At 69.6% G+C, this 57,671-nt stretch carries 50 protein-coding genes (2 of these 50 only partly in view); 21 read left to right on the forward strand and 29 right to left on the reverse strand.

Features of this window, described 5'->3' with window-relative positions; genetic code table 11:
- Positions 1–366, forward strand: partial view of a TetR family transcriptional regulator gene (locus tag ACIRG5_RS07035; protein WP_402901413.1) — the 3' portion only. It extends 273 nt beyond the left edge of the window; only the last 366 of its 639 coding nucleotides appear in the window; its start codon lies beyond the left edge, outside the window; the stop codon is at positions 364–366.
- On the opposite strand, the gene ACIRG5_RS07040 is transcribed toward ACIRG5_RS07035, so the two are convergent.
- Entirely contained in the window at positions 367–681 is a 315-nt protein-coding gene (locus tag ACIRG5_RS07040) for a hypothetical protein (RefSeq protein ID WP_402901416.1), read from the reverse strand.
- 68 nt (positions 682–749) lie between these two features.
- Between ACIRG5_RS07040 and ACIRG5_RS07045 the strand changes: the two genes are divergently transcribed.
- On the forward strand, positions 750–1,613 hold the full coding sequence (locus ACIRG5_RS07045) for an aminoglycoside phosphotransferase family protein (RefSeq protein ID WP_402901419.1): 864 nt from the start codon (positions 750–752) through the stop codon (positions 1,611–1,613).
- Here the strand turns inward: ACIRG5_RS07045 and ACIRG5_RS07050 are convergent.
- The gene (locus tag ACIRG5_RS07050; protein ID WP_402901422.1) at positions 1,603–2,055 is read right to left on the reverse strand and encodes an SRPBCC family protein; all 453 of its coding nucleotides are present in this window, start codon (positions 2,053–2,055) and stop codon (positions 1,603–1,605) included. The genes ACIRG5_RS07045 and ACIRG5_RS07050 overlap by 11 nt on opposite strands.
- A gap of 145 nt (positions 2,056–2,200) precedes the next feature.
- On the opposite strand from ACIRG5_RS07050, the gene ACIRG5_RS07055 reads away from it, so the two are divergent.
- The gene (locus ACIRG5_RS07055) at positions 2,201–3,382 is read left to right on the forward strand and encodes an RNA-guided endonuclease InsQ/TnpB family protein (protein WP_402903067.1); all 1,182 of its coding nucleotides are present in this window, start codon (positions 2,201–2,203) and stop codon (positions 3,380–3,382) included.
- A gap of 31 nt (positions 3,383–3,413) precedes the next feature.
- Here ACIRG5_RS07055 and ACIRG5_RS07060 read toward each other — a convergent pair whose 3' ends face one another.
- Genes ACIRG5_RS07060 through cysD form a run of 5 tightly spaced genes read right to left on the reverse strand, consistent with a single transcriptional unit; the run spans position 3,414 to position 9,114 of the window.
- On the reverse strand, positions 3,414–4,193 hold the full coding sequence (locus ACIRG5_RS07060; RefSeq protein WP_402901425.1) for an SDR family oxidoreductase: 780 nt from the start codon (positions 4,191–4,193) through the stop codon (positions 3,414–3,416).
- On the reverse strand, positions 4,193–5,341 hold the full coding sequence (locus ACIRG5_RS07065) for a sulfotransferase family protein (protein ID WP_402901428.1): 1,149 nt from the start codon (positions 5,339–5,341) through the stop codon (positions 4,193–4,195). Before ACIRG5_RS07065 ends, ACIRG5_RS07060 begins: the two co-directional genes overlap by 1 nt.
- On the reverse strand, positions 5,338–6,393 hold the full coding sequence (locus ACIRG5_RS07070; protein ID WP_402901431.1) for a DUF1214 domain-containing protein: 1,056 nt from the start codon (positions 6,391–6,393) through the stop codon (positions 5,338–5,340). The genes ACIRG5_RS07065 and ACIRG5_RS07070 overlap by 4 nt, the downstream gene beginning before the upstream one ends.
- 58 nt (positions 6,394–6,451) lie before the next feature.
- The gene (cysC, locus tag ACIRG5_RS07075) at positions 6,452–8,227 is read right to left on the reverse strand and encodes an adenylyl-sulfate kinase (protein WP_402901434.1); all 1,776 of its coding nucleotides are present in this window, start codon (positions 8,225–8,227) and stop codon (positions 6,452–6,454) included.
- Entirely contained in the window at positions 8,227–9,114 is an 888-nt protein-coding gene (gene cysD / locus ACIRG5_RS07080) for a sulfate adenylyltransferase subunit CysD (RefSeq protein ID WP_402901437.1), read from the reverse strand. Before cysD ends, cysC begins: the two co-directional genes overlap by 1 nt.
- Before the next feature lie 73 nt (positions 9,115–9,187).
- Between cysD and ACIRG5_RS07085 the strand changes: the two genes are divergently transcribed.
- Positions 9,188–9,802: a TetR/AcrR family transcriptional regulator gene (locus ACIRG5_RS07085; protein WP_402901440.1), complete on the forward strand. Its 615-nt coding sequence runs from the start codon at positions 9,188–9,190 to the stop codon at positions 9,800–9,802.
- On the opposite strand, the gene ACIRG5_RS07090 is transcribed toward ACIRG5_RS07085, so the two are convergent.
- The 8 genes from ACIRG5_RS07090 to ACIRG5_RS07125 form a co-directional block, all read right to left on the reverse strand.
- Positions 9,789–10,322 carry a cysteine dioxygenase family protein gene (locus ACIRG5_RS07090; RefSeq protein ID WP_360030839.1) on the reverse strand — a complete coding sequence of 178 codons (534 nt, stop codon included), beginning with the start codon at positions 10,320–10,322 and terminating at the stop codon, positions 9,789–9,791. The genes ACIRG5_RS07085 and ACIRG5_RS07090 overlap by 14 nt on opposite strands.
- Positions 10,323–10,352: 30 nt before the next feature.
- Positions 10,353–11,348, reverse strand: coding sequence for a YeiH family protein (locus ACIRG5_RS07095; protein ID WP_402901443.1), 996 nt, complete (start codon positions 11,346–11,348; stop codon positions 10,353–10,355).
- Positions 11,349–11,417: 69 nt separating this feature from the next.
- Positions 11,418–12,320, reverse strand: a complete 903-nt coding sequence (locus ACIRG5_RS07100; RefSeq protein WP_319973525.1) for a LysR family transcriptional regulator — start codon at positions 12,318–12,320, stop codon at positions 11,418–11,420.
- Positions 12,321–12,336: 16 nt separating this feature from the next.
- Positions 12,337–12,978, reverse strand: a complete 642-nt coding sequence (locus ACIRG5_RS07105) for a hypothetical protein (protein WP_402901447.1) — start codon at positions 12,976–12,978, stop codon at positions 12,337–12,339.
- A gap of 68 nt (positions 12,979–13,046) precedes the next feature.
- Positions 13,047–14,765, reverse strand: coding sequence for a S8 family peptidase (locus ACIRG5_RS07110; protein ID WP_402901450.1), 1,719 nt, complete (start codon positions 14,763–14,765; stop codon positions 13,047–13,049).
- A 143-nt stretch (positions 14,766–14,908) separates the two neighbouring features.
- On the reverse strand, positions 14,909–15,982 hold the full coding sequence (locus ACIRG5_RS07115) for an alpha/beta hydrolase (RefSeq protein ID WP_402901453.1): 1,074 nt from the start codon (positions 15,980–15,982) through the stop codon (positions 14,909–14,911).
- A gap of 26 nt (positions 15,983–16,008) precedes the next feature.
- Positions 16,009–16,329, reverse strand: a complete 321-nt coding sequence (locus ACIRG5_RS07120) for a hypothetical protein (protein ID WP_402901456.1) — start codon at positions 16,327–16,329, stop codon at positions 16,009–16,011.
- Positions 16,319–17,683: a cytochrome P450 gene (locus ACIRG5_RS07125; RefSeq protein ID WP_402901458.1), complete on the reverse strand. Its 1,365-nt coding sequence runs from the start codon at positions 17,681–17,683 to the stop codon at positions 16,319–16,321. The genes ACIRG5_RS07120 and ACIRG5_RS07125 overlap by 11 nt, the downstream gene beginning before the upstream one ends.
- A gap of 49 nt (positions 17,684–17,732) precedes the next feature.
- Here ACIRG5_RS07125 and ACIRG5_RS07130 point away from each other — a divergent pair, with 49 nt between their 5' ends.
- Complete coding sequence (locus tag ACIRG5_RS07130; RefSeq protein ID WP_402901461.1) at positions 17,733–18,875, forward strand: HEAT repeat domain-containing protein; 1,143 nt, start codon at positions 17,733–17,735, stop codon at positions 18,873–18,875.
- On the opposite strand, the gene ACIRG5_RS07135 is transcribed toward ACIRG5_RS07130, so the two are convergent.
- Positions 18,872–19,612 (reverse strand): DeoR/GlpR family DNA-binding transcription regulator, encoded by a 741-nt coding sequence (locus ACIRG5_RS07135; RefSeq protein WP_402901464.1) that lies wholly within the window; start codon positions 19,610–19,612, stop codon positions 18,872–18,874. The two genes, ACIRG5_RS07130 and ACIRG5_RS07135, sit on opposite strands and share 4 nt — an antisense overlap.
- A gap of 49 nt (positions 19,613–19,661) precedes the next feature.
- Here ACIRG5_RS07135 and ACIRG5_RS07140 point away from each other — a divergent pair, with 49 nt between their 5' ends.
- Together ACIRG5_RS07140 and ACIRG5_RS07145 are read left to right on the forward strand one after the other, a co-directional pair.
- Positions 19,662–20,024, forward strand: coding sequence for a DUF4406 domain-containing protein (locus tag ACIRG5_RS07140; RefSeq protein ID WP_402901466.1), 363 nt, complete (start codon positions 19,662–19,664; stop codon positions 20,022–20,024).
- Positions 20,025–20,056: 32 nt separating this feature from the next.
- Entirely contained in the window at positions 20,057–21,175 is a 1,119-nt protein-coding gene (locus ACIRG5_RS07145; RefSeq protein WP_402901469.1) for an amidohydrolase family protein, read from the forward strand.
- Here the strand turns inward: ACIRG5_RS07145 and ACIRG5_RS07150 are convergent.
- Positions 21,172–21,768 (reverse strand): phosphoribosylanthranilate isomerase, encoded by a 597-nt coding sequence (locus ACIRG5_RS07150; RefSeq protein ID WP_402901472.1) that lies wholly within the window; start codon positions 21,766–21,768, stop codon positions 21,172–21,174. The genes ACIRG5_RS07145 and ACIRG5_RS07150 overlap by 4 nt on opposite strands.
- 111 nt (positions 21,769–21,879) lie before the next feature.
- Between ACIRG5_RS07150 and ACIRG5_RS07155 the strand changes: the two genes are divergently transcribed.
- A complete protein-coding gene (locus tag ACIRG5_RS07155; RefSeq protein ID WP_402901475.1) occupies positions 21,880–23,604 on the forward strand; it encodes an L-aspartate oxidase in 1,725 nt (574 codons plus the stop codon).
- 39 nt (positions 23,605–23,643) lie between these two features.
- On the opposite strand, the gene ACIRG5_RS07160 is transcribed toward ACIRG5_RS07155, so the two are convergent.
- A complete protein-coding gene (locus ACIRG5_RS07160) occupies positions 23,644–24,078 on the reverse strand; it encodes a cupin domain-containing protein (protein ID WP_402901478.1) in 435 nt (144 codons plus the stop codon).
- 40 nt (positions 24,079–24,118) lie between these two features.
- Entirely contained in the window at positions 24,119–26,284 is a 2,166-nt protein-coding gene (locus ACIRG5_RS07165; protein ID WP_402901481.1) for an ATP-binding protein, read from the reverse strand.
- A gap of 177 nt (positions 26,285–26,461) precedes the next feature.
- Between ACIRG5_RS07165 and ACIRG5_RS07170 the strand changes: the two genes are divergently transcribed.
- Entirely contained in the window at positions 26,462–33,058 is a 6,597-nt protein-coding gene (locus tag ACIRG5_RS07170; protein ID WP_402901484.1) for a LamG domain-containing protein, read from the forward strand.
- Between the two features lie 50 nt (positions 33,059–33,108).
- Entirely contained in the window at positions 33,109–38,394 is a 5,286-nt protein-coding gene (locus ACIRG5_RS07175; RefSeq protein WP_402901487.1) for an RHS repeat-associated core domain-containing protein, read from the forward strand.
- Between the two features lie 61 nt (positions 38,395–38,455).
- Here the strand turns inward: ACIRG5_RS07175 and ACIRG5_RS07180 are convergent, their stop codons facing one another.
- From ACIRG5_RS07180 to ACIRG5_RS07195, 4 genes are read right to left on the reverse strand one after another with little or no spacing between them, the layout of a single operon-like run.
- The gene (locus tag ACIRG5_RS07180; RefSeq protein WP_402901489.1) at positions 38,456–40,636 is read right to left on the reverse strand and encodes an ATP-binding protein; all 2,181 of its coding nucleotides are present in this window, start codon (positions 40,634–40,636) and stop codon (positions 38,456–38,458) included.
- A gap of 21 nt (positions 40,637–40,657) precedes the next feature.
- A complete protein-coding gene (locus ACIRG5_RS07185) occupies positions 40,658–41,686 on the reverse strand; it encodes a hypothetical protein (protein WP_402901492.1) in 1,029 nt (342 codons plus the stop codon).
- Positions 41,679–42,215 (reverse strand): RNA polymerase sigma factor, encoded by a 537-nt coding sequence (locus tag ACIRG5_RS07190; protein ID WP_402901495.1) that lies wholly within the window; start codon positions 42,213–42,215, stop codon positions 41,679–41,681. Before ACIRG5_RS07190 ends, ACIRG5_RS07185 begins: the two co-directional genes overlap by 8 nt.
- Before the next feature lie 50 nt (positions 42,216–42,265).
- The gene (locus tag ACIRG5_RS07195; RefSeq protein WP_402901498.1) at positions 42,266–43,306 is read right to left on the reverse strand and encodes an acyltransferase family protein; all 1,041 of its coding nucleotides are present in this window, start codon (positions 43,304–43,306) and stop codon (positions 42,266–42,268) included.
- Positions 43,307–43,411: 105 nt separating this feature from the next.
- Here ACIRG5_RS07195 and ACIRG5_RS07200 point away from each other — a divergent pair, with 105 nt between their 5' ends.
- Positions 43,412–44,695 (forward strand): glycosyltransferase 87 family protein, encoded by a 1,284-nt coding sequence (locus tag ACIRG5_RS07200; RefSeq protein ID WP_402903070.1) that lies wholly within the window; start codon positions 43,412–43,414, stop codon positions 44,693–44,695.
- Here ACIRG5_RS07200 and ACIRG5_RS07205 read toward each other — a convergent pair.
- Both ACIRG5_RS07205 and ACIRG5_RS07210 read right to left on the reverse strand, forming a co-directional pair.
- Positions 44,640–45,221, reverse strand: coding sequence for a DUF4360 domain-containing protein (locus ACIRG5_RS07205; protein WP_402901501.1), 582 nt, complete (start codon positions 45,219–45,221; stop codon positions 44,640–44,642). The two genes, ACIRG5_RS07200 and ACIRG5_RS07205, sit on opposite strands and share 56 nt — an antisense overlap.
- 87 nt (positions 45,222–45,308) lie before the next feature.
- Positions 45,309–46,133 (reverse strand): class II glutamine amidotransferase, encoded by an 825-nt coding sequence (locus ACIRG5_RS07210; RefSeq protein WP_402901504.1) that lies wholly within the window; start codon positions 46,131–46,133, stop codon positions 45,309–45,311.
- A gap of 98 nt (positions 46,134–46,231) precedes the next feature.
- Here ACIRG5_RS07210 and ACIRG5_RS07215 point away from each other — a divergent pair, with 98 nt between their 5' ends.
- On the forward strand, positions 46,232–46,615 hold the full coding sequence (locus ACIRG5_RS07215; protein ID WP_402901506.1) for a hypothetical protein: 384 nt from the start codon (positions 46,232–46,234) through the stop codon (positions 46,613–46,615).
- A 147-nt stretch (positions 46,616–46,762) separates the two neighbouring features.
- Here the strand turns inward: ACIRG5_RS07215 and ACIRG5_RS07220 are convergent, their stop codons facing one another.
- Both ACIRG5_RS07220 and ACIRG5_RS07225 read right to left on the reverse strand, forming a co-directional pair.
- Positions 46,763–47,335 (reverse strand): ester cyclase, encoded by a 573-nt coding sequence (locus ACIRG5_RS07220; protein ID WP_402901509.1) that lies wholly within the window; start codon positions 47,333–47,335, stop codon positions 46,763–46,765.
- A gap of 10 nt (positions 47,336–47,345) precedes the next feature.
- Positions 47,346–48,362: a hypothetical protein gene (locus tag ACIRG5_RS07225; protein WP_402901512.1), complete on the reverse strand. Its 1,017-nt coding sequence runs from the start codon at positions 48,360–48,362 to the stop codon at positions 47,346–47,348.
- Positions 48,363–48,442: 80 nt separating this feature from the next.
- On the opposite strand from ACIRG5_RS07225, the gene ACIRG5_RS07230 reads away from it, so the two are divergent.
- The 6 genes from ACIRG5_RS07230 to ACIRG5_RS07255 all read left to right on the forward strand — a co-directional run bounded on the left by ACIRG5_RS07230 (position 48,443) and on the right by ACIRG5_RS07255 (position 55,058).
- On the forward strand, positions 48,443–49,102 hold the full coding sequence (locus ACIRG5_RS07230; protein ID WP_402901515.1) for a TetR/AcrR family transcriptional regulator: 660 nt from the start codon (positions 48,443–48,445) through the stop codon (positions 49,100–49,102).
- 25 nt (positions 49,103–49,127) lie between these two features.
- Positions 49,128–49,958 carry a phosphatase PAP2 family protein gene (locus ACIRG5_RS07235; protein WP_402901518.1) on the forward strand — a complete coding sequence of 277 codons (831 nt, stop codon included), beginning with the start codon at positions 49,128–49,130 and terminating at the stop codon, positions 49,956–49,958.
- 63 nt (positions 49,959–50,021) lie between these two features.
- Positions 50,022–50,903, forward strand: coding sequence for a class A beta-lactamase (gene bla / locus ACIRG5_RS07240; protein WP_402901521.1), 882 nt, complete (start codon positions 50,022–50,024; stop codon positions 50,901–50,903).
- A gap of 161 nt (positions 50,904–51,064) precedes the next feature.
- The gene (locus tag ACIRG5_RS07245) at positions 51,065–52,762 is read left to right on the forward strand and encodes a cellulase family glycosylhydrolase (protein ID WP_402901524.1); all 1,698 of its coding nucleotides are present in this window, start codon (positions 51,065–51,067) and stop codon (positions 52,760–52,762) included.
- Position 52,763: 1 nt separating this feature from the next.
- Entirely contained in the window at positions 52,764–53,633 is an 870-nt protein-coding gene (locus ACIRG5_RS07250) for an NAD-dependent protein deacetylase (RefSeq protein WP_402901527.1), read from the forward strand.
- 3 nt (positions 53,634–53,636) lie between these two features.
- Positions 53,637–55,058 carry a DUF4419 domain-containing protein gene (locus ACIRG5_RS07255; protein ID WP_402901530.1) on the forward strand — a complete coding sequence of 474 codons (1,422 nt, stop codon included), beginning with the start codon at positions 53,637–53,639 and terminating at the stop codon, positions 55,056–55,058.
- Here the strand turns inward: ACIRG5_RS07255 and ACIRG5_RS07260 are convergent.
- Positions 55,055–55,411: an RNA-binding S4 domain-containing protein gene (locus ACIRG5_RS07260; RefSeq protein ID WP_330277674.1), complete on the reverse strand. Its 357-nt coding sequence runs from the start codon at positions 55,409–55,411 to the stop codon at positions 55,055–55,057. The genes ACIRG5_RS07255 and ACIRG5_RS07260 overlap by 4 nt on opposite strands.
- 9 nt (positions 55,412–55,420) lie before the next feature.
- Here ACIRG5_RS07260 and ACIRG5_RS07265 point away from each other — a divergent pair, with 9 nt between their 5' ends.
- Positions 55,421–55,972 carry a chorismate mutase gene (locus ACIRG5_RS07265; protein ID WP_402901535.1) on the forward strand — a complete coding sequence of 184 codons (552 nt, stop codon included), beginning with the start codon at positions 55,421–55,423 and terminating at the stop codon, positions 55,970–55,972.
- 13 nt (positions 55,973–55,985) lie between these two features.
- On the opposite strand, the gene ACIRG5_RS07270 is transcribed toward ACIRG5_RS07265, so the two are convergent.
- Positions 55,986–56,309 carry an STAS domain-containing protein gene (locus tag ACIRG5_RS07270; protein ID WP_402901538.1) on the reverse strand — a complete coding sequence of 108 codons (324 nt, stop codon included), beginning with the start codon at positions 56,307–56,309 and terminating at the stop codon, positions 55,986–55,988.
- Positions 56,310–56,352: 43 nt separating this feature from the next.
- Between ACIRG5_RS07270 and ACIRG5_RS07275 the strand changes: the two genes are divergently transcribed.
- The gene (locus tag ACIRG5_RS07275) at positions 56,353–57,231 is read left to right on the forward strand and encodes a glycosyltransferase (protein WP_402901541.1); all 879 of its coding nucleotides are present in this window, start codon (positions 56,353–56,355) and stop codon (positions 57,229–57,231) included.
- Between the two features lie 120 nt (positions 57,232–57,351).
- Positions 57,352–57,671: the 5' portion of a heme peroxidase family protein gene (locus ACIRG5_RS07280; RefSeq protein WP_402901543.1), read on the forward strand. 1,354 nt of this gene lie beyond the right edge of the window; the window shows 320 of its 1,674 coding nt (coding positions 1–320); it begins with the start codon at positions 57,352–57,354; its stop codon lies beyond the right edge, outside the window.

Raw genomic sequence — 57,671 nt, forward strand, 5'->3', positions numbered from 1 at the left:
GAGCTCGAACTGATCGACCACCTGCGCGAGGCCTACAGCCCGCTGCTGGACGCGGCCACCGACGAGGACATCGAGGCGGTGCTCGCCGTCGTGCGGCTGACCCACGGCGAACGTGCGTTGCGCGCCGCCTACCTGATGCTGCGCGAACGAGCCGAGGACGCGCTCGGGGAGGTGCTCGCCCAACGCACGGGACTGGCGCGCGACGCCATCGAGGTCCGCGTGCAGGCCGCCGCCATGAGCGCGGTGCTCAAGATCGCCACGGACGACGTCGCGACGGCCGCGGCCGACGGCGTCACGAGGGAGACGCTGGACGGGCACCGCGAGCAGATCGCCACCGCGCTGCGCGGCCTGTCCCGGATGCTGTAGCTACACCGACAGGTTCGAGAGAGCCCACACGAACACCACGATCAGCGTGATGACGACGACCACGCCGACCGTGCCGGCCAGCGCCATTCCCGTTCCGGCGGAACGCCACGGAGCAGGTGCCGCCATCTTCACGACGAGGCCGGCGAGGGCGGACCCGAGCGCGATCCAGATGAACGAGTAGGCGTATTCGCCACCCTGCCAGCCGAACGACTCCAGGGCGTCGGTCTGGAAGGCGACGACGGTCAGCACCAGAAGCACTGCTGTGGTGGCGAACCCGGCCAGAGCGGCGAGGCGGCCACGGTCGATTTCGGTCACACGTCGAGAGTGCCGACGGTTCTCACGGGGGGCATCGGTACAACTACTCAGCCGGTAGCGTCGGGGCGGTGGAAGATCATGCGGGCATGACGGCGCGGCTGGCCAGGGGGTTCGGGCCGGAGGTCGCCGCCTGGTGCGCGGACGTGCCGGCGCTGGTGGACCGGGTGAGCGCGCGGTGGGGGCTCGTGCCGGGGGAGGCGCTGGAACCCGGTGCCGTGTCGGTGGTGCTGCGGTGCCGGTGGGCCGACGGCACGCCGGCGGTGCTGAAACTCAGTCCGGACACGGAGATGCTGGCCGCGCAGAGCGAGATGCTCGCGCTGTTCGCCTCCTCGGGACGGGTGCCCGAGGTGCTCGCTCGGGAACGGGACGCCGTCGTGCTCGAAGAGGTGCTGCCGGGCACGCTCGCCGAGGACCTGCCGTTCGCCGGCCTGCCCGGCCGGTGGGCCGATCTGCTGGCGGCGTTGCACGGTGTGCCGGCGCGTCCGGTGGGGTCGTTGCGGGGGCGGTGCGAGGAGTCCTTCGCACGGGTCGGGCGGCGGCTGGCCGAACCGGTGATCGGGGCGCGGATCAGCGAAGTCCTGTGGAGCAGGGCGTTCGCGCGGTGCCAGAAGCTGCTCGACACGGAGACGACCACGGTCCTGCTGCACGGCGATCTGCACCTGGGCAACGTGCTCGACGGCGGGGAGCGCGGCCTGATGGCCATCGATCTCAAGGCGTGCCTGGGTGATCCGTGCTTCGACGCGGCCGACCTGGTGGTGGCCGGAGCCGGGAAGGAGGGGGTGCGAGCCCGGTGCGAGGCCGTGGCGGACGCGTGCGGGCTCGACGGAGATCGGCTGTTCGCCTGGAGTCAGGTGATCGCGCCGATGCTCGCCATCGCGCACCTCGCCCACGACGGTGACGAGGCGGCGATCGACGAGCTGCTCACACTCTGAGCAGGGAGACGACCCGGTCGCGCAACGCGTGGGCGACGGAGTCGAAGCCGTTCTGCACATACGTCCGCTGCGCCTCGAAAACCGCGTCGGCGTACCTGCCGGTGAACGTCTCGAAGGTGCGGTAGCTGCACCGCCGCGGCCCGAGCGGCGTGATCAGCTGGTCGCGCGTGCCGAGCAGGCCCGGGAACGTGTCGCCGGTGTCGTAGCGCAGCAGACGCGGTGGCTCGACCTCGCGGATGTACTCGCGGCTGACGAACGTTCCCTCGCCGCCGTCCGGACGTGGCAGCGTGAGGTCGATCGGCGAGTCGATCTCCAGCGTCGTGGCGACCGCCAGCGTGTAGGGATTCCACTGTGGATAGTTCGGGTAGTCGAGCAGCACGTCCCAGACGAAGGAAGCAGGCGCGTCGATCTCGACGACCACGGATTCGATGAGGTGAGTCATCTGAAGTCCTCCAAGGAGGGGGGAATCGGACGCCTGCGGAGCAGGACAGGAACAGCCGTGCCGCCGCCGGGGCGATACGGCGTCCGCGACCCGCGCACACGGGGACACACGACGGCTTGGTATTTTGTGGACTGTGAATCGGCGGGTGAAGCGGGCTTTCCGGTACCGCTTCTATCCGACCGGGGTGCAGGCGGCCGAACTGTCGCGCACGTTCGGATGTGTCCGCAAGGTCTACAACTTGGCGTTGCAAGTCCGCACCGAGGCATGGTCGCAGCGCGGGGAACGGGTCGGTTACGAGGCCACGTCGGCGTTGCTGACCACATGGAAACGTACCGAGGAGCTCGCGTTCCTGGGTGAGGTGTCGTCGGTGCCGTTGCAGCAGGCGTTGCGGCATCTGCAGAGCGGGTTCACGAACTTCTTCGCCAAGCGTGCCCGGCATCCACGGTTCAAGTCGCGGAAGAAGTCCCGCGCCGGCGCCGAGTACACGCGCTCGGCGTTCCGCTGGCGTGACGGCACGCTGATGCTTGCGAAGATGGCCGAGCCGCTGGACATCCGCTGGTCCCGGCCACTGCCCGAGGGTGCGGTTCCCTCGACGGTGACCGTGTCGCGGGACGCGGCCGGGCGCTGGTTCGTGTCCCTGCTGTGTGAGGACCCCGGTGTGATGCCGCTGCCCGCCACCGATGCGGTGGTCGGGATCGATGTCGGGCTTGACCACCTGCTGGTCCTGTCGACCGGGGAGAAGATCGGCAATCCCCGGCACGAGCGCCGCGACCGGACGGTACTGGCCAGGGCGCAGCGCGCCTTGTGCCGCAAGCAGAAGGGCAGCAGCAACCGGGCCAAGGCCCGCGTCAAGGTCGCCCGCGTGCACGCCCGCATCGCCGACCGGCGATCCGACCAACTGCACCAGATCACCACTCGGCTCGTGCGCGATAACCAAACGCTCGTGATCGAGGACCTGGCCGTGTCCAACATGGTCGGTAACCACAGTCTGGCTCGCGCCATCAGTGACGCAGGCTGGCGGCAGTTTCGGCAGCAGTTGGAGTACAAAGCGCGCTGGTACGGGCGGGACGTGATCGCTGTTGATCGCTGGTTCCCGTCGTCCAAGCTGTGCTCGGTCTGCGGTGCACTGGCGGCGGAGATGCCGTTGCATGTGCGGACCTGGACCTGTGGCTGCGGTGCGACCCATGATCGGGACGTGAACGCGGCACGCAACATTCTGGCCGCCGGGCTGGCGGTGTCGGTCTGTGGAGCCGGTGTAAGACCTCAACGGAGTACTCCGAGCGGGCAGCCGGTGACGAAGCAGAAAGTCCTGTGGCGCGAGCTGTAGGAATCTCTCTCGTTTCACGAGAGGGAGGAAGTCAAGCCGGCATGTACTCCCCGCCGTTGACGTCCAGCACTGCGCCGGTGACCTCGGAAGCGTGCCGGGACAACAGGTACAGCACCGCGCCGGCACACGCGTCGTCGGTCGGGATGCGGCCCAGCGGGTTGCGGGCGGCGATCTCGTCGTACACGTCCTGCTCCGAGATCCCGCGCGCCTCGGCGGTGAACTTGAGGTAGAAGCGCACGCCCGGCCCGTCCAGCCAGCCCATCACGGCCTGGTTCGCGCGGATGCCGTGCTCGCCCAGTTCCAGGGCCAGGAACTGGGTCGCGGTCGCCATCGCGGCCTTCGCCACGGCATAGCCGCCCTCGCCGCGCATCGGTTTGCGGGTCGTCATCGTGCCGACGTTGACGATCGAACCGCGCCCGGCGGCCTTCATGTGCGGCACGACCTCGCGGGTCACGTTCAGCGCGCCGAACAGGATGATGTCCATCGACCGGCGAACCGCCTTCTCCGGCGTCTCCAGCAGGTCGAACCAGCCCGGGTGCCCGAACGCCGAGTTGACCAGGCCGGTGATCGTGCCGAACCGCGCCACGGCCGTCTCGACCAACTCCGCCACTTGCTCGGACTTGCGCACGTCGCACTGCACGCCGACGGCCTCGCCACCCGCGGCGATGATGTCCTTCTCCGCCTGCTTCATCACGTCGGCGGAACGGGCGGCCATCACGACCTTCGCGCCCTCGGCGGCGGCGCGGACGGCGAGCTTCGAACCCAGGCCGGGGCCGACGCCGGTGATCACCACCACCTCGTCTCGCAGCATCACAGGTAGACCTCCGAGTAGAAGGCGAAGTCACGGCGCAGCCGGTCCTCGGACAGCCCGAAGTCCTCCGGCGTGTAGGAGTGCGAGCCGTGCCGTTCGGTGCGGTTGCGCGCCAGGTAGGTCTCGAACGCCGCCTCGTCGGCGGGACCGGCCGGCAGGCCGAGCGCGTCCAGCACCTCGCGGGCGACTTCGAGCGGTTTGCTGACGGTGTCGGCGAACCGCACGTCCACGAACCGGTCCGGGCGCGCGGTCCGGGCGGCGGCGAAGTCCTGCAACGTCCTGGCGAATCGACGGGACCAGTACTGTCCAATTCGGACCGGATCGACGTTCTCGCTGTACTGCGAGGACATCGCGCGCACCATCGACGCGTACGACGGCACGGCGCTGACCGGCGAGCGGTGCGTCATCACGATCTTGCAGTCGGCGAACTCGTCCAGCACCGTGTCGACTGCGGTCAGGTGATGCGGCGACTTGAGCACCCAGGGCAGCGAGCGGGAGGTGTTCTGCCACTGCAAGACCTGCAGCCACTCGCGTAGTTCACGATAGGCGGGGCGCTGGTCAGCGGAGCGCAGCCAGTCGCCATAGGAAGGCACCCAGTAGAACGAGTCGAAGCTCATCGACACGAACGTCCGGTCCAGCAGGATCACGTCCTCCTCCGGCCCGTCCCACACGACGGTGTGCAGGTCGCCGAAGTCGGGCGAGAGCTGCGAGAACATCTCCATGCGTTCCTGCGCGCGACGTTTGCGCTGCTCGGCGTCCGGGCCCTCGCCGGGGAACGGCAGCGGGTAGGCGACCTCCCATGAGAGCGTGGACGTGACCTGGGGCGAGGCCGCCAGCAGCCGGTGCAGCAACGTCGAACCGGTGCGCGGCAGGCCGCAGATCTCGGCGGCCACCCGCACTTCGACGTCGAGCACCTCGGGGTTCGACCGTTGCACCGCGCGCAGCCGCAACCGGTCGGACAGCAACGCGGTCAGCCGGTGCCTGGTCAGCTCGAATCCCAACGGGGACAAGGCGGCCTCGGTGTTGAGGCTGCGCACGAGCACGTCCAGCGGCTCGCGGAACCAGTCGTCGCCGAAGTCCGAGAGCCCGGTCTTGGCGGAGGCCTTCTCCAGCAACTCAGGCACGTTCAGCGCGGTCGTGACCGTCATCGAACCTCCTCCAGGGGCACCACGCGGCACTTCGGGATCGGGTGGGCGCTCGCGCCGAGCCAGCGCAGCAACGCGGTGCCGGAACTGTGGCCGCAGGTGTCGATCCAGTTGCCCACACCGGGATCCTCAGCGGCGACCACGATCGTCAACCGCCCGTCGGACACCGTCGCCGTGTGCTTGTTGACGGTGATCTTGCGGCGATGGTCGAGCGACTCCATCCACCAGTTGTCGAGCTGGAAGTTCCAGTACGGGCAGTCCGGCACGTCGGTCTCGATCACCCACGCCTCGCCGGGCTCGAGCACCCAGTACCCGTGCAGGTAGAAGATCTCCGGATCGCCGCCGGCCCGCTGGAACATCTCCTGGCCGAAGTCGGGCAGTTCGTTGGGACGTGCCATGAACGTGCGCGTCCAGTGCGCGAACGTCGCCGCGGTGCCGTGCACGGACAAAGCCGCTCGCTGCAACGCTTTCGCCAGGAACTCGGGCGTCAGCGCGGCCGGTTCGGCGGGGCCGCCGACCTGTTCGACGTGCCACTGACCGGGAACCTCGGAGCCCCGGTCGAGGTACGTCTGACGCACCACCAGACCGGTGGAGTCGGGAGCGAGCGGCAGCCAGTTCCCGTCCTGGGGAGCAGCGCTCGCGATGATCTCCACCGTGCCGTCGGGCGCGATCGTCAGGTCCGCGTCGGAGAGTTCGCCGGTCGACGCCATCGTGCCGTCCTTGGCGTACCGGTTGGCCTTCGACCCGATGCTGAAGTACGCGATGGTGCCGCGGGTCCCGGTGATCCGGTACGTGCGGTCGCCGCGGACGTTCGCGGACAGGTAGACGTTGTCCGGGTTGTCCGCGCCGATCTTCACGAGATCGAGCTCGTGGAAGCGCGGGAAGTCGGGATCGGCGTTGTCCAGGCAGGAGTACAGCATCTCGCGCGTGAGCCGGGCGAGGTACCGGTAGCCCTCCGCCCGGTCGAGCGGAGTGTCCGGCGCCTGGTCGGAGAGGACCACCTCACCGGCCTTCTCCAGCGCCCGGCAGAACTGGGACCACGCCTGATCCGGCACGACTTCCTCCAGAATTTAGAACGTGTTCTAGCTGAACGTACACGATTTTGGACAACGTTCAACAGACGCCGAGCGTGCGAAGCCCTGCCACCACGGCGTCAGCCGCCGCCTGCGGGCTCAACGTCGTCGTGTCGAGCCGGATCTCGGGTTCCAGCGGCGGTTCGTAGGGGGAGTCGATGCCGGTGAAGTTCGCCAGCTCACCCCGCCTCGCCTTGCGGTAGAGGCCTTTCGGGTCGCGCTGCTCCGCCACGGCCAGGGGCGTGTCGACGAAGACCTCGCAGAACTCGTCCTCGCCGACGAGGTCCCGTGCCAGCGCCCGCTCGGCCTGGAAGGGCGAGATGAACGAGACCAGCACGATCAGGCCCGCGTCGACCATCAGCGCGGCGACCTCGGCGATCCGCCGGATGTTCTCGACGCGGTCGGCGTCGGTGAACCCGAGGTCGGAGTTGAGGCCGTGCCGGACGTTGTCGCCGTCGAGCAGGAACGTGTGCCTGCCCTCGGCGTGCAGCGTCTTCTCGACCAGGTCCGCGATCGTGGACTTGCCCGCGCCGGACAGGCCGGTCAGCCACACCACGCACGGCCGGTGCCCGTTGCGCGCGATCCGGGCCCGCTTGTCGACGGTGAGCGTCTGCCAGCGCACGTTCGACGGGCTCAGCGCGAAGTCGATCATCCCGGCGCCGACGGTGGCGTTGGACAGCCGGTCGAGCACGACGAACGAGCCGAGATCGCGGTTCACCCGATAACTCTCGAACGGCACGGGCGCGTCGAAGTGCACGGTGTCGACGCCGATCTCGTTGAGTCCCAACGCCTTGGTCGCGGTGAACCCGACCGTGCGCGCGCCGATCTTCGCCAGGTACTGCCGGCCGGGCAGCAACCCGTCCTCGTGCAGCCACACCAGCCGCGCCTGGAACGAGTCCGCGACACCCGGCGGATCCTGCGCGGCGCCCAGTACGTCGCCCCGGCTCGCATCCACGTCGTCCGCGAGCACGACGGTGACCGACGCTCCGGTCGGCGCCTCGTCCAGGTCGCCGTCCATCGTGACGATCCGGGCCACGGTGGTGGTCCGGTTGCCGAGGCGAACCGTCTCGTCCCGCCGCACCGTCCCGCCCAGCACCCGCCCGGACAGCCCGCGGAACGTCGCGTCCGGCCGGTTGACCCACTGCACGAGGAACCGGGACGGACCGGCTCGCCTCGCCCGGGGTTCGACCGTTTCCAGCCACTGCAGCAGGGTCGGCCCGTCGTACCAGGGCGTCAGTTCGCTGCGCCCGACCACGTTGACGCCCTCGGTCGCCGACATCGGCACGCAGGTGATCCCGTCGAAGTCCAGTTCCCCGGACAACTCCGCGAACGACGCGCTGACCTCGTCGAACACCTCCTGCGAGTACCCGAGGAGATCGAGCTTGTTCACGGCCACCACGACGTGCCGAACTCCGAGCAACGAAGCGATGCGCGCGTGCCGGCGCGTCTGACCGAGCACGCCCTTGCGCGCGTCGAGCAGGATCACCGCGGCATCGGCGGTGGACGCGCCGGTGACCATGTTGCGGGTGTACTGCTCGTGCCCCGGGGTGTCCGCGACGATGAACCGCCGCGCCTCGGTCGCGAAGAACCGGTAGGCGACGTCGATCGTGATGCCCTGCTCGCGTTCCGCCGCCAGTCCGTCCACCAGCAGTGCGAAGTCCAGTTCGCCGCCGCGCGTGCCGACGCGTTTCGAGTCCGCCTCCAAGGCCGCGAGGTGGTCGGCGTAGAGCAGCTTCGACTCGTAGAGCAGGCGCCCGATCAGCGTGCTCTTCCCGTCGTCCACGCTGCCGCAGGTGATGAACCGCAGAAGCTCCATCAGAAGTACCCCTCCCGCTTCTTGCGCTCCATCGACCCGCTCTGGTCGTGGTCGATCACGCGTCCCTGCCGCTCCGACGTCGTCGCGGTCCGCATCTCCTCGACGATCTCCGCGACCGTGCGGGCCTCGCTGCGCACCGCGCCCGTCAGCGGATAGCAGCCCAGCGTCCGGAACCGGACGAGTTCGTGGCGTGGTCGCGAGGTCAGCGGCATCCGGTCGTCGTCGACCATGATCAGCGCGCCGTCGCGGTCGACCACGGGCCGCCGCGCCGCGAAGTACAACGGCACCACGGGAATCCGTTCGCGTTCGACGTAGCGCCACACGTCGAGCTCGGTCCAGTTCGACAGCGGGAACACCCTGATGCTCTCGCCGGGCGCGACCCGCGTGTTGTAGAGCCGCCACAGCTCTGGCCGCTGGTTCTTCGGATCCCACTGGTGCTGCGCGGTGCGGAACGAGAACACTCTTTCCTTGGCGCGCGAGGCTTCCTCGTCGCGCCGGGCGCCACCGAACGCCACGTCGAACCGGTGCTCGTCCAGCGCCTGTCGCAGCCCCTGGGTCTTCCACAGGTCGGTGTGCCGCGCGGAACCGTGGTCGAACGGGTTGATGCCCGCGGCCACGCAGTCCGGGTTGCGGTGCACGATCAGCTCCAGGCCCAGCTCGGCGACCGTGGCGTCCCGGAACTCGATCATCTCCCGGAACTTCCACGTGGTGTCGACGTGCAGCAACGGGAACGGCGGCCTGGACGGGTAGAAGGCCTTGCGTGCCAGGTGAAGCAGCACCGAGCTGTCCTTGCCGATCGAGTACAGCAGCACCGGCCGCTCACTCTCCGCCACGGCCTCGCGGAAGATGTCGATGCTGTCGGCTTCCAACTGGTCGAGGTGGTCCACGCCCCGAGAGTAGCGACCAAACCGAACAACGTTCAATATGCTTCTGAACGTTGTTCAAAGTAAGCTCCGGATCGTGAGCACCGAGCAAACGGCCTGGGGTGACGCGGAGGGCAGGCGGCGCGACATCCTGTCGTCCGCCGAGCTGATCCTCGAGGAGCAGGGCTACGCGGGCCTGACCATGCGCGCTATCGCGGTCGGCGCCGGCGTCAGCTCCGGCACCGTCTACCAGTACTTCTCCGGCAAGGAGGACGTCTTCGCGGCGCTGATGGAACGCCGCCTGGACGACCTGCAGCGCACCCTCGCTCAAGTGGACCGCGGTCTCGGCATCGCGGGCGTGCTCAAGGAGATCGAGCCCCAGATCACCGAGCTGTGGCGGCGCTTCGGCCGTTCGGCGGCGCAGTGGGAGGCCAAGGTGCTCTCCGGCGGCCGCAGGGGCAAGGAGGTCGCCGGATCGGCCCAGGACTACCGCAAGACGCTCAAAGCACTCGCGAAGGCGTTGAACGAGACCGCGGAAGCGTGCGGCCAGCAGCTGATCGACGACCCAGCGTTGCCGCACTGGGTCTGGGACTCGCTGATCGGCCTCGCCGACGACCTGCTGCTGCAGGGCGCGCGGATCAACCGGGTCAAGCCGGCTCAGCTGATCGAGTTCGCCACCGGTGCGATCGAGCGGGGCGTCATCGCCCGCTGACGAGCTGGTCGTAGCGCCGCCGGATGCTCGTGCCCAGGATGCTGACGTCGGCCCCGTAGACGTGGATCGAGATCGCCACGGAGCTGGAGTTGTTGCACACCTTGTGGATGTCGCCCGGTGGCACCAGGTAGGACGCCACGCCTTCCGGGGTCTTGTTGACGCGCAACGGAATCAGTCGATCCCCGCGCAGCCGGTAGGTGGTCTCCTCCTCTTCGCCGACGTAGGTGCCGACCACGCACCACGAGACGTGGTCGTGGATGCACGTTTCCTGGCCCGGCAACCAGACCAGCGCGACGACGGAGAAGGTCCCGTCCGGTTCGACGTGCAGGACGTGCTGGCGGTACGCGTTCGGGTCGGGTTCCCGTTGTGCCGCGCTGAGCAGGAACGGGTCGGTGAGGTGGCCTTCGAGCGTCCTGGACACCCGTGCGGCGACGGCCGCGTCGTCACCACCGCCGGCGATCGCGGCCCGGAGCGAGCCCACCAGAAGCGTGGCCGTGGGGGAGAGCAGGCTGTGCGTCATGAGCGGGTCCTCCTTCGAGGAACGGGGAGATCAGCCGATCAGCACCGTGCCCGTCAGCACGAGGACGACGATCACCGTGGTCGAGAGCAGGCCCAGCAGCAGCACCGCCGGGCCGGAGCGGATCAGGGAACGCAGGCGCACCGCCGTGCCCAGGGCGAACATGCCCGCGGCCAGCAGCACGTTGTCCACGAACGTCGCCGCCGACAGCACGACGTCCGGCAGCAGACCGGTCGCCCGCACCGCCGCCATGGCGAGGAATCCGAGCACGAACAACGGCACGATCGGCGGACGCTGCCCGGATGTCGGGTACTTGAGACGCTCGGCGAAGCTCACGGCGGCGAGCATCGGCGCCAGCAGCACGACTCGCGTCAGCTTCACCGCGACGGCGATCGCCAGCGCACCGGTGACGGGGCCGGCGGCGGCGACTACCTGCGCGACCTCGTGCACGCTGCCGCCCGCCCACACCCCGTACTGCGCGGGCGTGAGGCCGGTGAGCGGGAACAACGCGGGCAGGCTGAACATCGCGACGGTGCCGAAGAGCGTGACCAGGCCGAGCGCCTTCGCGACGTCGTCCTCGTCCTGCTCGCGCACGCTGTTCATCGCGGCGACCGCGGAGGCGCCGCAGATCGAGAACCCGGTCGCGATCAGCAACGACAGGCTCTCGCTCACCCCGAGCACCCGGCCGAGCCACCGCGTCACGACGAACGTGACGACCACGGCGACGACCGCGAGCAGCAGGATCTCGTACCCGAGTTTCAGCACGTCCTGGAAGACCAGCTTGAGCCCGAGCAGCACGACACCCAGGCGCAGCAGACGGCGTCCGGCGAGCTTCACACCCGGCGTGACCGACCGCGGCAGCGTCACGACGTTGGCCACGACGGCACCGAGCAGCACCGCGACGGTGAGCGCGCTGATCGAGGGCTGCAGCCAGGACACGACCATCGCGACCGCGACACCGCCCGCGACCAGGGCCAGGCCGGGCAGCACCGAGTCGGTCGTGCGCGGAGTGGTCCTGACGATGCCCATACCGCCAACCATGACCAGTGCGAGCTATGCGCAGTAGATGGCCATTTGTTGGGGGCGTATAAGGCGCGCTTATGCCTTCGCCGACGCGGAGATCAACGCGTCCACCGTCGCGCGCATGATCGGCAGTGTGATCAGGTCCGGCCACGTGTAGAGCGAGGTGAGCCGTTGCGCCGCCGAGGCCACCTCGACCACGGTCAGACCGGGGTGCTTCAGGAACGACAACAGCAGCCTCGGCACCAGTGCGACGCCCAGACCTGCGGTGACGAGACTCTGGATGGCCAGGTTGTCGTCCGTCGAGCAGGTGATGTCCGGGACGAACCCGGCCGCCCCGCACGCCAGGTGCAACGCGCGCTGACACCGCACACAACCGGCGATCCAGCGTTCCTCAGCCGCCTCGGACAGCGACACGCGCTCACGACCGGCGAGCCGGTGGCCGGAGGGGACCAGCAACGCGAGCGGTTCGCGCAGCAACGGCACGCTCAGCATGCCGTTGACCGTGGCCTCGTCCTGCGGTTCGTCCAGGTAGCTGAAGCTCAGCACCACGTCGACCTCCCCGCGCCGCAGCAGCGCGAACGAGTCCGGCGGTTCCTCCTCGACGAGCTCGAGCCGCAGTTGAGGCCGTTCCTCGGCCAGGATCGCCGCCGCCGCGGGTACCAGGGAGACGTTGGCGCTGGGGAACGCGCAGATCCGGATCGTGCCGATGTCGTGCGTCGCGATCGCACTGACCTGCTGGTGCGTCGTCGCCAGCTGGTCGAGCAGGTCCGACCCGCGTTCGGCCAGGATCCGGCCGGCCTCGGTGAGGTGCAGCCCGCGACCCGTCCGCACGAACAGCGGCCCGCCCACCTGCCGTTCCAGCGCCCGCATCTGCTGGCTGACGGCGGGCTGGGTGCAGTGCAGCAGTCGCGCGGCGGCGCTGAACGAGCCGGTTCGCGCTACCGTCGCGAAGACCTCGAGCTGGCGGGTGTCGAACATCCCCGCACTGTAAGGCTCATTTGCCGGTTATCAGGGAGTCCAGCGTCGCGCCGTTGTGCTCACCGCAGTGGCGGCGGGACGCGTCTAGCGTCATCGGTTTCTCCGCCTCGTCGGGTCTGCCGACCTGCCCGAAGAGCCGTCTGAGCAGTTCGATCTGCTCGTCCAGGCCTGCCCGAAGGAAGTCCCCGCAGCTCGACTGGACGGTGAGCCGGTTGTCCGACGGCATCAGGTCCACCGGCCCGAGGACGAACAGCAGGGCGATGACGATCGCGAGCCCGAACCCGATGACCGCGCCGCTGGTGGAGCTCTTGCGCGGTGCCAGCCAGATCTCGGCCTGCTCCACGAACGGCTCGGCGGGCGACAGCTCGGTGTCGATCCAGAACTCGACGCTGTCGCCGCCGGTCACGTCGAACTGGACGTGACCGGCGGCGAGCATGATGCGCACTATCTGGCCGCGCTCGTAGGAACCCGTCCAGAACGGCTCGGGCCGCACGAGCACCAGCCGGTCGGGCAGCAGGAACACGACGTCGCGCTCACCCCTGGCGAGCCGTTCGGTCTGACCGGGGCCCACGATCGTGCCGGCCAGCCTGGCCATCACGAGGGCGTGTTCGTGCTCGTCGAGGGCCTCGGCGGCCGACGACCACAGATCGGGTTCCACGTCACTGCTATCGCTGCAGGCAGGGACGTTAGTTAGCCGTGGCCGCCGAGGTTCCTCCGAATGCCGTTCTAGAAAGTCAGCTTCCAGGAGTTGATGTAGCCGGTGTCCTGCGCCGCGACGTCCTTGACCTGAAGCTTCCAGGTGCCGTTCGCGACCTCGCTCGACGCGTTGACCGTGTAGGTCGCCACGACGTTGTCGGCACTGTCGTTGCTGCTCGAAGCCTTGAGCCGGTACGCCGTGCCGTCCGGGGCGATCAGGTCGATGACCAGGTCGCCTCGGTAGGTGTGCACGATGTTGACGTCGACCTTCAGCGTCGCCGGCGCGTTGCCGGTGACGCCCGAGACCGTGATGGGGCTGGTCACGGCCGCGCCGGCGTCCGGGATGGCCACGTCGGCGGTGTTCTCGAACGAGTTGCCGGGAGGAGTGCCGGTGTCGACCGCGGCGAACGCGTCGGCGCGGCCCTCACCGAAGAAGTTGTTCTTCGCCGTGGTGCCGCTGCACCGGCTGTCGGTGCAGCTCAGGTCGTCCGCCTGGGTCGCGAGCAGGGTGCGCAGCTGGGCCGGGGTGGCGGTGGGGTTGGTGGACTTGAGCAGCGCGGCGACGCCCGCGACGTGCGGGGAGGCCATCGACGTGCCGGACTTGGAGCCGTAGCCGCCGCCGGGGACCGTGGAGTAGACGCTGTCACCGGGCGCCGCGACGTGGATCTTGTCGGTGCCGAAGTTCGAGAACGACGACTTGGCGTTGCCCGAGGTGATCGACGCGACGCTGACGACGCCGGAGACCTCGGTCGGGACGCTCAGGCAGGCGTTGGTGACGGTGCGCGTCGCCGGGGTGGAGTCGTTGGGGCTGGTCGTGTCACGGGACTTGCTCGCGAGGTTGTAGTTCTCGTTGCCCGCCGCGGCGACGCTGAGCACGCCCTTGCCCTCGGCGTAGGCCACCGCGCGCTTCACGCCTTCGAGGATCGCGTCCTGGTCGGCGTTGTCCGGGCAGTTGAACAGCCACGGGTCGGTGTAGTAGCTGTTGTTGGTCACCTCGAAGCCGCGGTCACCGGAGAAGACCATGGCGCAGATGGTGTTCTCGGGGAAGAACAGCCCGCTCGGCTTCTCGGCGATGCGCACCGAGGCGATCTTCACGCCGGGGGCGACACCGATCACGCCACGCCCGTTCTTGGCCGCCGCGATCGTGCCCGCCACGTGCGTGCCGTGCGTGTCGGTGTCACGCCACGAACCCGTACGCGTGTCGAGCTTGCCGTAGGCGCACGAGCCGGAGTTGGCGGCGTCGAAGTTGTCCTTGAGGTCGTCGTGCAGGTCGTCGACACCCGTGTCGAGCACACCGACCGTGACGCTGGACGACCCCGTGTTCTTCGCCCACGCCTTGTCGGCGCCGATCTGTGCCATGTCCGAACGCACCGGCTCAGTCGTCGACGGGGCGGTCTGCGACTTCGCGGCGGGAATCGGCGGGTTCGCCGCCTCGGCGGGGATGTCACTGGTGCGCGTGGCACCGACCTTCTGCACTCCGCTGATGGTGCGCATCTTGGTGGCGAAGTCAGCGGCACCGGAGTGCGCGACGATGACACCGATGGCGTCGTAGCTCGTCCACACCGTGCCACCGTTGCTGCTCACAGCCGTCGCGGCACCGGCGGTGGCACCGGGCGCCGTGATGACGAGATAAGCACGCGTACCTGCGGCGGGTGCCGCCGCGGCGGGGGTGGCCGCCGTCAGCACACCGGCGCCCACGGCCGCGGCGATGACCGCGGTCCGCAGGCGTGATCGTGAACCCAGGAACACGATTCCTCCAACTCCTAAGCGGGCGTCGCCCGCGCACATCGCGCGGGTGCAGGGGCCCGTCAGACTCATTAGAGGAGGCAGGACGGCATTCGGGACGCGCGATTTCAGAAATGCCCCGTTCGGCTCACTACGAACGTCGCACGTCAGGCGTGGCGCGTGAACAACCCGACGAAGTGGTTCATGTCGGCCTGCACGCACGCTTCGTCGGCGTGCTTGCCCGTGCAGCCCGGCGCCCACCCGCTGCCGTCGCCGTAGTCGGAGAAGTGGAACGGGATGTTCTCGGCCCGGAGGTTCGCCGCCGTCACCAGCGCCGTCTCCCTCGCCCGGTGCTCGAACACGGCCTGGATCGGGTTGACCGTCAGATCACCTCCGTTGCCCGTGTACAGCGCCACCCCCACGCTCCGCAGGCTTCCGACGTGGTGTGCCGGGCTCTGCGCGTTCCAGACGCCGTCGAACGGCCAGACCGGCGGCCCGAAGACCGCGTCGACGTTCACGGTCGGCGTGCCACTGGCCGGGCTGACCAACGTGGCCGTGATCGCCGCGCGCAGCTCGGAGTTCCGCAGGTCGAGCCCGCCGGAGAAGCTGCCGGCGTAGCCGAACAGGTCGGGCCGGTGCTCGGCGTAGTGCAGCGCCCCGAACCCGCCCATCGAGTGCCCGACGATCGCCCTGCCCGCTTTGGTGGCGTTCGTGCGCAGGTTGGCGTCGACGAACGGGATCACCTGATCCAGGTGGAACGTCTCCCAGTTCTGCGGCCCCGCGGCGCCGGGGTTGACCCAGTTCGAGTACCAGCCGCGACCGCTCCCGTTGGGCTGCACGGTGATCAGGTCCTTGCCGGCCGTCGCCTTCTCGACGACCCGCTGGTTCCAGGCGGCGTCGGGGCGGTCCGGGTGGCCGTGCAGGTAGTACTGGACCGGGTAGCTCTTGGTCGTGTCGGCGTAGTCGTCCGGCAGGGTGACGACGATGGCGTGCCTGCCGGGTTCCTGGCCTTCGAGCAGCGTCGGCGTCGGCACCTGGTTCGTGGACACGCTGAAGAGGAACGTGCGGTGGTTCTCGTCGACCCAGCGCGGCTGGCTCGTGACGGTGAGGCCGAAGCCGTCGGCGAGGTGTGGCGGCGTCTCGTCGGCCTTCGCGGCAGGACTGGACAGCGTGCTCGCCGCGGTGAGCGCGGCGATCAGGCACGCCCCGCGTTTGTACGCGGTGCGGAATCGGACGGACATGGAGTTCCCCCTCGCATGATCGAGTGCTACGCCTCGATCATGCTGTTCGGGCAGGTGGGGGACCAGGCCAGGGGACCGGCCATTGCTGGCCGGTCGCTGCGGAGCGGCACGGCAGGCCTCCAGAGCGCGAGGTCGAGGCCCAGCAACGCGGTGAGCCACGCGCCGTTCTGGATCGCGCCGACGCCCGCCGCCCGCTTCGCGCACTCGTAACGGGACAGTTCCGGTCGTGCCGCGCGGATCAGCCGTGCCTCCCTTGCCACGGCGCGCATGCTCACACCGCTGATGCCGTGCCGGGACGACAGGGTCAGGACGGCGTCGAGGATGCGTCCGGCCGAATCAGTGCTCACCCACCGAGCTCAGAACGGTGGGCAGGCGTTCGAAGCCGCGCAGGATGCGGGTCGGGCGGCGGCGCGCGCCGGGCAGCGGGGCGAGGTCCGGGAAGCGGTCGAAGATCGTGCGCAGGCCGATCTCGCCCTCCATGCGCGCGAGCTGGGCGCCGAGGCAGTAGTGGCGGCCGGCGCCGAACGACACGTGGTCGCGGGCGTTCGGGCGGGCGACGTCGAACGCCGCCGGGTTCGCGAAGACGGACGGGTCGCGGTTGGCTCCGGCGAGCACGGTCGTCACGAGCTGGCCTCGGCGCACGGGGATGCCGGCGATCGTCGTGTCGCGGGCGCACATGCGGCCGGTCAGCAGCACCGGCGGGTCGTGGCGCAGGACCTCGTCCACGGCGTTGCCCCACAGCTCCGGGTTTGAGCGAAGCATCTCGAGTTGCGCGGGATGCTTGGTGAGCAACGAGATTCCGTTGCCGAGGAGGTTCACGGTGGTCTCGAAACCGGCGGCCAGCACGAGGCCCGCGGTCGCCTTCAGCTCGCGTTCGGTGAGGCCCTCGCCGTCCTCGCGGGCGGTGATCAGGCGGCTGAGCAGGTTGTCGCCGGGGTTGGCGCGCAGGGCGTCGAGGTGACGGGAGAGCCAGGCGTCGAACGTGTTCAGGCCGGTCTCGACGGTGCGGAACACCCGCCATGACAGGCCGAGGTCCAGACTCGGCGCCGCGGCCGCGCCCAGAGCGAGGACGGTCGCGCGTTCCTGGGGTGGCACGCCGAGGATCTCGCTGATCACGGTGACCGGCAGCAGGCCGCAGTAGGCCTCGATCAGGTCCACCGGGTCGGCCGGGTCGAGGTCGTCGAGCAGGTCGTCGGCGATCTGCTGGGTGCGGACGCGCAGCTGTTCGACGGCGCGGGCGGTGAAGACGCGGGTGACGAGCTTGCGGTAGCGGGTGTGCGCGGGTGGTTCGACGGCCAGCAGCGACGGCGGCTGGACGGGGTGCATCACCTCGGTGGCGGACCACGCGGCGAGCTTGCCGAGGATTCCGGCGCCGAAGCGCGGGCGGGCCGTCACGAACGCGTCGTCGGACAGGATCGCCTTGACGACCTCGTGCCGTGTGGTGGTGTGGCCGATCTTCGTGGCGGCGAGCGGGCCCTGGGCGCGGATCTCGTCGAACAGGGCCGTCAGGTCGGCGCCGGTGGAGGCCTCGACGGTGATGCGGCCCTGCAGGTCGCCGCGGCGGGCGGCCAGGCGCAGCACGGCACGCGGCAGTGCGTGGCCGATGCTCCAGCGCACCGCGGGTTTGACGTGCTCCTCAGCCAGGCTCGTCACGGTTCGCAGCGTGCCCAGTACGCCGCTGTGAGTCAAGGTCTCGGCCATCCGGCGGAACCCGGGGTCCACTTGGGACGACGCGCTAGGGTGCCGCGCCATGGAGCTCCGGGCGCTGCTCGACCGCATGGACGACGACCGCTTCAGACTCGAGGCCGAGGACTTCGTGCGCGAGCAGGGGATCACGACCTTCGACGGGTTGATCGAGCTGATCACCACCGCCCAGGACGGCCAGGTCGTACGGCAGGGCTACCGGGTGTTCTCACTGGTGAGAGCGGACGACGAGACCTATCTCGACGCGCTGCGGCACCCGCACCACGGGATCCGCCGGGCAGCCGCGAGCATGTTCCGGGGCGAGGAGGCGCTCAAGCACGCGGCACGACTTCTGCCCGTGCTCGCCGACGAGGACCACTACGTGCAACGCGAAGCGCTGTGGGCGTTCGGGACCATGGGACCGGACGTGTTGCCGTTGCTGCAAGAAACCCGCCGCACGGCCAAAGGCGCGTTGCGCAGAGGCGCGTTGATCGGCATCGCCGAGGTCGCCGGCCCGGACGCGTTCTCGCCGGAGGACCGCGCGGTGGTCGGCCGGTTCATCCAGCACAAGCTCGAAGACGACATGTACAGCACCGACGAGATGCACCTCTGCGGCGGCTGGTACGCGATCAGGACCGAGAACCAGGCGGCGGTGCTCGAGGTCTGCGGGCTGCGGGACCCGGTGCCGGTGACCAAGGTGCTGGGCGCCCAGGCTTGGAACAACGACCACCACGCGTGGGCCGAGGACGACGAGCACGTCCGGTGCGCCAGGGTGTACGTCACGGGCTCGTGGGACGGCTGGACGCTGGTGTTCGGCGAGCCGTTCGAGCACACGACCCGTCCGGTGACCGAGATCTGCGCGGTGCTGAGCGCCGTGTTCGGCGAGGCGCACCACTACGGCATGAGCTGCGGCGACGGCTGGACGGCGTGGTGCGTCGCGGAACAGGGCGAGATCGTCCGCTACTACGACGCGTTCAAGCCGGAGGACCAGGTCGGCGAGCTCGACGTAGAGGACGGCCGGGGCCTGCCGCACGACACCAGCGATGAGAACGACGACCTCGACGACATCTGGGCCACCGAGATCGCCGAGGAGTTGTCGGTCAACCCCGGCTACTTCGAGGGCGACGTCGAGGGGCACGGCGTGCTGGCGCTGACCGAATGCGGCCGCACGCACGGTTCTCCCAAGGGCTACCTGCAGGTCATCAGCTAGGCCTGGATGACCGGCACCTCCAACGCGCGCACGGTCTCGTTGTCCGCGTCCGTGATCACGCCGGCGACCTCGGCGAACGGCAGCACGGAGAACCGCGACGCCGTGCCGACCTTCTCCGAACTGGCCAGCACGTACGTGTCCGCGGCCTGATGGGCGAGCGCGCGCTTCATCGCGGCCTCGTCCGCGTCTCCGGTCGTGAGGCCTGCTTCGGGGTGCACGCCCGTGACGCCGACGAAGAAGAGGTCCGCGTGCACGCCCCGTGCGGCCTCCGCGGCAGCGGCGCCGCACGCGACCATTGAGTGCTTGAAGAGCCGCCCGCCGATGACGTAGACCTCCACGTCCCGGTGTTCCTCCAGCGCGCTCGCGATCGTCGGACTGTGCGTGACGACCGTGGCCTGCAGGTCGAGCGGTAGCGCGCGCACGACGGCGAGGGTGGTCGTGCCGCCATCGAGGATCACGGTGCTGCCCGGCTCGATCAACGCGGCCGCCGCTCGTGCGACCCGTTGCTTGCCATCGACCTGCACGCCCTGACGCGTGGCGTAGTCGGCGATGGCGGGGGATACGGGCAGTGCGCCGCCGTACACGCGTTGGCAGAGCCCCGCCGCCGCCATGTCGCGCAGGTCGCGGCGGATCGTGTCCTCGGAGAGGCCGACTTCGGCGGCGAGGTCCTTGGCGACGATCCGGCCGTCTGTGCGCAGTCGTTCGAGCAGCAGGTCACGGCGTTGGGCAGCCAGCATGCACGTTTCTCCTTGTTTTTGCCGAGTCTTGCACATTATGGTCGGTCGCATGCTGATTCTCATCGCAGGGCCCTACCGGTCCGGCACCGGGGACGACCCCGCACTCATGGCGCGCAACCTCGAGCGGCTGGAGGAGGCCGCGTGGCCGATCTTCCGCAGCGGCCACGTGCCGATGATCGGCGAGTGGGTCGCGCTGCCCGTGTTGCGTGGCGCCGGGGGGAATTCGCCGGCCGACCCGATCGCGTCCGAGATCATGTACCCGACCGCGCAACGCCTGCTGGAACGCTGCGAGGCGGTGCTGCGGCTGCCCGGTGAGTCCACCGGCGCGGACGAGGACGTGCGCATCGCCCGCGAGCGCGGACTGCCGGTCTACCACCGGGTCGAGGACATCCCCGGCTACCGCGCGGCCTAGCCTGGATCCCAGTCGATGTCTTGGGGGACAACGTGAAACAGGCCATTCGGGCAGCGCGGATCTTCGACGGCGAGAGGGAGATCACCGGCGAACCGGTCGTCGTGGTCGAGGACGGCAGGATCGTCACCGCTGACCCGGCGGGCCTGCCGGTGACCGACCTGGGAGACGTCACGCTGCTGCCGGGTCTGGTCGACTCGCACGTGCACCTGGCCTTCGACCCGTTCGGCGTGGCGACCGACCAGACCGACCCGGACGACGTGGTGCTCGCCCGGATTCGCGCCAACGCGTTGGAAGCGCTCCAAGCGGGCATCACGACCGTGCGTGACCTCGGCGACCGCGGCTACCTGACGCTCCAGGCTCGCGACGCCGGGCCGGAGGTGCTGGTCTCCGGCCCGCCCGTCACGACGACCGGCGGCCACTGCTGGTTCCTCGGTGGCGAGGCGGACGGGCTCGACGGCGTGCGGGCCGCCGTCACCGAACGGGTCGAGCGAGGCGTCGACGTCGTCAAGATCATGGCCACCGGCGGGTCGATCACGCCCGGCTCGTCGCCGTTCGACCAGCAGTACACGACCGAGGAACTGTGGGCGGCCGTCGAGATCGCCCACGCCGCGGGCATCCCGGTCACGGTCCACGCGCACGCGTCCACCGGCATCAAGGCGGCGGTGGACGCGGGCGTCGACTCGATCGAGCACGCGTTCTTCCTCGCGCCCGGCGGCCTAGCGGTCGACTGGGACACAGTGGACACGCTGGTGCGCAAGGAGATCTACGTCAGCACCACGACCGCGCGCCGCCCGACCGCCGAGCCGGCCACCCCGGTCAGCCTGACCCTGCGCGAGAACTTCGGCCGGATGCGCGAACGCGGCGTGCGGCTGGTGTGCTCGTCGGACGCGGGCATCGGCCCGTTCAAACGCTTCGACTCGTTGCCGCACGGCGTCATCGAGTTCGGAGAGCTCCTCGGCTTCAGCAACGCCGACGCCCTCGCGTCCGCGACCAGCGTGGCCGCGCGGGCGTGCGGCCTCGGCGATCGCAAGGGCAGGATCGCGCCCGGCCACGACGCCGATCTGCTCGCCGTGGCAGGCAATCCGTTGCAGGACCTCAGTGCGTTGCTCGACGTGCGCGCGGTGTTCCGCAGCGGCGAACGCGTCGTCTAACCGCGTGCGGCGAGAACGAACTCGCGCATCCGGCCGTGGTCCTTCACTCCACGGCTCGACTCGATGCCGCTGGACACGTCCACGCCCCACGGCTTCGCGACGCTGATCGCCCCGGCCACCGTCTCCGGAGACAGCCCGCCCGCCAGCAACCACCTGCCGGTGGGCGGGTTCTCGGCGAGCCGCGTGATGTCCCACTGCTCGCCCGAGCCCGCGACCGGGGAGTCGATCAGCAGCAGCTCCTCGCCGAACGCCCCGGTGCGCACGTCGGTGTCCGGTCCGAGCGCCGTCGCCCGAACCAGTCCGAACGGCAGGTCCGCCAACTCGCCGAAGGCCTCACGCGGGTAGTCGCCGTGCAACTGCAACGCGCGCACGCCCGTCTTCAGCGCCAGCTCGCCGGCTTCCGCAGCGTCGATCCCTCGCACCACAGCGACGGTCAGGACCTCGGCGGGCACCTCCGCCACGAGCCGGGACGCCAGGTCGACGTCGATCTGGCGGGGACTGCTCGTCAGCACGAAACCGACGGCGTCAGCCCCGGCCTCGACCGCCACGGCGACATCGGACTCGGTGCGCAGACCACAAAGCTTCACGAACACACCACTGATCCTAGTGATGTGTCCACGGACGCACTGTCACGCAGCTAACAGTCACAAGCAGAAGCGCTGCCCGGTCCTACTTAATGGAAGAGACGGGCAACGGAGGCCGTGATGACCGAACAGCAGATCGCAACGTCAGTGCTGGTGATCGGAAGCGGGGGCGCGGGACTGCGCGCCGCCATCGAACTGGCCGAACGCGGAGTCGACGTACTGGTCGTCGGCAAGCGCCCCAAAGCAGACGCGCACACCGCCCTCGCCGCCGGCGGCATCAACGCGGCGCTGGCGACGATGGACCCCGCCGACACGTGGCAGCAGCACGCGGCGGACACCATCAAGGAGAGCTACCTCCTGGCCAACCCGGAGATCGTGCGGGTCGTGGCCGAGCAGGCACCGCGCGGCATCGAGGACCTCGAACGCTGGGGCATGCCGTTCGCACGGGAGACCGACGGGCGCATCTCGCAGCGGTTCTTCGGCGCGCACACGTTCCGCCGCACGTCGTTCGCGGGCGACTACACCGGGCTGGAGATCCAGCGCACGCTCGTGAACCGGGCCACGCAGCTCGACGTCCCGATCCACGACTCCTGTTACATCACGCGGATCCTGGTGCGCGACAACGTGGTGTTCGGCGCGTACGGGTTCGACCTGAACACCGGCAGGCGGTACGTGTTCCACGCGGACGTCGTCATCCTCGCGGCGGGCGGGCACACGCGGATCTGGCGCCGCACGTCGAGCCGCCGCGACGAGAACACCGGCGACTCGTTCCGCCTGGCCGTGCTCGCGGGCGGCCGGATCCGCGACCCCGAACTGGTGCAGTTCCACCCGTCCGGCCTGCTCGAACCGGAGAACGCGGCCGGCACGCTGGTGTCGGAGGCCGCCCGCGGCGAGGGCGGCCTCCTGACCAACGCCCGAGGTGAGCGGTTCATGGCCCGCTACGACCCGCGGCGCATGGAACTGTCCACACGGGACAGGGTGGCACTGGCCGCGTACACCGAGATCAAGGAAGGCCGCGGCACCCCGAACGGCGGCGTGTGGCTGGACGTGTCGCACCTGCCGCGCGAGCAGATCATGCAACGACTGCCCAGGGTGTACCAGACGCTGCTCGAACTGCAGATGAAGGACATCACCCGGGAAGCCGTCGAAATCGCGCCGACCGCGCACTACTCGATGGGCGGCGTGTGGGTGTCACCCGCGGACCACTCGACGGGCGTCGACGGCCTCTACGCGATCGGTGAGGCGTCCAGCGGCCTGCACGGCGCGAACCGCCTCGGCGGCAACTCGCTCATCGAACTGCTGGTGTACGGCCGGATCGTCGGCGAGGCGGCGGCCGAGTACTCGGCTTCCCTGGACACGCAACGGCGTTCGCACACCGCACTCGCCGAAGCCAGGTCCGAAGTGGACGGACTGCTCGCCGCCGACGGCCAGGAGAACGTCCGTGCCCTGCAACGAGCGCTGCGCAACACGATGACCGAGCACGCGGGTGTCGTCCGCGACGAAGCCGGGCTGCGCAAGGGACTCGCGGAACTGGACGAGCTGGAGGCACGCATCCGCAACGTCGGAGTGCACCCCGACCTCGCCGGTTTCCAGGATCTCGCGCACGCCTTCGACCTGCTGGCGTCGGCGCTCTCCGCCCGCGCGACCCTGGAGTGCGCCCTCGAACGCCGCGAGACCCGTGGCTGCCACAACCGGTCGGACTTCCCGGACATCGATCCCGCGCAGCAGGTGAACCTCGTCTGGGCGGGCCCCGGCCAGGTCGACCGGGAGGAGATCCCCGCGGTGCCGGAGGAGATCACGTCGCTCATGAGGGACGTCGACACGGCCGGCAAACTGGTCGAGTGAGAACGAGGGGCGGGGAGCAGTCCCCGCCCCTCGCGTCCGTCACGGCCGCGGTGCCCTGAGGTGCTTGCGCGCCTCCAGTTCGTCCGCCTCCACGACGGTCAGCATCGGCTGGCCGGGCGCGCGGAACATCGTGACGACGAAAGCGGATTCCTCGTCGGCCAGGTGGTTGCCGTCCTGGTAGTGGATGACGTCGCCGCCCGGTTCCCAGAACGTCCCGCCCGCGCGGACGACCCGCTCCGGCTCGCCTTCCAGTTCGAAGACGATGGCGCCTTTGACGACGTAGCCGTACGCGGGACCGGAATGGCGGTGCGGCGGCGCTCCGGGACTCGACGGCGGCAGCGTCACGAAGATGGTCATGGCCTCGGCGCCGTCCGGGATCTGGGGCGCTCCCGGCACGGTGCCGATGACCTCGATCTTCGGCGGCGGGCCGCTCTTGCCGGGGTTGTCCAGCTGGTGCGTGTGTTCGTGGCTCATACCAGTGAAGACCGGACACGCCGCCGATCTGTGACAGAGCCTAGGTTCGCTGAGCGAGTCTGGTCCGCAGCGCGTCCGCTTCCGGCGAGTGCAGCGCGTCCCACTCCTCGACGGCCTGCTCCCACGTTTCGCGCGCCTCGGCGTGATTGCCCATGGCCTGGTGGGTTTCACCGAGGTGGGTCAACGTTTCGGCGAGCATGTACCGGTCGCCGGTGTCCTCGGCGATGCCGATCGCCGTCTGGAAGTGCTTCACGGCCTCGGCGTGGTTGCCGCGGTGGTGCTCGACGTACCCCAGCGTGTCGATCCTGCCCGCGTTCACGACCTCTCCGGCCGCGATCGCCTGTTCGGCACACACCACTGCTTCGTCGTACTCGCCGAGCATCGCGAGGCACCAGGCCACGCCGTTCAACGCGTCCGCCGCAGCGTTCCGGTTCCCTGACTCCTGGAAGCACGCGAGCGCTTTCGACGCGAGTTCCAGCGCCTCGCGGTGACCGCCCTGCCCGCCGAGGAGCCGGGCCATGCCGAAGTACGTGTAGCCGAGCGCGTCGGTGTCACCTGACGCCAGATCGATCTCCAGTGCCCGGTCCAGCAACGCCCGCGCCTCCGCGTGGCGGCCCGCTCTGGTGTGGACCCGCGCGATCAGCTTCCACAGGACGAGGACTTGCTTCTGGTCCGGATTGAGCGCGAGCGCCCGGTGCAGGACGTCGACATTGGCGGACAACCGGCCGTTGACGTCGAGGAAGTTCGCGATGGCCCGGACCGTCGCGACCACGTCCCCCGGGAATCCGTGTTCCGACCGCACGATCGCGAGCAGGGCGGGCGTCTCCGTCTTCAGCCACGACTTGGCGGCGGTGGGCCCGTCGAACGGGACCGTCGCCACTCCGTCCGGTGCCTGCGGTTCCGCCAGCATGCCCGGGTGGTCCGCGAATCGAGCGCGCTCCGCGTTGTACCGGTAGTGCGCCACGAGCCGATAGAGGGCGTCGTGCCGTTCGTCCGGCTGGACCTGCTCGGCCGCATAGGCGCGCAACAGGTCGTGGAACTCGAAACGCCCCGGCGTGCGTTCCACGATCAGGTGGGCGCGGGTGAGCTCCTGCATGACCCGCCGCGCAGACGTCAGCCCCGTGACGCTGGCGGCCGCCGCGAGGGACATCTCGGTGCCGGGGTGCAGGCCCAGCAGCCGGAACGCCCTGGCCGCCGCAGGGCTCAGCGCCAGGTAGGAGCAGGCGAACACGGCCCGAAGGTCCGTCGCCTCGTCCCCGCTGCCGAACCCGTCCAGACCGCCCAGTTCCTCGGCGTAGGCCGTCAGCGAGAACGACGTGTGCGCGGCGCGTGCGGCCACGACGGCCAGCGCCAGCGGCAGCCCGGCGCACCGGTCGATGATCTCCGCGACGGCAGCGGGCTCCGCGTCCACCCGCTCCGCGCCGAGGCGGTCGGCCAGCAGCGCGTGCGCCTCCTCCCGGCTCAGCAGCGCGAGCGGCAGGCTGCGGGCGTTGGTCGTCGCGATCAGCCCGGTGAGGTCGTGGCGGCTCGTGACGACCACGAGGCTGCCCGGCGTGCCCGGCAGCAGCGGACGGACCTGGGCGGCGTCGCGGGCGTTGTCGAGCACGACCAGCATCGCGCGGCCCGCCATCAGGGTCCGGAACTTCGCGGCCTGCGCCTCCACGTCGTCGGGGACGCCGCGGGCCGGCACGTTCAGCGCCTCCAGGAACGCCCGCAACGCCTCACCGGGCGCCATGACCGTGCCGCTGGGGTCGAAGCCGCGCAGGTCCGCGTACAGCTGGCCGTCGGGGAAGCGGTCGGCCACCCGATGCGCCCAGTGCAGCGCGAGGGTCGTCTTGCCGATCCCGGCCGTCCCCGAGATCGCGCTGATCACGACGGTCGACGTCGCGCCGCCGTCCAGGACCGCGTCGAGCCGGCCGAGCGCGTCGCCGCGGCCGACGAAGCCCGCGAGTTCCGGCGGCAGCTGGCGGGGCGTCGGCGCGGGTTCGGCGCTGGCGGCGGAGAGCAGGTCCTCCTGCTCCTGGGGCCGCAGCTCCAGCGCGGCGGCGAGCTGCCGGACGGAGGCGAGCTGCGGGTTGCGGCGCTTGCCGGTCTCCATGCCGCGGATGGTGCTGACCGAGATCCCCGACCGTTCGGCGAGGGCCTCCTGGGTGAGGCCCGCACGGAGCCGGAAACGCCGGACGGCCCCGGCGAACTCATCAGTCACGAACATTTCGTACCAGGTCCTGGCGATCTTGCGCGCTCGTTTCGGGGTGAGTCGAAACGTCGCCGACAGGTCATAGATGACCGGTTCGTGACCTGTTCGCGGTGATCGCTCCAGCCCGACGATGTTCCGCGGTCCGCCTGGGGACGGGCGGCGCTGAACTGAGGGGGTTCGGACCAGATGAATCAGGGGAGAACCGGTCTGAGACGGCTGTCCGCCGTGCTCGTGGCCGTACTGGGGGCAACGGCGATCACCGTCGTGTCGTTGCCGAAGTGGGACGGGGAACCGCCGCCGGTGGCGGACGTCACCGAGGCGGAGAACACCGAGACCGCGCTGCGGGCCGCCCGGCGGCAGCGGCAGCCGGTCGTCGTGACCGACCAGACGACGCCGACCAGGCTCGTGTCCGCGTTGCCGGACGGCAGCCTCAGAGCGCAGATGAACGCCGCTCCCGTCCGGATGCACAAGGACGGCAAGTGGACCGCGTTCGACGCGACGCTGGAAACGGCGCCGGACGGCACCGTCGCGCCCAGGGCGGTGGACACCGGCCTGGTGTTCTCCGGTGGCGGCAAGACGCCTTTGCTGCGGTTCGGCACGCCCGGCCGTTCGGTGACGATGACCTGGCCCGCGGAGCTGCCGGCACCGGTGCTCGACGGCGCCACGGCCACCTACCGCGGCGTTCTGCCCGACGTCGACCTCGTGCTGACGGCCCAGAGCGGCGGTGGCGTGACGCAACGCCTGCTGGTGCACAAGCCGCAGCCGTTGGCGTCGGTGAAGTTCGGCCTCAGCGCGGAGGGCCTGAAGGTGCGCGTCGCCGACGGCGACCGGATCGAGGCCGTGGACGACAAGGGCGAGGTGGTCTTCGCCACGCCGCCCGCCGAGATGTGGGACGCGAGCGAGGAACGGCGCGCGCCGGTCGGCGTCGAGGCCGACACCACGTCGCTGACGCTGAAGCCGGACACGAAGCTGCTGACCGATCCGGCGGCGAGGTTCCCGGTCACCGTCGACCCCGACTGGTGGCCCAACGCCCGCAAGGACTGGGCGAAGGTCTTCAAGAACAAGCCGGACACCAGGGCCTGGTACGGCGGGAAGGACGACGGCTGGGTCAAGGTCGGCACGTGTTCCGGGCTCACGAACTGCACCGGTAGCGGTGACATCGGCACCACGCGGACGTACTTCCAGTTCAACACGGACTTCCTGCGCGGCAAGCAGATCATGCAGGCGAGCCTGAGCGCGTCCGCCGTCTACAGCCCCGACTGCTCGAGCACGCGCGATCACCAGCTCTGGATCGCGAACGCCACCATCGGGCCCGAGCTGGCGTGGAACAACCAGCCGGGCGCCACCTACGTCTCCACCGGCGCCGTCGGCACCACCTGCAAGGGTTCCGCGCCGGCCGGATTCGGGATCGGCCAGTTCATCAACCCGAACGGCTGGTCGGTGTACTCGCTGCGGGCCGCCGACGAGGGCGACAACCGGGCGTGGCGCAAGTACGACCTGGCCACGGTGCAGATCGACGTCCAGTACAACACCAAGCCGGACGCTCCCACCGGTCTCACCACGGACCCGCCGCTGCGCGCCTGCAAGTGGTGCGACGGCGTCCCGTACGCGGGCGACGACTCCATCCGCCTGCTGGGCAAGCTGACCGACGCGGAGAACGAGCAGCTGGAAGCGGTCTGGGACGTCTACGGCGGCGCGGCCTACAACCGGCGGGGACCGACCCTGCACTCCGGCAACGTCTTCAGCCACACGCTCGACCTGCGTGCGCGCGACGGCCAGCGGGTGAGCTGGACGCTGTGGGGCGACGACGGCCCGGACGGCGGCGACTGGCGCAACGGGCCCGGTTTCATCGTCGACCGGGTCGGCATCGACAAGGCACCGGACGTGTCGAGCGTTCTGTACCAGGACGACAACCGCTGGCACGGTGGTGTCGGCGTGCCCGGCAGCTTCACGTTCGACGCGGCCGGAGTGTCCGATGTGGACCATTATCTGTACGGCTGGTCCGATCCGCCCTCGACCCAGGTCGACGCGGACAAGCTCGGCGGCAGGGCCGTGCTGGACATCGCGCCGCCCGGCGACGGCCCCCGCGACCTGTACGTGCAGAGCGTCGACCGGGCGGGACATCGCAGTCCCACCAAGAAGACGCACATCAACGTGCGGGCGGGCAACGGTCCGCTGGCGCAGTGGTCCTTCGACGGCAACGCGCAGGACAGCGCGTTCCTCGGCGATCGCCACGGCACGCTGAGCGGTAACGCGAGCTACGTCCCCGGCGCGGTCGGTTCGTCCCTCCTGCTGGACGGCGGCACCGGCTACGCCAGCGCGCCCAACACGATTCGCACGGACGCGAGCTTCACGGTGTCCGCCTGGGCGAAGGTGGACCAGGCGACCGGCGCGAGGGCGATCGTGAGCCAGGACGGCGACCGGTTCGCCGGCTTCACCCTCTGGTACCGGCCCGACGACGGCGGCCGCTGGGTGTTCGCGGCGCAGAACAAGGCGGCGACGGAGATCTGGGCGGACGCCGCGTGGTCGTCGTCCCTGGCGCAGATCGGTGTCTGGACGCACCTGACAGCGGTGTTCGACGCGCCCGCGAACCAGTTGCGGCTCTACGTCAACGGTGTGCCGGCCGGCACCAGGACGAGGACGTCGCCCGCGGTCGACTCCACGGGGCAGGTGCGAGTCGGCCGCACGATGTGGGACGGCAACCCCGGCCTGGACCACTTCGGCGGAGCCGTCGACGAGGTCAAGGTCTACGACCGGATCCTGGCCGAACCGGAGATCAGGTCCGCGGTCAGTCGCGACGACGTCCAGGTGGGCTACTGGAAGTTCGACGAGGCAGACGGCAGGACCGCGGCGAACTCGGTGCCGGGCGGCAGTTCCGGTGTCCTGCAGGGCAACGCGCGGTTCGTCCAGAACGGCGCGGTCAACGGGTACGTCCAACTCGACGACCTCGGCGACCACGTGTCGACCGGCGCACCGGCCGTGCGCACCGACCAGAGCTTCACCGTGTCGGCGTGGGTCAAGCAGGACAGGGAGTTGGAGCCGGGTCATCCCGACGCCGCGGTCTCCCAGGACGGCGCCGTCATGAGCGGCTTCTACCTCGGCTACCGCCAGCGCACGGACGGCGGCGGCAACTGGGAGTTCGTGCTGCCCAGCGAGGACGCGAAGGACAAGCCGGCCGACGGCACCTGGAGCACCTCACGCGCGCAGATCGGCACGTGGACGCACCTGACCGGTGTCCACGACGCGCAGGCCAAGCAGATCCGCCTGTACGTCAACGGTGAGCTGGAGGCGAGCGCTCCTCGCGAGAAGGGCTTCAACGCCACCGGCCCGCTGCTCGTCGGCCGCGGCAAGTGGAACGGCAACGTCGGTCACGAGTGGCGCGGCGGCGTCGACGAGGTCCGCGTGTTCAGCCGGGCGGTGGCGCAGGAGGAGGTCCGCGGCATCATCGGCAGGGACAACGTCACGGCGGGCAACTGGAAGTTCGACGGCAACACCCAGGACTCCTCGCCACGCGGTTCGCACGGCACGGCGGCGGGCCCGATCGCCTACGTGGGCGGTCAGTCCAGCATGCCGGACCCCGCCGACCTGGCGGTGCGGCTCGACGGCGCGTCCTCGGTCGGCGCCGGTCACGCGATCGACACCGACCGGAGCTTCTCGGTCACGGCGTGGGCGAGGGCCGACCAGACGACCGGCCTCGCCACGGTGGTGTCGCAGGACGGCACCAAGGCGAGCGCGTTCAAGCTCCGCGCCAAGGACGGCAAGTGGAGCATGGCGCTCATCAGTGCCGACAACCCCGACACCGCGTCGGTCGCGGAGGCGGTCGGCGGATCTGTCCAAGTTGGACAGTGGACGCACCTCGCCGGTGTGCACGACGCCGGCTCGAAGCAGATCCTGCTCTACGTCAACGGTGTGCTGGCCGGTTCGGTCGCGCACACCCAGTCGTGGAACGCGGGCGGCGGCCTGCAGATCGGCCGTGCGCTGTGGCGGACGCCGGTCGAGTACTTCAAGGGCTCGATCGACGACGTCAGCGTCTACTCGCGGGCCCTGTTCGCGGGCGACGTGCAGGCCATGGCGGGCCGTGACCTGACGCTCGTGCACCACTACCCGCTGGACGAGTCGAGCGGCAAGAACGCCGCCGACGCCGTGGGTTCCCGCGGCGCGACGCTCTCGGGCGGGGCGGCGTTCGCGCCCGGCCGGGTCGGCAACGGCGCGGCGTTCGACGGCACGAACGGTGCCGCCGTCACGACGGGCACGGACGTCCGCACGGACCAGGCGTTCACGGTCTCGGCGTGGGTTCGCCTGCCCGCCAAGGAGTGCAAGCCGTCGTTGCGGGTGTGCCGCACCGACGCGGTCACGATCGACGGCGAGAAGCAGACCAGCAAGTTCCGGCTCGGCCACGTGATCGACGACGACAACAACCAGCTCGGCGCGTGGACGTTCGAGATGCCGGAGTCCGACGTCGCCCAGCCGGAGATCACCAAGGCCGCGGTGTCGGTGCTGCCGTCCGAGGTCGGCAAGTGGACCTTCCTGGTCGGCGTCTACAACCCGGCGGCCAGGAAGATGTGGCTGTACGTGGACGGAGTGCGCGTCGGTGACGGCACGCTGAGCAACGCGTGGCACGGCACCGGTGGCCTGGTCATCGGCCGCGGCAAGGTCGCCGGTGCACCTGCGGAGTTCTGGCGCGGCGACGTCGACGACGTCCGGCTCTTCACCGGGCAGCTCGACAAGGAACGCATCACCGCGCTGCACCGGGCCTACCCGGCCGAGCAGGGCGCGACCACGTTGCCGCCGGCCGACTCCGGGCACTGGAAGTTCAACGGCAACGGCGACGACAGCAGCGGCCGCGACCAGGGAATCACGTTCTCCGGCGGGGCGAGCTGGGGCGGTGGACCGGCCAGTGCGGCGGCGGCGTTCGACGGCACGTCGGGCTTCGGCAGGACCGCCGCTCGGGTGGTCGACACCGGCCAGAGCTTCTCGGTGTCGGCGTGGGCCTTCCTGGCCGACGCGGGAACCTCCGACCGGACCGTCGTCGCGCAGGACGCGGCCCAGCGCAGCTCGTTCGCGCTCGGCTACCAGGGCGCCTCGAAGAAATGGGCGGTGTTCGCACCGACCGCCGACACGGACAACGCGTCGTCGCAGGTGCTCACGTCCGGTGAGCCGGCGCTGGTGGGCGAGTGGACGCACCTGACGCTGTCCTACGACGCGAACCTCAAGCAGCTGCGGCTGTACGTCAACGGCCTGCTGTCCGGCGCGCAGACCGGGGTGACGGTGCTGCCGTCGTCCGGCCCGCTCACGGTGGCCAGGACGAAACAGGGCGCGTTCTTCCAGGGCAGCGTGGACGACCTGCGGGTGTTCTCGAAGGCCGTCAGCGACGGGGAGGCCCGCCGGATCCACGACGACATCCCCGACCGCGACCTCGCCTTCTACCGGTTCGACGAGGGCACGGCCAAGGAGATCACGTGGCGCAAGGCCCAGGCGACGCTCAACGGAGGCACGAGCTTCGCCGCCGGTCCGAGTGGAAAGGCTCTGCAGCTCGACGGTGTCAACGGCCACGCGGTCACGCCGTCCGGACTGTCCATGCGGGACAGTTTCACGGTCGGAGGATGGGCGAAGCTCGCCCGTGACGACAAGGTCGCGACGATCGTCAGCCAGGACGGCGACCGGATGAGCGGGTTCGTGCTGCAGTACCGGCCGGACCTCAAGCGGTGGATCTTCGGTGCGGCGTCGTCGGACACCGACGGCGCTCCGCTGAGCTACGCCGCCTCGCTCGCCGGGCCGAAGGTGGGGGAGTGGACGCACGTCAACGGCGTCTACGACTACGCGGGCAGGCAGCTGCGCCTGTACGTCGACGGAAAGCTCGCCGGCACCAAGAACAACGTGGTGCTGTGGCAGCCGACCGGCAAGATCGTGCTGGGCAGGGACAGGACGAACGGCCAGCCGTCCGGGTTCTTCCCGGGCACGGTCGACGAGGTCCGGTACGGCCAGGGCGTCGCGACCGAGCCGGGCATCGTGGAGCGGGCGACGTTCGCGAAGCCGGAACGCGCTCAGCTCGGCCGGTTCGTCAACGCCGCCGGTGACCGGTTCACCGGCCGCACGGACGCCGTGGTGGAGGGCTATCACCTGGAACGGGCGCTGGGCATGCCCGCCGCGCCCGGTGACAACACGAAGATGGTGTACGCCTGCCGTTCCGGTGCCGACGCGTTCACCGCTGACTCCTGTGAGGGCGCGGAGAAACTCGGTGACGTCGGCCTGATCTACACGATCCAGCCGAAGAACGTGCCGACCGCGGCGCTGTACCGGTGCCGGCAGGGTGCCGACCGGTTCGATTCCCGGGACGCGACCTGTGGTGGCGCCACGGTGGACGGACTGCTCGGCTACTCGGTGGCCTACACCGACTTCGGCCGGTACCTGCTGGAGTACTACGAGCACGCGAGCCTCACCGACGGGGCGGCACCGGGTTACCGGTACGAGGGCACGCACGGCCTGCTCGCGATCACCGAACAGCCGGGCACGCGGCCGTTGTTCAGCTGCCGCAACGGTGCCTACGACCAGTTCGTGTCCACCGACTCCGCCTGCGAGGGCAAGACGGTGCTCGGCGCGCTCGGCTCGATCTGGACCGAGGCACCGCAGGGGGTGGCGAACCGCGAGTTGCGGCGCTGCCTGCTGCCCGGCGGTGACGGCGACTCCATGGTGTCCAACTTCGACGACTGCGAGGGGTTCCCGTCCCAGACGATCGGCTTCGTGCCGACCGAGGTTCCGGCTGTGACGGCGGTGTTCGAATGAACGGGGGACGAGTGAGAAAGCGGTTGTTGACACGAACATCGGCTGTCCTGATGGCAGCGACGGTGTTCACCACGACGGTCACCGGGGTGGCGCTGGCCGCCGGTCCGTCCGTGCCGCTGCCGGGAACGGCGTCCGCGCCGGTCACGGAGCAGAAGATGGACGGGCGGGCGCAGGACCAGGCCAGTCGCGAGGCGTTGAACGGCGACCAGGGCGGGGGTGCGGCGCCGGAAGGTGGTGGCACGCCTGCCGCGACACCGTTGGCGCCCTCGGGTTCGTGGGACGTCACACCGAACACCGGCGAGTTCGGCTGGAACTACCCGTTGCGCGTGCCGCCGGCACCGGGCGGGTTCGAGCCGGAGCTCGCGCTGAAGTACTCGTCTTCCAGTGTGGACGGACGAACGAGTGCGACGAACAACCAGGCTTCCTGGGTGGGAGACGGCTGGGACCTGTCCGCGGGCTTCGTCGAGCGGTCCTACGGCGCGTGCGCCGACGACAAGACCGGTGGCACCACGCCACCGAAGGAGTCCGGCGACCTGTGCTGGCGCACCGACAACGCGATGTCGTCGTTCGGGGAGCTGATCCGGGACGACACCTCGGGCGCCTTCCGGCTGCGTGAGGACAACGGTTCCCGCGTCGACCGGCTCACCGGCGCCGATAACGGGGACAACGACGGCGAGCACTGGCGCATCACCACGCCGGACGGGACCCAGTACCTGTTCGGCACGCGCAAGGACGCGGCCTGGACCGTGCCGGTGTACGGCGACGACGACCGCGAACCGTGCCACGGCGCCAGTTTCGCGGCCTCGTCCTGCACCCAGGTGTGGCGGTGGAACCTCGACAGGGTGATCGACCGGCACGGTAACGTGATCACCTACACCTACGCGCCGGAGACGAACTCCTACGGCGCCAACACCAAGGACACCGCCGTTCCCTACGTGCGCGGCGGCACCCTGAAGTCGATCGAGTACGGCGATCGCGACGGTCAGCAGGCGACCGGCCGCGTCGAGTTCGCCACGGCCGACCGGTGCGTGCCGGGCAGCAACTGCACGCCCGACAAGAAGGACAACTGGCCGGACGTGCCGTGGGACGACAAGTGCGACACGGCGACGTGCAAGGACAAGCACTCGCCGACGTTCTGGTCCACCAAGCGGCTCGACAAGATCACCACGAAGGTGTGGAACGGCAGCGGCTGGAACGACGCCGACCGCTGGCAGCTCGAGCAGCTGTACCCCTCCGCCGCCACCACCGGCGCCCCGGAGAAGGCCGCGCTGTGGCTCAAGGGCATCACGCACACCGGCCTCGCCGGCACGCCCGTCCCGCTGCCGCAGGTGACGTTCGAAGGCACCCGGATGCCCAACCGCGTCGTCAGGATCGACGGCGTCGGACCGCTGCTGCGCTACCGCCTCACCGGCATCGTGTCCGACAGCGGCGGCGTGACGACGATCAAGTACGCCGAGCCGGACTGCAAGGCCGACCCGGCCAGGCCCGAGACGAACACCCTGCGCTGCTTCCCGGCCAAGTGGCAGAGCAGGACGATCGCCGAACGGACCGACTACTTCCACAAGTACGTCGTCGAGGAGGTCACGAGGTCCGACCGCATCTCGGCCAACACCGAGATGGTCAGCCGCTACAGCTATCTCGACGGCGCCGCGTGGGTGCTCGACGACTCGGAGGTGATCAAGGAGGAGTGGCGGACCTGGAACCAGTTCCGCGGCTTCGGCAAGGTGCAGATCCGGCACGGCAGGGCCGGTGATCCGCACGGCCCGGTCACGCTGACCGAGAAGCGCTTCCACCGCGGCACGGGCGGCAGGTTCACCGACTCGGAGAGCATGATCCGCACCGACGACGAGTGGTTGCGCGGCCAGGAGTACGAGTCGCAGACGCGGCTCGGCGACACCGAGGAGCTCGTCGAGAAGGCGACCAGGACGTTCGCCGTACAGGGCCCGACCGCTGTCCGCGGTGCGCGCAAGGCGTACATCGTGCGGCAGGGCAACGAATCCGTGTTCACGACCGTCACGGGCGCGCCCCGTCGGGTCACGCGCACGGAACGCACCTACGACGACCGGGCGCAGCCGCTGACGGTCAACGACCTCGGCGACACGTCGACAGCGGACGACGACAAGTGCACGCGGAACACCTACGCCCGCAACACCGACAAGTGGCTGCTCACCTCGCTGTCACGCGTCGAGGCGGTCTCGGCGGCGTGCACCGTCGCCGCGCAGTTCCCCGCCGACGCGATCAGCGACACGCGCAACGCCTTCGACGGCAAGGCCTTCGGCGAGGCACCGACCGCCGGTGACATCACCAGGGTCGAGGTCGCACGGGAACGCCCGGCCGCCGGCCCGGTGTGGGCACCGTCCTCCACCGCCGCCTACGACACGTACGGACGTGTCACGTCATCGGGCGACGCACTGGGCAAGATCACCACCACGGCGTACTCGCCGGCCACCGGAATCGCCAAGGACACGGTCGTCACCAACCCGTTGGGGCACAAGACGACCGTGACGACGGAACCGTTCTTCGGCCAGGAGACCGCCAACGTCGACGCCAACGACCGCAGGACCGAGACGACCTACGACGCACTGGGCCGCCGCACCGAGGTGTGGCTCCCCAACCGCGACCGCTCGACCGGCACCCGCGGCACCGTCAAGTTCGGCTACCAGCACCGCAAGGACGCGCCCACCGTCGTGTCCACGTCCAGGATCGGCGCCAACGGCACCCCGATCGACACCAACGAGATCTACGACGGCCTCCTGCGGCTGCGCCAGGTGCAGTCACCGGCGCACGGCGGAGGCCGCCTGATCACCGACACCCGCTACGACTCCCAGGGCCGCAAGGCCAAGACCACCAGGCCCTACTTCACCGACAGCGCGGTCGACGACAAGCTGTGGGTGGCGAGCGACGTCGACATCCCTTCACAGGAGGTCACGAAGTACGACGGCGCAGGCCGCCCGATCGAGGTCACCACGAAGGCCGGCGCCGCCGACAAGTGGAGCACCCGCACGGCCTACCACGGCAACCGCACGGTGGTGACCCCACCTGCAGGCGGCACGGTGACCGAAACCGTCACCAACGCCCGTGACGAGATCGTGGAAAGCAAGCAGGCCAACGACACCACCAGGTACACCTACACGCCGTCCGGCGAGCTCGCGACAGTGATCGACCCGGCGGGCAGCACGTGGCGGTGGACCTACGACCTGCGCGGCCGCAAGGTGAAGGAGGAGTCCCCGGACCGCGGCACCACGCAGATGTCCTACGACGACGAGGGAAGGCTGACCAGCGCCACCGACGCTCGCGGTGTGACGCTGACCTACGAGAACGACGACCTCGGTCGCCGGACGAAGACGAAGCAGAGCGGCACCGTGCTGTCGGACCGCGTCTACGACACGGCCCCCTACGGCAAGGGTTTCATCGCCGCCGAGACGCACTTCGTCGCGGGCAACGCGTACAAGACCGAGACGACCGGGTACAACCGGCTGAGCCAGTCGCTCGGCACCACCGTCACGATTCCGGCCGCGGAACAGACTCTGGCGGGCACCTACACCTCCCAGCGGCGCTACGGCCCGGACGGAAGCCTGTCCGGAACGGCCTTCGCGGCGATCGGCGACCTGCCCGCCCAGTCGGTGAACCACGAGTACGACGACCTGGGCAGGATCAGCAAGACCAACTCGGCGGCCGGCGGCGAGACCCAGGAACTCGTCACCGCGACCGACTACACCAGGTACGGCGAACTCGCCCGCACCCAGCTCGGCACCACCGGCAAGCGCGTGTGGCTGTCGCGCTACTACGACAGCAACCTGCGCAGGCTGGAACGGACCATCGTGGACGCCGAGGTCCCGAACCCGGTGCAGGCCGACACCAGGTACGCGTACAACGACTTCGGCGGCATCACGTCCATCGCCGATCGTGACGACGTGCAGTGCTTCCGCAACGACGCGCTCCAGCGTCTCACCGAGGCCTGGACGTCCTCGGGCGGCTGCGGGACAGACCCGAGCACCGCGGCGTTGTCCGGACCGGCTCCCTACTGGCACTCCTACACCTACGACAAGACGGGCAACCGCCTCAGCGAGACCCAGCACGCCTCAGCAGGTGACACGGTCCGCACCGGGGCTTTCCCGCCAGCCGGTGGTGCGCACCAGGTGAAGTCGGTGACGACGAAGACGCCTTCCGACACCAAGACCGAGACGTACGCCTACGACGCCACGGGCAACACGACGCAGCGTTCCGGGCAGACCCTGGACTGGGATGCGGAGGGCAACCTCGTCAAGATCACCGAGGGTGCCCAGGTGACGGAGTTCGTCCACGGCGTGAACGGCGGACGGCTGATCCGGCGAGACGGCACGTCGATCACGCTGTACCTGGACGGTCAGGAGCTCCGGCTCGTCAAGGCGACCGGCAAGCTCGAACCGACGCGGTACTACGAGCACGGCGGCGACGTCGTGGCGGTGCGCGACGGCAAGGGCATCTCCTGGCTCACCGGTGATCACCAGGGGACCTCGCAGATCGCCATCAACACCGGCGACCTGACGGTGACCAAGCGGCGGCAGCTGCCGTTCGGTGGTGCCCGTGGCCCTGCGACTTCGTTCCCCGGTGAGAAGGGGTTCGTCGGCGGCACGATCGACAGCGCGGCCGGACTGACCCAGATCGGTGCTCGTGCCTATGACGTGACGATGGGCAGGTTCCTGTCCGTCGACCCGGTCGTCGATCCGAACGATGCCCAGCAGATGCACGGCTACACCTACTCGGCGAACGATCCGATCACCAAGTTCGATCCGACGGGGTTGTGGTGGGAGTGGGTCAGCACCGCGATCAGCGTCGTCGGCGCCATTGCGCCCGCTGTCGCGGTCGTGTGCCCGGTCTGTGGCGCGGTGATAGTCGGCGTCTCCGTCGTGGCCGCGGTCATCGACTTCGGCATCGCGGCGTCGAACCACGACGGTGCCGGTATGGCTCTCGCGGCGGTCGGCGTCTTCGGTGGTCTGGCCGGCGGCACGGCGAAGCTCGCCGGTGCGGCTTCCCACGCCGCGATCGACGCGTACGCCGGTACCACCGCGGCAGGTGCCTCGCTTTACGGCGCCGGCCGCGGGCTGCACAACGAGGCTCACGAGCAGAAGCGGAATGAGGCGAAGGCCAAACCCACGCACAAGCCCGACCCGAAGTACGCCAACACCGGGCTCGGCACCGGCAAGCCGAAGATGAAGAACAAGGGCAAGAACAACTACTACGACAAGAACGGCAGGCCGGTGAACAGCGCCGCCGACATGGGCCCGGGCGGCAAGTACGAGACCTCGGACGGCCTGATCCACCAGGGCAACGGCAAGGGGTGGGCGATGTTCTGACCCCCTGACCGCGAAACGGAGGAGGACGGCGCAAAGCCCCAGGCGCCGTCCTCCTCCCTTGTCAGGCCAGGCGTTTCTCCAGCGACGACGCTTCGTCGGCGCGTCCCTGCTGCCGATACAACTCCAACGCCTCCTCCCACACCGAACGCGCCTGATCACGTTCCCCCGAGGCGAAATGCGAGTCGCCGAGCCGTTCGAGGGTGTCAGCCGTTTCGACGAGGTTGCCGAGAACCCGATACAGCGCAATGGCTTCCTGGTAGTGGCCGATGGCTTCGGCGTACGTGCCGCGGTGGTGTTCGGTGAACCCGAGGCTGTCCAGCGTCTGCGCCTGGCCGCCCAGGTCCTCGATTCGCCGGTACAACGCCAGGGCGCTGTGACAGTGCTCCAACGCGGCGTCGTGTTCACCGAGACGGGCGTGGAACCAGCCGACGGCGTTGAGCGCGTTGCCCTCCCAGGCCGTTTGGCCGATGGAGCGGTACAACGTCAGCGCCTGCCGGGCGTGGTCCAGTGCCTTGCGGTCTTCGCCTTCGCGTTCCCAGGCGGAGGCGAGGGTGTAGTGGGCGTGGCCCTGGTGTGCCGCGTCGCCGTGTTCCTCCGCCAGTTCGAGGGCGCGTTGCATGTGCGCGATCGCCTCCTCGTTGTGACCGAGCACGACGAGTGCGCGGCCCAGCAGGCGCAGGGCGAGCGCCAGGGAGATCGGGTCGTCCAGCCGGGCCGCGGAGGCGGCGCCGGTGCGCCAGGCGGACAGCTGGTCGTGCCGGTGCCCTTGGCGGTAGTGGAAGTTGTTGAGCGCCCAGGCGATCTCCCACGCCCTCGCGTGGTGCCCGCGTTCCGCCGCGACTCGTTGCGCTGCCAGCAGGGTGGCGTGCTCGGCGATGAACCACGCCATGGCCGTGCCGATGTCGGGCATCGGCAGCGGAGTGGATTCCGAAGGGGCGAGGTCGATGAGGTGGCGGTGGGTCTCCACGACGGTGTCCGCGGCGGCCGCGGTGTGTGCGTAGAAGCCCAGCAGGCGTTGCAGTGCATCGGAAGTGTCACCGGCCAGGTCGGTGGCGTAGCGCCGGATCAGGTCGTGCATGCCGTAGCGGCCGGCCGCGTCCTGGACGACGAGCGAGGCTTGCGTCAGGGCGCGCAGCACGGTCCGGGTGCGGTGCTCGCCGAGACCGGTCAGGCTCACCGCCGCGGGCAGGCTGATGTCCGGGCCCGGTGCGATCGCGAGCAACGAGAACACCTCGGCCTGTTCGGCCGTCAGCGCGCGGTGCGAGGACGACAGCACGGCGGGCAGGCTCGCGGCCGGGTCGATGTCGTCGAGCGCGTCCAGGGTGCTCTCGCGCAGTTCGAGGGCCAGCGCGGCGAGCGTCAGGTGCGGCTGCACGCACGCCCGGCCCGCGACGATGCTCAGCGCCAGCGGGAACCCGCCGCACTGACCGATCAGCTCGGCGGCGGCGTCCGGCTCGGCCTCGACTCGCGCGGAACCGAGCCGGGCCGTCAGCACGCTGGAGGCCTCGTCCGCGGTGAGCGTGCCGACGGACATGTGGTGCGCGCCGTGTCCCGTGATCAGCCCGGTGAGCGTGCTGCGGCTGGTGACGACGACCGCGCACGTGCCGTCGCCCGGCAGCAGCGGCACGACCTGGGCGGTGTCGGCGGCGTTGTCCAGCACCAGCAGCACGTGGCGGTCCGCGACCAGACCGCGGAACATCGCCGCCTGCGCGTGCGGGTCGGCCGGAAGGCGGCTCGGCTCGACGCCCAGCGCGTCGAGGAACCCGCGCACGGCGGCCGCGGGATCCATCGGCGTGCTGCCGGGGCTGAATCCGCGCAGGTCGACGAAGAGCTGGCCGTCGGGGAACCGCGCGACGTTGCGGTGCGCCCAGTGCAACGCGAGCCATGACTTGCCGATCCCGCCCGCGCCGGAGATGACGGAGATCCCCGAGGTGCCGACCCGGCCGAGCACGTCCTGCCGTCCCGCGAACGGCGCGGGCGGCGCGGGCAGCTGGCGCGGCACGGGCGTCGCCACCACCGGCCGTCCGGTCGCCGCCGCCAGCAGCTCGTCCTGCTCGCCGTCGGTCAGCCCGAGCGCGGCCGCGAGCTGCCGCACCGACGTGAGCTGCGGGTTTCGGCGCTTGCCGGTCTCCATGCCGCGGATCGTGCTGACCGAGACACCGGATCGCCGCGCCAACTCGTCCTGGGTGAGTCCCGCCCGCAGCCGGAACCGCCGCATCACCGTCGCGAACTGATCTGCCACGCGCACGTTCCTACCAGGGCGTCAGGAACCGAGCCCCAGGCCCGCCACGACCTTCGTCGTCACCGAGGTGGTGCCGATGACCTGACCCCGCTTCAGGCCCCACGCGTCCTTCGCCAGCACCGTGCGGGAACCGAGGTACTCGCCGGTGGCCTGGTCGATGACGATCTGTTCGGTCGTCTCGTTCTCGGTGACACCGAGCGCCGTGCCGCTGCGACTGTCGATCACGGCCGCCTCCTCGACGATCTCCAGCCTCGGCAGGTAGGTCAGAGCCTGGTAGACCGAAGCCCGCACCCGCGCCGGGTACACACCGGTGTCCAGGCCGTCGTTGATCATCTGCAGGAAGGTCAGGCCCTCGTTGCCCGCCACCTCGTCGCGGAGCTTTCCGTACAGCTCGCGCGGGTCGGGAGGAAGGGAGGCGAGGTACTCGGGCGACGGGTCGCGGAAGCTGGGCTTGATCCTGTCGTGCAACGCGGGTCCGCCGGTGGAGGTGAACTCGCCGTCGGTGTGCAGGTTCTCGGGCACGTCCCGCGCGTTGTCCTGCTCCGACCCGATCAGCCACTGCCTCTCGCCGGTCTTGGTGTGCCGGTAGAGCCATGTGTCCGTGCGGTCGGACGGGATCCACGTCTGCAGCGTCTGGTCCTGCAGGTACATCCACCTGTGCTCGGAGTCGGACACCGACCAGCGGGCGTACCGCAGCACCTGGAGGGCCTCGCCCGGTCGCAGTGTCGCGTCACCGGTGTGCGTCGCGGCCTGGTGGAGCAGTTCGGCCGCGGCGGCGCTGCCCACGCTCGGGCCCTTGTCGCGCGACATCATCGACGGCGCGATCAGGGCGGCGCCCGCGATCACGACCATCGCGGCGGCCGCGGCCACCACCGGGATCCGGCGCCGGCGCCGGGGTGCGAGCGCGACGACCTCGGCGGACTCCTCCGCGTCGATCCGGGCGAGCAGTGCCGCGCGGCCGCGGTCGAACGCCTCGTCGCTCATCGGGGCGACGTCCGACATCGCCCACTTGACCGTCTCGTCCTCGACCTGACGAGTCACGTCACGCATCGTCGTCACCCTCCTGTCCGTTGATCTTCGCCCGCAGCTTGGCGCGTGCCCGGAACAACCGGGTCCGCACCGTCGCCACCGGCGTCTCGGTCACCTCGGCGACCTCGGCCGCGCTCAGATCGGCCCACGCCACCATCAGCAGCACGTCCCGTTCCTCCGGCCGCAGGTCCGCGAGCGTCTCGCCCAGATCGCTCAGCAGCGACTTGGCGTCCACCACCGCCGCCGTGCGGTCGTCGACGCGGTCGGTCACCCCGCGCCTGCCGTGGTCGCGCGCCCAGGCCCGCAGGCGTCTGCCCTCGGAGCGCACGTGCTGGCGCAGCAGGTTCGTCCCGATCCCGAACAGCCACGCCTTGACGCTCGCGCGGGCCGGGTCGAAGCTCTCACGGCGTTCCCAGGCGATGAGGAACGCCTCGGACACCAGGTCGTCCGCGATCGCGGCGTCCACCCGCAGCGCCAGGTAGCGGTGCAGATCGCGGGCGTGCCGGTCGTACAGCTCGACCCAGGCGTCCCCGTCCAGAGGCTTCGTCACCCCCGGCCCTCCTGTTCGCGCCGGCGGCGCTGTCTCGGTGCTCACGGAAACTATTGGCCGATCGGTGCCGGCGCATTCCCGGCCGCACGGTGTGACCTGCCTCGCCTGATCATCGGCAGCTCCACGAACCGGTAGGTCAGATCGGCGATCGCGATCGCCACCACCGACGTCAGCAGCGCCATGAACAGGCCTGATGCGCCCGTGAGCAGCACGATCGAGTGCGCGACCGACTGCACCAGGTAGATCGAGTACGACCGCTCGCCGAGCCACACCATCGGGCGAGCCGCCAGCGCCCGTTGCGCCAGTCCCGGCGCCAGCAGCGCGGGCAGCACCAGCCCCACGGCGACCGCGTAGATCGGCACCACCGACACGAAACCGGGGATCGCGCCGTCCAACGCGCCGGAGATGAGCGGAACCGACAGGTGCACGCCGAGGAACAGCAGGATCACCCACGGCGTCATGAACGGCCTGATCAACGCGAACCCGCGTTCGTCGTTCATCAGCAACGCCAGCGCACAGCCGACGAGCACGGTGAAGTAGTGCACCGACCAGCCCTTGGGGTCGGACGAAACCGTGAACGGAACTACGGCCAACGCGAGCGCCATCAGTCCGACGGTCACCATCGGCCGCCAACGGGGTAGCAGCGCGAACGCGAGCAACGGCCACACGAGGTAGAACTTCTGTTCCACGCCAAGGGACCACGACTGCCCGTACGCGCCGCCGTGCCCGAACTCGTTGAGGAACGTCAGGTACAGCGGGAAGTCACGGCCGAGCGGGTTCTGCCAGAACTGCCCGGCGATCAGCAGCCCCGCCGCGGTGACGAGCAGGACCGCGAAGTAGACCGGCAGGATGCGGAACGCCCTGCGGCGGTAGAACTCCTTCAGGCTGATCCGCCCGTCGCGCGCCTGTTCGCGCAGCAGCAACGTGGTGATCAGGAACCCGGACAGCACGAAGAAGATCTGGACCCCGAGCCATCCCTGCAGGAAGCCCGGCCCGCCGTAGTGGAAGAACACGACCATCAACGCGGCGATGGCGCGCACGCCGTCCAGCGCGGGAAAGCGCTTCAGCGCAAGGAACTGCTCGTGGGTCATGTCCCCTCTTGGTCGACGACCCCCTGAGCGTTCCCATGAGGACTGTCACAGTCCCTTTGCTGAAACGCCGATCCGCGATCCGGCCAAGAAGTAGTCGTGAACGAGATGCTGTTGATCAGGGGGCTCGCCGGCGAGGTCCCGCCGATGTCCGCCGGCGCGTTCGAGTCCGGCAGGAGACGACTGCTGACGCGGCACCGCTGGGTGGCCGCACGCAAGGTCGTGCGAGTGCTGTGGCTCGTGGCACTGGCAGCGTTGCCGATCTCCTTGCTGAGCATGGGTTTCTACTTCCTCGACCTGCAGGTCTACCGCACCGGCGGGGTGGCCTGGCTGCAGGGACAGGCGCTCTACGTCGACTTCCCCGGTGCGCTGGACGGTCCGAGACTGCCGTTCACCTACCCGCCGATCGCCGCGGTGCTGTTCAGCGGCCTGACGCTGCTGCCGGTGTGGGCGGCGAACTCGCTCGTGGTCGTGGTGAACTTCCTGTGCCTGTCGGTGGTGAGCGTTCTCGTCACCGCACGTCTCACCCAGCGCTCGAACGTCGTGTGGACCGTCGGGCCCGCGGCCGCGATCCTCGCTGTGGCACTGGAACCGGTGATCTCGACATTCCTCTTCGGACAGATCAACCTGGTGCTGATGGCGCTCGTGGTGGTGGACTGCCTGGCTGTGCGCGACCCGCGGTTGCGCGGCCTGCTGGTCGGGGTGGCCGCCGCGATCAAGCTGACCCCGCTGATCTTCCTGCTGTACTTCCTGGTGCGCAGGGAGTGGCGCGCGGCCGCGATGTCGATGATGGCCTTCGCCGGCATGGCCGTGCTGGGATTCCTGTTCGCCGCCGAGGACTCCGCCGAGTTCTGGTTCCACGCGCTGCTCGACCCGAGCCGGGCCGGTGGCCTCGCGTACATGGCGAACCAGTCGTTGCGCGGTGTGCTGCACCGGATCAACCCCGGCGAGCACGCGGAGTCGTTGCTGTGGCTGGGATTCTCGCTGATCGTCGTGGCGCTCGCGGTCGTGGCCGCGCACCGGGCTTGCCACGAGGTCGCGGCGCTGACCGCGATCGCGACGGCGAGCCTGCTCGTCTCGCCGGTCTCGTGGTCGCACCACTGGGTCTGGTGCGTTCCTGCCTTCCTGGCACTGGGTTTCGCGCGCAGGAGCTGGGCGTGGCCGACGCTCGGCACGCTGCTGGTGATCTTCCTGGTGCAGCCCTTCACGTGGCTGCCGAGCACCGGCGACAAGGAGATGTTGTGGTCGTGGCAGGAGCACGTCTACGGCGACGCGTACACGTGGGTCGCGATCATCGGCCTGGTGGCGGCGGCGATCACCGCCACCAGGCGGGAGCTCAGCAGCGCTTCACGCGCACCGCGCCGCGGCTGGATTCCACGATCGCGAAGTTGAGCCGGTCGGGGTCCGCGGAACCGAGCGCGACGCGGACCTCGGCGTTGATGTTGATGTTGCGCCGTTCACCGCACGGCGCCCACTGGATCTCGGCCGAGCCTGGGCGGTAGTGGGTCTGCCAGCTGTCGCTGAACGGCCCGGTGAACGGATGGCTCACCGTCGCGGTGGGCGAGGTGCCCTGCAGGTAGGTGCTGACCCGGTTCAGGCCGGTCGCGCCGTCCTGGAGGTGCGCGTAGCCCTCGTAGGTGGTTCTCGCCAGGCCGTGGGTGAAGCCTTCCGGCACGGTCACCCGCAGGTTGATCTGGCAGTTCTTGCGCTGGTCGAGCGGGGACGAGCCGTTGCCGGCCCGCGCCAGGAAGGTGTGGTAGCCGATCGTGAACGTCCGGCCGTCGGTCTGGACGTCGGCGTCGCCCGCCGGACATCCCGAGCCGTTGACGGTCACGACCTCCAGGACGGGCGCCGGGGTCTCCTGTGCGGGTGCGAGGGCGGATAGGGCGATGAGTGCTGCCGCTGCCGTGGTGAGCATGTGGAACCTCTCCGAGGGGTCCGTGGCGGCGGCAGCACCAGACGCTATGACGAATCGCGGTTCGTCAACTGACGGTCACCTGACGATTCACGGCTTGAACGGCATGAGTTCCTCCTCGACGCCGGGCCTGACCACCACGCACGTCGACTCCGGCACCTCCTGCCAGGCCCCCACCAGGTCGGCCAGCGGTTCGGACACGATGAGCCGCGAGTCGTCGGTGAGGTGGTGCAGCGCCGGGTTGTCCGGGTACTGGCGGCGCAACGTCGACACGTCGGTGCTGTGGAACAGGCTCCGCGACTTGCCGCGGCTCGAGTAGCGGAACGCCCAGGTCGTCGAGCCGTCCGTCACCGCGACCGTCATCTGGATCGGATACTCGACGCCCGCACGCCTGCCGACGTCCTCGACGAACTCGACCATGCGCGCCACCCCGGCCGGCGGATCCTGCTCCATCCCGAAGCTGACGGCCAGGTAGAACATGATCTCCGAGTCCGTCGACCCCTCGATCAGCGGGAACAGCACGGGGTCGATCGCCAGCATCAGCTCGCGCCGCACCAGCGGGAACTTCGCGATGAGCCCGTTGTGCATCCACAACCAGTTCTGGTGGCGGAACGGGTGGCAGTTCGACCGCTGCACAGCGCCGCCCGTGGAGGCCCGTACGTGTGCGAACACCCGGTCGACGGTGATCTGCGCGGACAGTTCCCGCAGGTTGCGGTCGTTCCACGCCGGCTCGGTGCTCAGGAAGAGGCCGGGAGTGCTCGTGTTGCCGTACCAGCCGATGCCGAACCCGTCGCCGTTCACCGCCGTGGCACCCAGCTTGGCGTGCTTGGACTGCATGACGAGCGAGTTCTCGGGCGCGTAGAGCAGTTCCTCCAGCAGCACCGGAGAACCGGAGTACGCGAGCCACCGGCACATGACGAACCTCCCTATGACCAGGCGTTACATGGGAACACGTACGTCCTGTGAAATGCGAGGTTTGCGGCGGCGCGCCTTCCTCGGGCAGCATGGCGGGGGTGACGGTCCCTCCCGGCTTACGGCCCCCGCCCTACGAGCAGCCGCGCGGGAACTTCGAGACGATCGAGGTGTACGCGCCTGTCGTGCAGGTGACGCCCCCGGCGGAGCCCTCGCAGGAGCCTGAGGAACGCTCGGACATCGCTGTCATCGGCCCGATCGCCGCGCTCGTGCTCGCCCTGACCATCAGCACGCTGATCCTCGAACACCCGGCCGCCCGCGCCGTCGCCGCGGGCCTGGCCACGATCGGGCTGGTCGTGGCCGTCGCGCTCATGCTGATGAGCAAGAAGCCCAAGCCCGGCAAGCACGTGGCACGGCACGCCATCGACCCCGAGGCGACCGAGCGGATCAATCCCGGCTGGGGGGCGACCGAACGGCGCCGGTGACCGCCTCCCGCGTCGTGTGGCCGCAAGACCGGCGAACACCTGGCCCATGCCGCCCCGGTCTCCGATCGGGGCGCCCGCGTCGAGACGCCACTGGGCGCCGTCGTGGTCGTCGATCGCGCGCCGGGGCGTTTCGGGGGCTTCGAAGTACTACTTGTTCGGAGCAGTGAGATCGGGCGGCGTCGTGTCGGTCAGGCGCGCGTCCGGCCGGCTGCCCGACATCGCGAGGACGCCCCGCAGCACCTGCAACAACTTCCGCAGACCGCTCGGCTTCCTGCGGTCGATGCCGCCGATCACCTGCTTCAGCACGGACAGCTGGTCGAAGTAGATCCGCTCGGTGACGAGGTTCTCGTCGGCGTCGAAGATGAAGTACGCGTTCATGCGCGTGCGGTGCTTGCCGCCGGTCGCCGGGATCTTGCCCAACGGCCCGAGGTGCGTGCCCAGCAGCCAGAACTCCACGATCACGGCGTCGACGCTGTGCCGGAACGAGATCAGCTCGTGGTGCTGGTCGGGGAACGCCACGCGCGTGTCGGTGTAGTACTGCCGCACCGCGTCATCACCGTCGTGCACGACCATCTGTGCGATGACCTCGTAGTGCGGGTGCGGGAACGTCGAGAGCGTGGCGTCCCAGTCGTGCGCCACCTCGTCGCGGAAGTGGTCGAGCACGAGTTTTTCGCGTGCTTGCAGGACTTCCTCGGGCGGCAGGACAAAACGCGAAGGCATCGAAAGCTCCTCAGTGGACGATCTGGCGGTGGCTGAACGTGGGTGTGGTACCGGGGTTCGTCCAGGCGCCGGTGAGTTCGCTGGAGGGGAAGAACTGCACGAACCGCGGGTCGGCCTGGCTGCGGTCGGCGAGCGTCTTCTCCAGGATGATCGAGTTGTACTGGTCGGCGGTGGTCTCGACGGTGTTCGCGTTGAGCACGACCTCCTGCTGCCACCGGCGCGTCCAGGACGCGAGGCCGGGCAGCTTCGAGTGCTCGGGCGTCAGCGCCTCGGCGGCGATCACGTTCTCGCTGCTCACCCAGATTCCGGTCGAGGTGTTGACGACGAGGCTCTGGTTGCCGAACACGTGGCCTGGGGTCTTGATCACCGCGACGCCCGGACCCAGCACGACCGAGCCGTCGATCGGCAGGAACGCCTCCTGCGGCAGGTCGCGGTAGGTGTCCGGCTGGTACCAGGGCTTCTGCAGAGGGTGCAGTTCGGTCAGGGCCGCCAGCTCGTCGCGTTGCACGATCACCTTGGCGTTCGGGAAGTACGGCGTGGCGCCGATCCAGCGCCGCAGGTCCTGCGTGTGCAGGTGGTCGAACATCAGGTAGTCGACGTCCTCGGGCGCGATGCCGAGTCGTTCGAGGTGGCCGGGCACGGTGCCGTGGACCTTGACCATGCGCCGTTCGATCACGTCCGGCGTCCGGCCCGACAGGTCCTCGAAGTACGGCGTGTACCGGCCGTACTCGTGGTCGCTCGGCTCGAACAGCAGGATGCGTTCGCGGCCGTCGTCGTGCCAGCGGATCACCAGCATGCGGTTCGTGATCGACAGGAACGGCGCGATCGCCCGCGACGCCCTGAACAGCCCGAACCGCGTCGGGTAGGGCAACGTCACCAGGTCGCGCGTGACGATGCTGCCCGGCGTGCCGGTCGTGGCGAACTCCCGCCGGAACGCCTCGCCGCGTTCGCGCACGACCCGCAGCCGCGCGCCTGGCCCGCCTTCGACGTCCATCTTGTCGAGCGTGTCGATCCTGGTGAAGCTCATCATCCCCTCCAATACCCACAGTGTGGGTTAATTCGGAGGTTAAACCCACGGCGTGGATATCCGCAAGGCACAATGGCCGGGTGACTGAACCGCGCCGAGGGCGTCCGCGCACGCCGCTGCTGTCCCGCGAGTCGATCGTCGCGGCGACGCTGCAGGTCATCGACGTGGAGGGCGTCGCGGCCGTGGGCATGCGCTCCGTCGCGCGGGCGCTCGGGGTCGACGCGAAGAGCCTCTACAACCACGTCGACGGCAAGGACGGCCTGCTCGACGCCGTCGCCGAACACCTGCTGGGTGGCCTGGTCCTGCCCGAGCCCACCGGTGACGCGCGCCGCGACCTGCACGCCATCGCCGACGCGTTCCGCTCGCGCGCCCTGGCCCATCCCGGCGCCGCGCCGCTCGTGCTGACCCGTCAGCTGTCGTCGCTGGAGGGCCTGGCGCCGGTCGACGCGGTGCTCGCCGTTCTGCTGGTCGCGGGTGCCTCGGCCCAGGAATCCGTGCACCTGCTGCGGATGCTGCTCGCCACGTTGATCGGCACGTTGCTGCGTGAGGTGTCGGCGGCACCGACGTTCGGTGGTGACGACGGCGCGCGCCGGGACGTGCTGGAAGCCGCCGGACTGACCTCGGTGGTCGCGACGGCGCCGCACCTCGCGGAGTTCGACCGCGACGCCGAGTTCCAGTACACCGTGGACCTCGCGATCACCGCCGTGCTCGACCGGATCGATCTTCAAAAGGCACACTAGGCCGAACGGCGGCAGACTTCCCCGCGTGAACCATCGACGGTGGCCCGTGGTCGCGGCGGCGGGGTTCGTCTTCGCGGCGATCGTGTACGTGCTCGCGGTGCTGACGAAGGCCGGCCAGACCATCGAGAACGCTGCCCTGCGCGGCGCCGACCAGGACAACGTGTCCGAATCGGACGCCGCCTGGAACGCTCTCGGGCAGATCACGATCTACTCGCTGGCCGCCGCGGTCGTGGCGGTCGCCCTCGTCGGTGTGCTCAGAAAGCGCTGGGACCTCACGATCGCGGCGGTGGGCGTGATCGTCGCGGGTCAGGTCGTCGTGCAGGCGCTCAAGCGGTTCGTCCTGCCTCGCCCGGCGCTGGTCGAGGTCACCGGCGACTACGCGCACAACAGTCTCCCGAGTGGACACACGACGATCGCGATGACCGTGCTGTTCGCGGCGATCATCGTGGTGCCGTGGAAGTGGCGCGGTGTCATGCTGTTCTTCGTGCTGCCGTGGGCCACCGCGATCGGCCAGTACACGCTGACCGCGAAGTGGCACCGTCTCAGCGACACGCTCGCCGCCGACGGCATCGCGCTCGCCATCGCGGCGCTGGCGGCGTGGTGGTTGCAGCGCAAGGGATCCCTGGAGCCCTACACCGGACCGCGGCGCGTCGGCCGGGTCGTGCTCGTGGTCTTTTGGTCATTGGTCGCCACGGCCACCCTCGCGCTGGGCGCGATCCTGTGGGTGTTCCCGCTGGCCCAGGAGGGTCTGAACGCCGACGAGTGGGTCATCTACCTCGGCGCCGGCTCGTTCGCCTCGGCAGGGTCGCTGATCGCCGCACTGACCTACCTCGCGTGCTGGCGCCGAATCGCGTGACAACCAGTTGATCTCTCGCGCGTCCTGTCCTGTGGAGAGGTTTCCGAAGAAGGGGACAGGACGTTGAGCGTTAACCGACGTGCCGTGCTGGCACTGGGCGCCGGAGCGGCGCTGGCCGTGGCCGTGCCCGCCACCGCACAGGCCTCGACGGTCACCGGCAAGCTGCGTGAGCTCGAGAAGCAGCACAACGCGCGCCTCGGCGTGTTCGCGACGGACACCGGCTCCGGACGCACGGTGCTGCACCGGGCGGACGAGCTCTTCCCGATGTGTTCGACCTTCAAGACCATCGCCGCGGCGGCGATCCTGCGCAAGGACCGCGACGGATCGCTGCTGAACAAGGTGATCACCTACACGAAGTCCGATGTGGACAAGTCCGGCTACGGGCCGATCACCGGCAAGCCGGAGAACCTCGCGAACGGCATGAAGGTCTCGGCCCTGTGCGAGGCGACCATCACCTACAGCGACAACTGCGCGGCCAACCTGCTGCTCAAGGAACTGGGCGGCCCCACGGCCATCAGCCGCTTCAGCCGCTCGATCGGTGACCCGGTCACGCGCCTCGACCGCTACGAGCCGGAGCTCAACTCGGCGGAACCGGGCCGCGTCACCGACACGACGTCACCGCGTGCCATCGGCCAGAGCTACGCGCGCCTGACCCTCGGCCACGCCCTCAACTCGAACGACTCCGACCAGCTCGTGAAGTGGTTGCTGGCCAACACGACCGGCGGCAACCGCGTCCGCGCGGGTCTTCCGTCGGCGTGGGGCTGGGGCGACAAGACCGGCACCGGCGACTACAGCACCACCAACGACGTCGGCATCGCGTTCCCGCCCGGCCGCGCGCCGATCGTGATCGCCGTGCTGTCGACGAAGAAGGACGCCCCGAAGGGCGGGGCCGACGAGCCGCTGCTGGCGAAGACCGCCGAACTGGTGGCGGCGCAGTTCAGCTGACCGGCACCCAGAGCCTGGTGAACGGCCTGGAACAGCCCGCGGGCTGTTCCAGGCCGTTCTGATCTCGTGGAACGACGCGGATCGTCGAATCGCTGGTCGAACGCGGAACGACCGGCTACGGTTCAATGCGAATCTCGTTCACGTTCCCAAAGGCGGCGGCGATGCGGCGAGCGGTTCTGCTGGTGGTCCTGTTCCTCTTCTCCCTGGTGGTCACACCGGTGCGCGCGGAGTCGTTCGACGGCTCCGAGCTGCGGGTGTCCGGAGGGGTCTTCCGCGACGAACACGGCCGTGAGGTGGTGTTGCGCGGCTTCAACGTCTCCGGCACGGCGAAACTCGCCGAGTACCGCGGGCTTCCCTTCGCGAACACGGCCGACGCGCGCAGATCAGCGCAGGCGATGAAGCAGCTGACCGGCGCGAACGCCGTCCGGTTCCTGCTCACGTGGGCGTGGATCGAACCGCAGCGAGGCCAGATCGACCACGCCTACCTCGACGGCGTCACGAACCAGCTGCGCCAGTTCACCGACCTCGGCATCCGCGTCTACCTCGACTTCCACCAGGACCTGTACTCGCGCCACCTGTTCAACTCCGACAGCTGGTACACCGGCGACGGCGCGCCGGCCTGGGCGGCAAGCGGTTACCCCAAGGAGTCGTGCGGACTCTGCTTCCACTGGGGCCAGAACATGAAGAACAACAACGCCGTCACCGCCGCGACCTACGACTTCTGGCACAACCGCGGCGGCGTGCAGGACTCGTTCGTGAACGCGGCCGGCGAGGCGCTCAAGCACGTCAGGGAAGCCTTGCCCGCCAACGAGTTCAAGCTCGTCGTCGGCGTCGACCCGCTGAACGAGCCCTATGCCGGCAAGTACGACGCCGGCCAGACCTCGCAGACGTGGGAGCGCGACCTCCTGATGCCGTTCTACCACCGCTTCCGCGCCGAGATGGACGAGGCGGGCTGGGCGGCCAAGCCCGCGTTCGTGGAACCGCTGGTGTTCTGGAACCAGAACGTCGACTTCTTCGCCGAACCCGGCGGCCTCACGCTCGTGCCCGGCCTCGGCGAACGGTTCGTGTTCAACGCGCACTTCTACGACGGCAAGGCGCAGTCGGGAGTCCTGATGCCGGGCAAGGCGGCCGACGGCCAGTACACCGAGGCGTTCGGCACGATCCGCCAGCGCGCCGCGGCACTGGGCACCACCGCGATCGTCTCCGAGTTCGGCCACCCGGTCTCGGGCTACACCTCCGACAAGACGCCGTCCGTGCTCAAGGCGATCTACCAGGGCCTCGACTCGACGGCGTCGGGCGCGCGCTGGTGGTCGGCGCCGCGCGGGAGCGTGATCTCGGGCAGCCAGTGGCACTGGGACACCAACTACGGCCGCCACCACGAGCTCATGAACGACAACCCGGGCAAGGTCAAGACCGACGGCGACGCCATGAACGACGAACACTTCTCGGCGGTCAAGCTCGACGCGAACGGCAACGCGGTGCTGAACGTCGACCGGGCGATCGTCGACCGCGTCTACCCGCAGGCCGTCGCGGGCACGACGCTCGCGTTCACCTACGAGGACCGCGCCTACCAGACCTGGCAGCAGATCCCGCTCCCCAACGTCCGCGCGCTCGTCGGCTCGGCCCCGTTCGCCGTGATCGTCTGGGACTCGAACGGCGGCAGCGCGCCGACCGAACTGCACCTGCCGGAGTCGCTGCGCTCGCCGTTGGTGATCAGCTCGGTGCCGTCGGCCGTCGACGGCGGCAAACTGCTGCTCCACGGAGGCCAGGGTCGGCAGTTCGCGCTGGTCACAGCCCCGTCGGGCGGCAACGTCGCGGCGGCGGAGGCCGAGATTCGACAGTGGTACGTAAGCTGGTGAAGTGCGAACTAGGCCCACTCTGAGCTGGTCGAACCCGGGCCCGTCACTGCCGCGCGCCTCCACCCTCACCGACGTCGTGCCGATCGTCGCTGAGGGTGGGGTGCTGGTGCTCAGCGGTGCGGGCCTCTCCACGGAGTCCGGCATCCCCGACTACCGCGGCGAGGGCGGGTCCCTGCGCAAGCACACCCCGATGACCTACGACGAGTTCACCACCAGCCAGGCGGGTCGGCAGCGCTACTGGGCGCGCAGCCACGTCGGCTGGCGCACCATCGCCCGCGCGCACCCGAACGCGGGCCACCACGCCGTCACCAGGCTGTCGGCCAAGCTGTCCGGCGTCATCACCCAGAACGTCGACGGCCTGCACCAGGCCGCGGGCTCGTCGGACGTCGTGGAACTGCACGGTGGCCTGGACCGCGTGATCTGCCTGGACTGCGGGCTGCTCTCGCCGCGCATCGACCTCGACCGCCGCCTGCGCGAGGCGAACCCGGACTTCCACGCGACGACGGACGAGGTCAACCCGGACGGCGACGTCTTCCTGCCCGAGGAGACCGTGAAGGACTTCGTGGTCGTGCCGTGCGCGGAATGCGGCGGCGTGCTCAAGCCCGACGTCGTGTTCTTCGGCGAGAACGTGCCCCGCCCGCGCGTCGAGCAGTGCTACGAACTCGTGGACAACGCCCGGTCGATGCTCGTCCTTGGCTCCTCGCTGACGGTCATGTCCGGGCTCAGGTTCGTGCGCAGGGCCGCGGCCGCCGGAATCCCGGTCGTGATCATCAACCGGGGTGAGACGCGCGGCGATCCGCACGCCTCGCTGCGCGTCGACCTGCCGCTCGGAAAATCGCTGACGGAGCTGGCTGAAGTCGTTGTAGGATAAGGAATGCAGACCTTTTCGGTCGATGATGTGACGCCGGTGACCGACTCGCTGCCCACCCTCTCGATCACCGAACTGTTCCCCGGAGCGCTCGCCACGGGAAGCAACGCGCGGATGCTGAAGCCCAACGGCGTGCACCCGTTGCTGCACGCCGTCGGCAAGGCGTTCGCCGAGCACCGGCCGCTGATCCTCTCCCCGGACGCGGTGTGGCTGACTATCGCGCGAGGCATCTCCGACCACGTGAAGCTGAACGCCGAGGAACTGCGGCCGATCCTGGTGGGTCACGAGGGCAAGGCAGCGCTGACGGTGGACTACGGCCCCGCCGACACGTGGGACTCCGTCGTCGAGGGGCTGGCGAAGCAGGTCGGCGACACGATCTTCGAGTGCGACTTCAGCACCAGCACCGCCGTCGAACGCCTCGCGGGCCGCGTCGCCATGATGGACGCCTACTCGCCCTATTACGGGTACTGGATGATCGCGGTCTGCGGCATCCCGTCGATCACGCTGACCGGCACGCCGGACGACTGGCGCAGGATCCGCGCCAGGATCGACGACCTGCCCAGGTTCGGCCTGGAGCACTGGTGCCGTTCGCTGCGACCGATCACCGACGAATTCGTGCGTGCCGCCGAAGGCAACGCCGACAAGGAGTTCTGGCAGCGGATCTACAACCCGGTCGACGCCTACGGAGGCGACCACGTCACCGGCTGGGTCACGCGTTTCTACCCGTACCTGGACTTTCTCAGGGACGCGAACGTGCCCAATCCGATGCTGGATCTCCCGATCGGCGAACCGCGGGACGACATCTTTCCGTCCGTCACCACGGACAGCGTGCCCGCCACCCTGTGCCGCGCGGTGATCAACGTGAACGACCGGCTCGACATCAGCGCGGTGGCGCTGGACGCGGGCCTGGCCGGCGTGACCCAGCACGAGGACGGCGCTCTGGAACCGGTGGCGGGCTGGGCGGTGCTGCCCTGGCCACCGGACATCGCGAGGGTGCTGGACCGCCTGGTCGCCGAGCACGAGTGGACTCCACCACGGCCGACGGAGGAGGAGGCGGAGCTGTTCGGGAACAAGATCACCGTGCGGCACCGCGTGCAGGGAGGCGGCGAGCTGATCGCGCTCTACCAGCGCGTCGGAACCGCGTCGCTGCACGGCGGCACCTGGCGGGTGCGTGCCTACGACGGAGTGAAGAGTGAACGGCTCGGCCGCCACCACGTCCAGCCCGTGTTCGACCTCGCGGACGGGCGGACCGCCGGCGAGGTCACCGACTTCCCCACCAGCCGGACCCACTGGGTGATCTTCCGGTCCGGCGACCACCCGCAGGACGTCCCGGTCCTCGGTTCCTCGCTCGCGTCGCTGCTGGAGTCGGTGCTGGACCACGGCGAGGTCGGGCACCTGGAGACGATGAGGCTGTCCGCCCTGGATTAGTTCTGCGAGCGGAACTGGTCCAGCACGCGTCGCTCCCGCTTCGTCGGACGCCCGGCACCGCGGTCGCGCCGCGCGATCGGGGCCTCCACCGGCGGCGGGGGAGTGCGGTCGAGGAAGCACGTGGCCGCGTCCGCCGCGCCGACGCGTTTCTGGATCACGCGTACCACGATGACGGTCCACGTCTTGTCGTTGACGCGGGCGCGGACCGTGTCTCCGGGAACGACGGTCGCCGAGGCCTTCGCGGGCTTGTCGTTGATGCGCACGTGGCCGCCCTTGCACGCCTGGGCGGCGTCCGGGCGGGTCTTCGTCAGCCGGACCGCCCACAGCCAGCGGTCGATGCGCGTGGACTCCACCCCGCCATCATGGCACTCTCGGAGATCATGATGCTTCTGGCGGTCGCACTGACCCTCGCCGCGTCACTCACCCCGGTCGGCCCGCTCGGTGAGCTCACCGGCCTCGCCGCGCAGCGCGTCCAGGTCGCCGACCTGGTGGCCGCGGCCAAGTTCGGCACGACGCAGCCGATCGACGATCCCGTGCGCGAACAGCAGGTGCTCGACGGCGTGCGCACCAAGGCCGTGGACCTGCGGCTCGACCCGGAGAACGCGGCCAGGTTCTTCCGCGCCCAGATCGAGGCGAACAAGTTCGTGCAGCGCGGCCTGTACGCCCGGTGGACCGAGCACCCGGAGGAGGTTCCGCGGCGCCGGCCCGATCTGGGCACCGAGGTCCGCCCGATCCTCGACTGGCTGACGACCGAGATCCTGGCCGAGCTCAAGGACACCGAACAGCTCCGCCACCCGACGCTGAAGTGCGAGATCCACGCGACCATCGCGGAACGGTCCGCGGTGGTGCTGCACCGGCTCGACCGGTTGCACGAGAACGCGCTGGCCGAGGCGATGCGACCTGTCTGCTCCTAGATCTTCCCCGGAACTAAATGTCCACTGTGGACTGAAGGCCGAGCATCCGCGCGAGCCCTGACATTTCGAGCACCTTCGTCACCTGGCCGGACGCGGCGGAGAGCTTCAACCCACCCGCGGCGGCCGAGGCGCGGGCGTGGCCTCGCACCAACGCGCTGATCCCGCTGGAATCGCAGAAGGTGACGGCTGTCAGGTCCAGCACCACGTAGCGGTGGCCCTGGTCGAGAAGGCGGTCGAGCTTCGCGAGCAGCCGCTTCGAGCCAGGACCGGCGAGTTCGCCGGAGACCGCGACGAGGGTGGAGGCAGGTGACGACTCGGTCACCGTGACTTCGAGCATTTCGCAGCTGTACCCAGTGGTGGCGGTCGCGAAACTGGTTCGCATGCGTGTTCTGCTGACGTCGTTGCCCAGTCGCTCTCGCCCGGAACCGGTGGCGCCGCTCGCGAAAGCGTTCCGGGAGCGGGGGCACGACGCGGTGGTCGTGACGGCGCCGTACGACCTGAGTCCTCCGTCGTCGTGGATCCCCGAACGCGACGGCGTGCTGAAAGCGCCGTTCTGGTCGGCGGAGCTGGTGGTCGCGACGGCCGCGAACGTCCTCGACTTCGCTCGCACCTGGCGCCCCGACGTCATCCTGCGCGAGACCAGCGAGTACGGCGGCCAGATCGCCGCCGAGGTGCTCGGCATCCCGCACGCGCTGGTCGACACGGCCCCGTTCGCGCCGCTGGAGATCCCGCTCCTCGACGAGCTCATGGACAAGGTCCGCGCGAGGTTCGGGGTGGGGGCGACCGAACCGGCCTTCGTCGCGGGCCTGACCCCGGCGTTCTGGCATCCGGCCCAGCACCACTTCCGAATGCCGATCGAACGGGACCGCGGGGTCGTCGCGTCGTTCGGCGCCCACCTGCCGTCCGGCTCGCGGTTGCCGCACGTCGTGGTGGAGGCGCTCGGCATGCTCCCCAGCACCGCGAAGGTGTTCGTCACGCACGCGGGCTACAGCGACGTGCGGGAGGGGCTCACCGCGGGCGTGCCGATGGTCGCGGTGCCGTTGTTCGCCGACCAGCCTCGCAACGCCGCGCGAATTCAAGATCTCGGCGCGGGCGTCCAGGTGGAGGTGAAAGGACTGACCGCGGCCGTACTCGCTGATCGAATCCAGCACGTGCTGAACACGAGGACTTATCACGACGTCGCTGAGAACCTGGCCGGGCGGATCGCCGATCTTGAGGAATTCACGAATATTCCGGACCACCTCGTATCCGCTGTGTGACCACATTTTGGTTTTGACCAAAAGCTTCGACGGTAATTTAGACCGTCTGGAGACTGGCGGTGGGGCAGGTGCTTGTTGGGGAGAACAGGTCGCCTGACAGAGGGAAAAACAGGGGGAAACATGAAGAGGCACGTGCGCGACAGTTTCTTCGTCGTGGGCGAAGGTGTGCTGGAATTCGACGGCAAAGGTGAGGCCACCACGCGTCAGCCCTCCACGGCGGAGGAGTTGCGCAGGTTCCGGTTCTCGCGACTGGGGCCGAAAGGGCCGCGAACGGACGAGGAGACGCGGGTAGCCCTCGCGACCGCGATCACCGCGAACGTCGCGCAACCCGATTCGGCCGATCCGGCCGTGCCCGCGGGGTTCACCTACCTCGGCCAGTTCGTCGACCACGACCTGACCATGGACCGCACCGAGTCGCAGCTCGGGCAGGACGTCAACCT

The organism is Lentzea sp. NPDC102401, from assembly GCF_044765805.1.
GTDB classification, from domain to species: domain Bacteria; phylum Actinomycetota; class Actinomycetes; order Mycobacteriales; family Pseudonocardiaceae; genus Lentzea; species Lentzea sokolovensis.

What these genes read in the sequence shown, in the direction of transcription:
- ACIRG5_RS07270 (WP_402901538.1), bottom strand. Translation starts at nt 56,309, where the DNA reads ATGCTCGAAGTCACGGTGACCGAGTCGTCACCTGCCTCCACCCTCGTC.
- ACIRG5_RS07275 (WP_402901541.1), top strand. Translation starts at nt 56,353, where the DNA reads ATGCGTGTTCTGCTGACGTCGTTGCCCAGTCGCTCTCGCCCGGAACCG.
- ACIRG5_RS07265 (WP_402901535.1), top strand. Translation starts at nt 55,421, where the DNA reads ATGGCACTCTCGGAGATCATGATGCTTCTGGCGGTCGCACTGACCCTC.
- ACIRG5_RS07175 (WP_402901487.1), top strand. Translation starts at nt 33,109, where the DNA reads ATGGCAGCGACGGTGTTCACCACGACGGTCACCGGGGTGGCGCTGGCC.
- ACIRG5_RS07065 (WP_402901428.1), bottom strand. Translation starts at nt 5,341, where the DNA reads ATGACGGTCACGACCGCGCTGAACGTGCCTGAGTTGCTGGAGAAGGCC.
- ACIRG5_RS07185 (WP_402901492.1), bottom strand. Translation starts at nt 41,686, where the DNA reads ATGCGTGACGTGACTCGTCAGGTCGAGGACGAGACGGTCAAGTGGGCG.
- ACIRG5_RS07100 (WP_319973525.1), bottom strand. Translation starts at nt 12,320, where the DNA reads ATGTTCGACACCCGCCAGCTCGAGGTCTTCGCGACGGTAGCGCGAACC.
- ACIRG5_RS07210 (WP_402901504.1), bottom strand. Translation starts at nt 46,133, where the DNA reads ATGTGCCGGTGGCTCGCGTACTCCGGTTCTCCGGTGCTGCTGGAGGAA.
- ACIRG5_RS07170 (WP_402901484.1), top strand. Translation starts at nt 26,462, where the DNA reads ATGAATCAGGGGAGAACCGGTCTGAGACGGCTGTCCGCCGTGCTCGTG.
- ACIRG5_RS07130 (WP_402901461.1), top strand. Translation starts at nt 17,733, where the DNA reads ATGGAGCTCCGGGCGCTGCTCGACCGCATGGACGACGACCGCTTCAGA.
- ACIRG5_RS07095 (WP_402901443.1), bottom strand. Translation starts at nt 11,348, where the DNA reads ATGGGCATCGTCAGGACCACTCCGCGCACGACCGACTCGGTGCTGCCC.
- ACIRG5_RS07125 (WP_402901458.1), bottom strand. Translation starts at nt 17,683, where the DNA reads ATGGCCGAGACCTTGACTCACAGCGGCGTACTGGGCACGCTGCGAACC.
- ACIRG5_RS07135 (WP_402901464.1), bottom strand. Translation starts at nt 19,612, where the DNA reads ATGCTGGCTGCCCAACGCCGTGACCTGCTGCTCGAACGACTGCGCACA.
- ACIRG5_RS07200 (WP_402903070.1), top strand. Translation starts at nt 43,412, where the DNA reads ATGCTGTTGATCAGGGGGCTCGCCGGCGAGGTCCCGCCGATGTCCGCC.
- ACIRG5_RS07205 (WP_402901501.1), bottom strand. Translation starts at nt 45,221, where the DNA reads ATGCTCACCACGGCAGCGGCAGCACTCATCGCCCTATCCGCCCTCGCA.
- ACIRG5_RS07140 (WP_402901466.1), top strand. Translation starts at nt 19,662, where the DNA reads ATGCTGATTCTCATCGCAGGGCCCTACCGGTCCGGCACCGGGGACGAC.
- ACIRG5_RS07220 (WP_402901509.1), bottom strand. Translation starts at nt 47,335, where the DNA reads ATGCCTTCGCGTTTTGTCCTGCCGCCCGAGGAAGTCCTGCAAGCACGC.
- ACIRG5_RS07060 (WP_402901425.1), bottom strand. Translation starts at nt 4,193, where the DNA reads ATGCTGCGAGACGAGGTGGTGGTGATCACCGGCGTCGGCCCCGGCCTG.
- ACIRG5_RS07090 (WP_360030839.1), bottom strand. Translation starts at nt 10,322, where the DNA reads ATGACGCACAGCCTGCTCTCCCCCACGGCCACGCTTCTGGTGGGCTCG.
- ACIRG5_RS07155 (WP_402901475.1), top strand. Translation starts at nt 21,880, where the DNA reads ATGACCGAACAGCAGATCGCAACGTCAGTGCTGGTGATCGGAAGCGGG.
- ACIRG5_RS07050 (WP_402901422.1), bottom strand. Translation starts at nt 2,055, where the DNA reads ATGACTCACCTCATCGAATCCGTGGTCGTCGAGATCGACGCGCCTGCT.
- ACIRG5_RS07160 (WP_402901478.1), bottom strand. Translation starts at nt 24,078, where the DNA reads ATGAGCCACGAACACACGCACCAGCTGGACAACCCCGGCAAGAGCGGC.
- ACIRG5_RS07255 (WP_402901530.1), top strand. Translation starts at nt 53,637, where the DNA reads ATGCAGACCTTTTCGGTCGATGATGTGACGCCGGTGACCGACTCGCTG.
- ACIRG5_RS07245 (WP_402901524.1), top strand. Translation starts at nt 51,065, where the DNA reads ATGCGGCGAGCGGTTCTGCTGGTGGTCCTGTTCCTCTTCTCCCTGGTG.
- ACIRG5_RS07195 (WP_402901498.1), bottom strand. Translation starts at nt 43,306, where the DNA reads ATGACCCACGAGCAGTTCCTTGCGCTGAAGCGCTTTCCCGCGCTGGAC.
- ACIRG5_RS07115 (WP_402901453.1), bottom strand. Translation starts at nt 15,982, where the DNA reads ATGTCCGTCCGATTCCGCACCGCGTACAAACGCGGGGCGTGCCTGATC.
- ACIRG5_RS07225 (WP_402901512.1), bottom strand. Translation starts at nt 48,362, where the DNA reads ATGAGCTTCACCAGGATCGACACGCTCGACAAGATGGACGTCGAAGGC.
- cysC (WP_402901434.1), bottom strand. Translation starts at nt 8,227, where the DNA reads ATGGAGCTTCTGCGGTTCATCACCTGCGGCAGCGTGGACGACGGGAAG.